A 57,671-nucleotide genomic window follows, 5' to 3' on the forward strand; every position below is an offset into this window, starting at 1 on the left:
AAATATTCGCCCTCCAGCTCGCTGTTCTCCAGCCATTTTAAATGCTGCAAAGGCCGTGAATTGCCGAGCGTGAACTCTGCAAACATCCGCTCCCTTGCGAGCGTCGACAGCATTTGTACAGAGAGCATCAACTGCTCGTTCTCCTTCTGTTTATCCAGTTTCATCTTCGCCCGGGTCAGCATCTCAGTTAATTCATCATGATCAATCGGCTTCAGCAAATAATCAAATGCCCCGAGCCGCAGCGCATCACGCGCATATTCGAACTCCCCATAGCCACTGATAAAAATAAAGATCAGCTTGGAGCTGCGGGGCAGCACCTCTTTCATCAGGGCAATACCATCGATAACAGGCATTCGTATATCACTGATGATGATCTGCGGGGCTTTCTCTTCAATCATCCGCAACGCCACTTCACCATTCCTGGCCTCTCCCGCAATCTCAAGTCCCAGCTCATCCCAGGGAATCGCCACCTTCAAGCTTCGCAGAATAATCGGCTCATCATCCACTAGCAGCACTTTGTATTTCTCTTGCCGTGCAGTCATTTCCGGCACCCCCAGCTTATTGAACTGTAGAACTTTGTATCAGATTCCAGTATTGTTCCGAAGCGGATTGCAGCTGCGCGAGCGCCTCGTCAGCCTGCATCCCTCCGCCGATCATCTCCTCGATGACACTGAGGAAGGTCTTCTTCACTTCTGGAGACAGCAGGTTGTCGTACGGAACAAAGCTCTGGTGATTACCCTCCATCATAGCCATTACCTGAGCGAATACCGGTCCTGTCTTATCCGGATCAATGGTGATCCGCATCGAAGGTATTCTTAATCCCTCATACACAATCTGTGTCTGAATCTCTTTTGTATAGAATGCTTTCATCAGCTCCAGCGCCGCTTCCCGCTTACTTCCGCTCAGGCTGGAGGAGAGTCCGATTCCTATCGTATAACCTCCCGCGATGGACGGTTCTGTCCCTTGGTTCAGAGCGGGAAAAGGAATCACTCCTACCTGATTCTGAAAATCTGCCGGAGCCGTGTCTCCCGAGAACAGATTAATATCCCAGTTACCGTTCAAATACATCGCAGCCTTGCCGCTTGTAAATAAACGGACCGCATTCTCCGTCGACAAATCATTGGATTTGGCGCTGAATGCCTCCTCCTCAATCCACTGCTCCAGATGCTGAAAAGCCTGGGAATACAAATTATTCTGAAAGGTACTCCCGTCCTCCCCGGTAACCAGCTTCTGAATCAGCTCCGGTCCGGCATACCGGTCCATTAAATAATGGGCGAATATCCCGGCAGGCCAGCGGTCTTCATTGCCGAGAGCAAATGGGATGTACCCTGCTTTCTTCAACGTCTTAATCGCAACATCCAGTTCAGCAACCGTCCCGGGAATTTTGATGCCCAGCTTGCTGAACAGCGTTTTGTTGAAATAAAGCGGCTCGGCATTTCCCTCAATCGGCAATCCGTAGATATGCTGGTTGAAGGTCCATAGATGCAGATCACTGAATTGGCCCTTCAGCCCGTTCTCCTGCACAAAATCAGTCAGATCCATCAACCGGTTGGAGCGGACATACGGCTCAATCTCCGCACCGCCGAACAACACGAACATATCCGGCGGTGTACCCGTGACCATCTCGTTTTTCAGCTTCTGCTCACGGTGAATCGTCTGGTCGAGTCCCTCGAAATTCACTTTGACGTTGGGATGTTCCTTCTGATATTCCTGAACGACCTCTTCATATATTGCAAGCAGCGGCTTGTCATGCTCCTTGATCCAGAAATGGCGGAAGGTCAGCGTAATCTTCTCTGGTGAGTTATCTTCAATCGGCTCTCTGTTGCCAAAATTTATAAATAATACCGCTCCGGCCATAAGCAGGATATAGAGCAGTATCCAGCCCCATTTCATCACCCATTTCACAGCTCCTCGCCCCTCTTTCATCCCGTTTTCGCTTATTTTCATGGCTGGATTTTGGGAATACGGATACAGATTGTCGAACCGAATCCTGGGGACGAACAAACGAGGATACCATAAGGATTGCCGAAACGGATGTTTAGGCGCTCATGCACATTCTTCAGGCCTACGCCGCTGTCGCTGTACTTCTTCGGATTGCTGTGCTCTGTATTCCATAGGCTCATCAGTGTGGCCAGATCGAAGCCCGGACCATTATCCTTGACGATGATAATAATATCCTTACCTGTCTCTTGTGCACCGATGGTGATCACCCCATGCTCTTCCATCTGCTCAATGGCATGATATAGCGCGTTTTCCACTATCGGCTGAACAATCAGCTTCTGTGTCATCACATTTCTGAGGGTATCGGGCAAGTCAATGGCGTAAGAGAATTTGTCTTCAAAACGGAATTTCTGAATATCCAGATAGTGGCGGACATGCTCAAACTCCATTTGCAGCGGAATCAGCTCCTGGTTCTGGCTGATGCTGATCCGCAGCAGCCTGCCGAGAGAAATGACCATTTTGCTGATGTCCCTGTTCCCCGCCAGCACCGCCATAGAGTTGATGGATTCCAGTGAATTATAAATAAAATGCGGATTAATCTGCGCCATCAATGCCTGCATTTCCGCTTCCTTTTTGCGGCCCTGCTCGGTTTGAACCTGCTCGATGAGTTCGCTGATCTGCGAGCTCATCCGGTTAAAGCCGTCAATCAAGAGATCGCTTTCATCATCTGAGCGCAAAGGTGTCGTAATCGGAGTAAAGATTCCTTGCTTGACCCGCTTCATACCGTTGACCGCGCTGTTAATGCTGCGCACAAGCCTTCGGATGAAATAGCGGTCAAACAAAAAGGCGGACAGCAGCGATACCGTGGATAGAATGATGGCAAGATTGCGAATAGAGTCCGATTCCGAGGAAATCAGATTCATGGGAGTGATGGCCACCAAATTCCAGTCCAAATTATGAGAAGGAAGGAAAGTAATCAGTGATTTCTCTCCTTGATAATTGTCAATGTAATAATCCTGAGCCTGGGCGTAACCTTCCTGCAGAAATGGAAAATGGGTTTGTTGCCCGATATGCTCACCGGATTTGTTAAAGACGATATTCCCCTGCTTGTTGACCAGCAGAATATCCCCTTTCTTCAGTGTTGCAGCTTCCCAGAAAATTTGGTCAAGCAAATCCGGCTTAACGTAAACGACCAGATAACCGATATCCTCCAGGGAATATGAATCCTTGATAATTCTGGACTGCACCAGTACCGGATTGCCGGTAGCTTCCGAACCATTCTCTCCGGGTCCCGACCATACCGGCCGGCCCTCCGCTTCCTCCATCGCGCGGTACCAGTTCTGATGGCGCATCTCATTGAAGGGCATCGGGGCGTTGTACTGATAGATCAGGCGATCCTTGCCGTAAAGACTGAAAGAAGTGATCATCGGATGATTGATCAGCAGGTTGTTAATGTCCTGCTTAATGTCGTAGGTCAGTACAAAATTCGGCTGTTTGAGCGTTTCCTGAATTTTAGGCGAAATAATAGCCGAATTTGTAATGTATGAGATTTCGCTGAGTGCAAACTTAAGCTTGCGGTCTGTCTCCAAAAGTGAAATCCAGTAAAAATTGCTTGATTTCTTCTCCATGGCACTGGAAAAATTCGCATACGTAACAATCCCCATCACGATCACGGGAATGAACACGAGAAGAATAATAGCGAACAAGATTTTGCGGCGGAGCTTCATATGCCTTTCCCTTCCTCCTGCTGTCTCTGCCCATTATTATTCTTCACGGTACTCCCTATTTCCTTGTTTAACATTAAAAACCAGTTTAGCTTTTGATTGCGCCTGAGGTCAGACCGGCAATTACCCAACGGCTGAAGAACAGGAAGACGATGAGCAGCGGAAGTGTGGCCGTAAAAGTTGCTGACATAATCATCCCATAGTCAAGACCATCACGTGCGCTGAACAACTGCTGCAGCGCGATCTGAATGGTAAAATGCTCTTTATTCTTCAGGACGACGAGCGGCCAGAAGAAGTCATTCCATACCGTCATAAAGTTAAGTATGCCAAGTGTAGCCATTGCCGGAGTAATGACAGGAACAGCAATTTTCCAGAAGATCCGGAAATGTCCGCCTCCATCAATCCGTCCGGCTTCGATTAGTTCGGTAGGCACCGCAGAGGAGATATACTGGCGCATCCAGAAGATCCCGAAGGCATTGACCATCGCAGGCACAATAAGCGCCTTGAAGCTGTCGATCCAGTGCAGTTTGGACATAATAACATAAGTCGGAATTACACCCAGCTGCTGTGGAACAATTAGCGTGGCGATGACGAACACAAATAGCATGTTCTTGAGCGGAAACTCATATTTGGCAAATGCATAGCCGGCCAGGGTACAAAAGAACACAACCGAAATCGTGACCATGGTCGAGACGAACAGCGAGTTGCCGAGTGCCAGGAAGATATCCGACCGTTCCAGCACTCTGCTAAAGTTGTCGAAGAACTGGTCACCAATGGTTAACAAAGGTGGCTTATGGAACACGGCCCCCTTGTCATTGGTTCCTACAACAAACATCCAATAGAACGGAAAGACAGAGATTAATGCTCCGAGAATGAGCAGGAAATAAAACCCCAACTTGCCGAAGAAACCGAGGTCATCCGGTTTTTTTCTGAAAATTCGCAATGTGCTCACGCTTTTCTCCTCCTAGACTCTCCGCCTGTGCCTCTGGTAATTAGCATATTAAGGATGGAGAATAGAATAGTGACGAGGAACAGCATAACCGCCGTAGCCGCCGCCGTACCGAAGAATCCGTTGCGGAATGCTTCGCTGTATAAATAAGTAACCATTGTAATCCCTTCCTGGCGGGTTGATCCGGTACCGGATTGGCCCAAGAATACATATGGCTCTGTGAAGAGCTGCAGCGCACCAATCGTGGATTGGAGGGATACGAAAATAATAAACGGCTTGAGGAGCGGCAGCGTGATGGAAAACAGCTGCTGTCTTCTGTTCGCACCGTCAATCCGCGCGGACTCGTACAGATCCATCGGTATGCTCTGCAGGCCAGACAGGAAGATGATCGCGTTGTAGCCCGTCCAGCGCCACATAACCATGGTGGAAATGGCAATCTTTACGCCCCACCAGCCGGAGTTGAAGGCCATGCTGTCCAGTCCAAGCCCGTTCAGCATCCAGTTGATCATCCCGTTGTTGCCGAACAAGGTGCTGAATACAAGCGTAACAGCCACAATCGACGTAATGTTCGGCATGAAATACAGAATACGGAAGGTTTTCTTAAACCGCGTCATTCCTGAATGCAGCAGCACTGCGAGCAGCAGCGCCAGAAACACCTGCGGCAGCGTGCCCATCAGGCCCATAATCAGCGTATTGCTGAAGGAAATCCAAAAGGTCGGGTCGCTTGTGACCAGATCGTAATTCTTCATCCCGACGAATTTCATCGGATTGAGTGCGTCCCACTTAAAGAAAGATAAATAAAACGTAAAGAAAATCGGGTACAGTCCAAATATCGAGAACAGAATAAAGAACGGAGAAATAAATGTATAAGCAGTGATGCGGCTCCGTCTTTGTTCAGTTAAAAAAGGGCGTCTGCTCTCGGCATGTGGACTCGTTATTACGGGTTCAGCCATGTCACACCTCCAGGGAATATAGCAAAAACTCCGATAGGAGTCTTGATCGTTGATTACATCTTCCTATTTCACTAAAACCGGACTCACAGAGGGTGCGGCTCTCCATGAATCCGGCATTACAGGCATCATTTCCTAATTGACACGCTTAACTGCGTTCCTCCAGGGTTTTCGCTTGTTTAACTGCTTCATCCCACTCTTTGGCAGGATCGGCTTTCTTCTCAATTACGTTTTTCAGCGCGTTCTTGAAGAAGGTATCGGTTTGGTCATGCAGCGGTCCGTAGTATACCGGTTTAACACGGTTAGCCGCCTTACCAAATTCAACTGCGATTTGTTGGCCGCCGAAGAAGTCATCTTTGAAATCTACGAATGCCGGATCTTCATACAGTGCAGGAATGGAAGGCATCAGGCCCTTAGCTTTGAACGATTCGAGCTGATTGTCCTTGTTAACGAGCCATTGAATGAAATCATAAGCTTCCTTCGGATGTTTGCCTTCCTTAGGAAGGGTGATGAACGAACCTCCCCAGTTTCCGGCACCTTCCGGCAGCTGAGCAATTTTCCATTTACCGGCAGAATCAGGAGCGTTGGTCTTAATATAGCCGGCCATCCATGCAGGACCCATAACTACGGCGAACGATCCGTCGGTCATGCCTTGACCCCACTCAGGTGACCACAGCAGCATATTGCTGATCCAGCCTTCCTGAATGCCTTTAACGGTGAAGTCGTAAGCTTTTTTCACTTGCGGATTGGTATCTCCGATAAATTTGCCGTCAGCTTTGCTGAAGTAGATTTCATCAGGAGATTGGTCGCGGAGTGCGTTATACGTCAGATCTGTTAAGTCAGAGAAGTATTTACCAGTTTTGTCCTTGTAGGCTTTCGCCACAGTAGCTAGCTTATCCCATGAGTCAATAGCAGCACTGAACCCCTCCGGATCGCTTGGCAGTCCCGCTGCTTCAGCTAAATCCGTGCGGTAGTAAACAACGGTAGGACCGATATCTGTTGGAAGTCCGAGCTGGAAGCTGCCGTCAACAGAGGAGGCTTGCTTCCATTTCCAGTCGAGATAATTGGCTTGAATATCTTTTGCTCCCAGATCATTCAGGTTGTAGAATTTATCCTGAGCACCCAGGAAACGTTCCATGAAACCGATTTCAAGTTGGAAAATATCAGGCGCTCCCGAATTCGCCGACAACGCAGTTGTCAGATTGTTGTGATGTGCAGTCTGGTCACCGGTGTTCTGAATTTTGATTGTAACGTTCGGATGTTCCTTGGTATATTCTTTCGCCAGCTCTTCATAGTTAACACTGCCAAGTGTCCAGAATGATAGCTCAACCTTCTCAGCCGGTTCCGTTTTATCTCCTTCGGTTGCCGGTGCATCTGTACTTTTAACGGTGTTACCTGCATTATTTTTCGCAGTGTTGTTTTCAGCGTTGTTGTTACCTCCGCATGCTGCCAGTGAACCAACGAGCATGATTGAAGCAAGCGTCAACGCCAGATTCTTTGCTTTTTTCATTCCTCTGTACCCCTCTCAAAGGTTTCTCTTACAAGTCTTAGTGTACAGTAGGAGAAATCTTTTTTTGAGGAGGCAAACTTCCGATTTGAGGTGGAAATATTTACGATATGGTAAATTCCGGTTCTAATACACCCACTTTAACAGCCGCCTTCCGATTGGAACCATTGGATTTCTATCTTCTGCACAGGTATACTGGTTTTATTTCAAGCAATTATTCCCCCATCAAAGGAGAGTACCTTTTATGCCCATCAACCGCCCTTTACTGACAGACAGTGATTTACAGGAAGCCGTTGACCGCAAGCTGCCTGTGCGCGTCTTTCAGGACGATCATCTGGTGAATTCCGGAGCGACGGTTGTCCGCTTTACAGATTCGGATGTTGTCATCCAGTCGCGGGTCAGCGATTTAACCTACTATTCCCGGCGGAGCTGCCAATTTTTTGAGGTCAGACCCTAGCTCAAATATTTTGAGAATGGAGAGGATAGTCCTTCAGCAACACCAGCAATGGAGTTTCTCACGGAATTATCGACTTTTATGTCCCACAACTTGCTGAATATCATTCCTACCTGCAAAAAAGCTTTTAATGAAACGCGCAAATATGAGTCCGAAAGGATGCATACGAAGCTGTACTCAAACAGCGAAGGAGATTTCACGGAGATTGCGCAGACCCCAATATCCGTAAAATTCAAAGAAGCCGGACAAAGACCCTCTCAGGAGGATTTTTGTCCGGCTTCTCTCATTGTCATCACTCTGTTATAAACTTCCTAATTATCTCTTCATCTCGTTCGTTGATGTCTTCAGCTTTTCGTTCAGGATATCCTGAAAGCTGCGTGTTTTGTCATCAGAGTTGGATGATTTGGCTTCGACCACGGGTTGAGGTCTAAAATACTGATGATTGAAAGCCATAAGATTATGTACCGTCATACTCATAAAGTTCAACCTCCTTCCGTAATCTATACCTCAGTTTGCGTGGTTGCGCATTTTCTTATCTCTTATTTAACCCGTCATTTCCAACTCTAAACAGTTTTTTTGCACTTTCAGGAAAAAAAATAACCTCCGCGCCGATAATCCGGCCGGAGGTTATAATCCTTTTTCATATCGAATGTCTTATTTCAAGGCTGCCCATGAGGCTTCATTCAGCTGCTCCAGCTCATCCCTATCAAGCTTGAACCTCATGGCCCCGATGTTCTCTTCCGCATGCCGGACTTTGGAAGCGCCTGGAATGGCGACCACTGTGTCCCCGTGAATATGCATGAGCCAGTTCAGGGCAATCTGGCCCGGTGTCACTCCGTATTTCTTGGCCAAAACTGATAATAGATCAATCAGCGGCTTGCTGCGGGCCAGGCTCTTCTCATCCAGACCGGATTGCATCCGCCGCATCCTCGAAACTGCACGGATCTGTGAAGGATCCCTATGGAAACGTCCGGTCAGAATCCCCTGCTGCAGCGGAGAGTATGCAATGATTGAAATGCCCAGCTCCTTCGCCGCTTCCATTGTTCCATTCTCGTCAATCTTCCGGCGCAGCAAATTATATTTCACTTGGTTCGAGACCAGAGTCAGACCATACTGCTGCAATATCCTGTGCGCTTCAACCATCTGTTGGGCCGAATAGTTGCTGACTCCTGCATAACGGATTTTACCATCCTTGACCAGACCGGCCATCGCTTTCATTTCACTGGCTATTGAGGACAGGGAAAACGGTTGGTGAATCTGGTACAGATCGATGCTTCGCCCGCCCAGACAGGTGAGCCGTTCATCAATCGTAGAGGTAATAGATTTCGCTGTGCGGAGCATCGGCCACCATTTGGTGGCGATCAGCGGCTGGGCATGGAGACTGCTCTCCTGCTGCAATTGATCCAGCGCATGGGCAAGCGCTTCTTCTGATTTGCCGCCGCCGTAGATCTCTGCGGTATCGACCCAGTTCATGCCGCCTTCCAGACTGACACGCACGATATCCAGAATATCTTCATCCTTAAGATTACTCCAGTACCTTCCTACGATTCCGCTTCCCCGGCTGAACTGCCAGCAGCCCAGCCCGAGCGGTGAAACGGATAACGATGATTGGCCTAAGGGGCGTAAAGTTACTGCTGTTGTCTCTGTCACCAAGTTTCATCCTTCTTTCAGAACCAGGATAATAAAAATCTCTCCAGAATCAAAACCACTTCAAAATAGAGCTCAGATCCGCTAGCAAATATGGTATAATTACCCTGCTCTGCAACGCCATACTACAAACTAACCGTGTTGCAGAATGGAAACACAATCATTAATGGAGGGAATTCATGTTAAAATTCTTCGGTTTTTTCATGCTGTTAAATCTGGTCGGCAATCCTTTTCTTGCCCTAATCATCCTGCTGGTCATTCTGTATTTCCTCGACCGCCGATATGTCGGAATCTTTCCAAGCATCACGAAGCCGTTCCGCCGGAGCCGGCAAATTTCCAAGCTGAGGACAACCATCTCGCTGAATCCGAATGATGTCTCCGCCAAATTCGATCTGGCCCGGCTGATGACTGAACGCAAGCGTTTCAGCGAATCCAAAGAGCTGCTTGTGCAGATCGCTGACCGGTACGAGCAATCTGCGGAATATTGGGTGGAGCTTGGTTATGTGAATCTCAAGCTGGGACAGCTTCCCGAGGGGGAAGCGCAAATGCTTCAAGGACTGGAAATCAACCGCAGAGCGCAATATGGGCAGCCTTATCTCCGTCTCGCCGAGACTTTCCGCAATATCGACCATGACAAAGCTCTTTATTATGTAGGACAATTCCAGGAAATTCAGTCCTCTTCCAGTGAAGCCTACTATTTGGCCGGCTCTATGTACAAGGCACTGGGCAGAAATGAAGACGCCAAACGCGCTTTTGCCGAATCCACGGCCATTTACCGCTCATTGCCAAAGTACAAGAAGCGGCAGGAACGGGGCTGGGCGCTGCGCAGTTATTTCGCAAAGCTGCGCTGACTCAGCGGTACATAAATAACCGGGATGGCTCCATTATACGCCTATTCCTTCCTGCAATCATTAACACAAAACGCAAAAACCTCCGGCTTCTGCACTACTTGTGCATGCCGGAGGTTTTTTATGCTATTTTACAGGAACGGTTATTTCAAACTCAGGAATGTAAAGCTTCCGTCCATCCTTCCAGACGTAGGGCTTGATTACAATACTCTCCGGTATGGTTTCAAACGGCTCATACACATTGCTGGAATCTAAAGTATCGCCTTCACCGGAGCCACCGCTGATACTTAGCACGCGAACCTCCCTCCCTTGTTCATCCATTACATCAAAGAAGATAGACAAAAACCCGTTATTCTTATATTTTTCCGGTATCGCTTCTTGAAAGGCCCTTACATCCTCTCCCTGTTCCCCTTCAAACTCTGCCATCAGCAGGGTCGTGGTTTCGCTAACTTCCAGCCGCTTGACCCGCAGATGAATATGATCATGGATTTTTGTTTCTTTCGGAGTCAGAATATAGCCTTCCAACGTATTCTTGCTCACCGGAAATTCAAACTCGAAAGGCTGCCGGATTCCCGGAACGGTAAATGACATTTTGAAATCAAACTCATCCGGAATCCGCTGATTCTCTGAATTATTAAAGACTGTAACAATAACGGAGTCAGGCGCATCCGGGCCTCCTGAAGCGATTCCCCCTCCGGTGATGACCTCAGCTCCATTGACATAAGAATCGATCCTATTCAACAAGCCGGTCTCAGGATCGGGAATAGTCCACAAATCAGACAAGGGTCCTTCCTCTCCAGTCTTACCCGCTTGCTTTCTGGTAAGCACCAGGGACAACCGGCTCCCATCATACATCTGTTCCGACACGCTGAACGTCAAGCCGCCATGCGTAACGCTCTGCTGAATGTCCGCCGTTACACCAGTCTCATTTGCTTTCTTAAGCCCGGCGTCGCCTGCCACCTTGAACACACTTTCCAGGAACGGCAGTTGCTTCAAGGTATCAGCCATTGCCGGCGACACGAACCCCAGGCTGATGATCAACACCAGCCCTGCAGCCACAGAGGCAGCACTGATCATCACCCGGGTAAGCCAAGAACGTTTTCTCCGGCTCCTAGAGGTTTTTGCTGTTTCTGGAACCTTAGGATCTGTTCCTTCCATTCCGCCAATTACCCGGTAGGTATCGTTCATACGGGCTTGTACGAGCTCCGGCAGCTCTGTAAGAGGCTCTTCCCTTAATCCTGCCAGCCTGCTTTCAAATTGTTGCTGATTCATCCGTTCATCTTCCTTTCCGCGGGCTCCGCCAGAGATTCATATAAGGTTTTCCTTGCCCTGTGCAATCTGGTTTTAACTGCGCTCTCCGATAGCTCCAGCAGCCCGGCGATTTCCTGCAGCGTCAACCCCTGATAATAATGAAGAATGACAATGGTCCGTGAAATCTCCTCCAGACGGTTGACGGCATTACGGAGATCCATATCCCCCCCAAACGAAGACGATATCAGCAGGTGCTCTGGAGGTTCAGGCATGACGATTACCCGATCCCGTCTGCGCAAAATCATATTACATTCATTGATCAGAATACGAAACAGCCAAGTGTTAAAGAAAGCAGGCTCTTTTAATCCGGATAATGCTTTATATGCCTTCATGACCGTCTCCTGCATAATATCCGCACAGTCTTCGTCATTCCTGACAATGGATTTGGCCATACTGTACATTTGCCGTTCCAGTCCCTTAACCAGCTGAATAAAAGCTTCACTGTCCCCGGCTTGCGCACGTCTAATCTGATCCTCTTGTCCGTTGTTCAATCCATCCCCCCCTTTCGTTCGGATAGCTGCAGCACCTCTTGTTTTGCTTCCATACAGCTGATTAGATGGAGCATAGGGCTGAAAGGTTACCTCTATGTATGAAATATTTTTTCTCCCTGCTTCTTCAAAAACAGCAAAGAGCAAGCTCCGCTGCCCCGGAAGCCTGCTCTTTACCATTATCAAATCATGTACAAGCTTATAAATCTAATGTTTTCGGCTGATCCTCCGCTGATGCCGAAGAAAACGGCCACCAGTTCGCCCGGCCAAACATCCGTACCATAACAGGAACGAAAAACGGCAGGAAAACCAGTGCATAAAGAGCAAGACCGGCCAGAACTACAGTAGCAATCTGCATCATCGACAATACGCCGGAAGGATACATCGAGGCAAAGGTTCCGCCCAGGATCACTACAGCCGACAGAATGACTGTCCCCATATTGCGCATGGCATGCAGGATCGCTTCATGCACATCCCAGGTCTTGTTCTCATTAAAGCGGGCCATCAGGAAGATGCTGTAGTCCACCCCAAGCGCAATCAGCATGACGAAGCTGAAGAACGGAGTAGTCCAGGTAATTCCGGAATAATTCAGCAGATTTACAAAGATGGCTTCCGTAATTCCCAGCGCCGTAAAGTAAGTGATAACGAGTGAAATTATCAGATAAATCGGCATGATAATCGATCGAAGCAGCAATACCAGAATGATAAAAATACCGCCCAACATCAGGATAACAGTCCGCGAATAATCCTCATTGGAAATCTTCTGCAGATCGCTATAGGTGCTGGTCACTCCGCTGATCGCGGTCTCCGCATTCTCCAGCTTCGTGCCCTTCACAGCCCGGTCCACGGCAGCCTGAATGTCTCCCATGCTGTCGATCGCTTCGGAACTATAGGGGTTCTCGGCGAAAACAACGTCCAGCGTCATCACCTTGCCGTCACCTGCCAGGTACGTATCAAAAATCTGCTGGATGCCCCCGGCTTCCAGCGCCTCAGACGGTACGAAGAATCCGCTCAGTTCATCGTCTTTGGCCTCCTGAATTTGCCCCAGGTACGCTTGAGCGGAATCCAGCCCGCCGGTGATTTGCTTGAGGCCATCCGTACTGTCGTTCAAACCGTCCGTAAGCTGGCCGATTTGTCCGGTAAGCTGGCTGAACCCGTCAGCAAGCTGCTGCTGGCCGCCTTGCAGCTGGTCGAGTTCATTTGTGATCGAAGGAATACGATCGACAATTTGGCCTTGCCCCGCCGCCGCTTGATTCAGGCCCGTCTGCAACTGGCCGATTCCGGCGACAAGCTTGCCCAGACCTTGTGCCAGCGCCGTTTGGCCGGCAACGGCCTTGGCATATCCGGTGTTGGCCTTGTTCAGACCGGCAGCTGCAGCTTTAAGCTGCCCTGTAATCTGTCCTAGTCCTGCGGCAAGCTGGGCTGTACCCGTGCCGGTTTGCGTTACCGTTCCTTTAATCGTCTGGTAATCAACATCCTGCAGAAGATCAGGATGGCTGGCTTCCAGGCCCGTGAAGGAAGCATCCAGCCCGGCAAGTGCAGCAGCCACGCCCTGGAGCTGGGTTTGCAGCCCGGCAACGCCTCCGTCCAATGCAGTCAGCCCCGTGCCGATTTGCTTGTAGCCTGCCAATAGTGCAGCATTGGCGTCCGCAAGCTGCTCTGCGCTGGCCGCTGCCTGCGCCAGACCGGCTTTGATCTCACCGGCTCCCGCCGATCCGCTTTTAATGCCGCTCTCTATACGGGACAGTCCATCGCCCAGCGCGGCGATACCTTGTTTCAGCTCAACTGTGCCCTCCGTCAGCTTCGCGCTGCCCGATACGGCCTCGTTCAGCTTCGGCTCGTTGTCACTTAACTGCTTGCTTGCTTCCGCAAGCCCCGTTTGAATCTTCGTAAGCCCTTCATTGCTCTGATCCAGACCCTCTGACAGTGTAGCCACTTGGGTCGGGATCAGGAAGTCATTGATCTGTTCCCCCGTAGGACGCGACATGCTGCGCACAGCTTTGACGCCGTCGACCTTTTCCAGCTCACGGCTGATTTTTTCAGCCAGACCCATATATTCAGCAGTATCCATACGGTCATCATTTTTGATGATTATTTTGCCGGGCATCGATTCTCCCGGCCCAAAGCTCTCAGAGATAATGTTGAAGCCTTTAACCGATGCGTAGTTGGAACCGATTTCGTCCATGCTGTTAAAGGACAGTTTGCCGCCATAAGTGACGAGGAACGGCACCACTACCGCAGCTACAATCAGCAGAGCAGCCCACGGTCTTTTTAAGGAGAAGGAACCAGCGGCCCCCCAGATGCGGCTTTCGCTATGCTCCAGCTTCCCGCGGGATGGCCAAAACATCTTTTTGCCCAATACCGCCATAAAGAATGGAACGACAGTCACAAGCGCCAGCATCATCACGGCAATCCCTACAGCCACTGCAACCGCAGAACGGTACAGCATGAATTTGGACAACCCAATGGCGAGGAACCCTACAAATACCGCAAGACCGGAATAAAATACCGTTCCCCCCGCTTTACGGTAGGTCGTGATAATCGCGCTTTTCGTATCCTCAGAGGTTGCCAGCTCTTCCTTAAACCGGCTGATCAGCAGGATGCAGTAATCCGTCCCAATCCCGAACAGTACGGCCACCATAAAGATCTGCGTAAATGTGGATAACGGAAAGTCAAACCGGTCCACCAGAAAGGCTACAACCGATTGGGATACAATATAACTCAGTCCGACCGTAAGCAGCGGCACAAACGGCGCAATGAACGAACGGAATACAACGAACAGGATCAAGAGAATAAATACAACGGTAATATACTCCGACTTCTTCAGCCCTGCCTCTGAGCTGACAATGGTATCCTCCGTGATCAGTCCTTCGCTGGTCAGATAATGATCGGCAGTTACATCATTTAACAGGGCTGCTACTTTAGCCGGGAGCTCCTTGACCACTTCTTCTCCGCCTTTTACCGACAGTGCGACCATAATGGTCTTCCCGTCCTTCGCAATCAGCGTATCCTTTAATTCGGTTTGAGAAAAGGGGTCGGTAATGGAATCCAGCTTCAGCGATTCCTTGCTCACCGTAAGCTGCTCAACGCCCTGCTTAATGCTCTCCGTATCTTCTGCGCTCAGTCCATCCGGCTTATTAAAAACAAGGGCAACCTGGTGCAGCGTTTCACCACCGTTGGCGTCGGCCACCTCTCTCATAATCTCAGCCGCTCTCGAAGAAGTGTAGCCATCCGGAACAGCAATCTGCCCCTTCTCGCGCACCAGATCCGACATCGCCGGCGCCGTCAAAAATAACACGACCGCCACAGCCAGCCAGACTGAAATTACAGCCCATCTAGCTTTAAGTATGGTCTTCAATTGTTTCTCCCTCCTGTTTCATGCATTAAAAATGCAAGCTTCTCGAACATAGTAATAAATTTCTCAATGTCCTTTTCCTCAAAATCAAACAGATAGGGAGAGATCACTTCTTGAACCTGCTTCTCGGCGGTCTGATGAACACTCTTCCCATGCTCCGTGAGTGTCAGATACACCTGGCGGCGGTCATTCTCGTCCCGGGTCCGCTGAATCAGTCCAGCTTCGTCCAGCCGGTTAATAATTGCCGTTATCGAACTCTTGCCTACCGCAACTGCCTCGGCCAGAAATGTGGAAGTACAAAGCTCCTGACTGTTTATCAGCCGGAGAATAATAAATTGGTCATTGGTCAGTCCTTCCGGAATCCGCTCCTTGACACGGGCGCTAATCTGCCTAGTCACCACCATGTATGCATTCAAATAGCGGTTGATCCAGTGTTCTGCCTCTTCTTTCAAAATTTAAACCTCCCAACATTATTAATAGTTCACGTATGAAACTATTTCACAGTAAAACTATAGGGTCTGACGCCCAAAAAGTCAATATGTTCCTTTCCGTATTCCAGCAGCGGCTAATTTGCATTTTGCATAACAAAAACAGCCATTCCGCACGTTGACATGCGTAATGGCTGTGGCTGTTTATCGGGAGGAGCCGAGAATTCTCTCTGCCTTCCCCTTAGCGGGTATTCCCGTTATTCTTCGTCCTCAGTCTCCTCGACCTCATATACACAGCGGAACATTTCGATTCCTGCGGCATTTTCACCCAGGCTGTACACCATGAACCCAAGGCTGCGGTAGAAGTCAGCAGCAATTTCGTCCTCAGTTTCTGCCAGCAGATAACGGGGCTGACGCGCAGTTAGCAGTTCAAGAATCATTCCGCGCGCATACCCTTTCCCCCTGTTCTCTGGCAGTACAGCGATATGGCGGATGTCCAGTGACCCGTCTTCCGTTTCTTCAAAGCCTACCAGCCCCAGCAGCAGGCCTTCCTCTTCCCAGCCGCACAGCTGCAGTGCAGCCTGTGCGCTATATTCGGCTGAAGTGCGCTGCAGTGCATCCGGTTCATCAATAACAGCATAAGCCAGCAGCTCGTTCACCTCGGGAGAACCCACGAGATGCTTCAGATCTATCAGCATAGTTAACCTCCTAAAAGTTTTGTGAGCATCGCTTCCTGATAAAACTTCGTACAAAACTCACTTCGAAAGCATACACTTAAGTTTTGTGAAACTTTAGTTTAATGATTTACCCCATGCCAAATGAAGAAAAATATAACCTATCCACACACCCAGCAAGTTAAGCAGCAGATCGTCAATATCAAAGCTGCCGACACGCAGCAGCATTTGCATGGATTCCAGCAGCAATATCCATAAAGCCATATGTAAGGTTAACCCAAACATGGAGTTAAGCCGCTTCTTCAGCAGCGGCAGCAGGAGGCCAAAGGGAATGAACACGGCGACGTTTCCCAGCAGATTCACCAGCCGGCCGGAGAAAGGCACCCCATTGTCCAGATCAAAATAGAGTTTTATGGTCCGCAGCGGCTCCAGATTATATTGCAGCGGTCCGTCCGGATGAACAACACGGCCAAAACCGATAAACATCCAGTACACAACGGCTGCACTGTACAGAATTAGCAGCATCCACGCCCATATCCGGCGCGGCTTCGGCTGAAGTTTTCCCCGTACGGAGCGGTTTCCGGGCTTCTGCGTCTTACGCGGACTAGAGATTGCTTTCACCTTCCACTATTTCGATACTGCCGTCGTTCTTGCCGATAATGGCCAGATCGGCAATTCCAATGAACAAGCCGTGTTCAACAACGCCCGGAATGCCCTGCAGAGACTTCGCAAGTTCAGGAGCAGAAGCAATCGCTTCAAACCCGCAGTCCGCAATGTAATTGCCGTTGTCTGTCTTGTACAATTCATCACCGCTCCGCCGCAGCTCCGGCTTGCAGCCCAGCTTAGCCAGTTCAGCGACTGTCCATTCCCAAGCAAAGGGAACAATCTCAACAGGCAACGGAAACTTGCCCAGCGTTTCTACTGCTTTGCTCTCATCTGCTACCACAATCATGCGTGTGCTGCCCATAGCCACGATCTTTTCGCGCAGCAATGCACCGCCGCCGCCTTTGATCAGTTGAAGCTGGCCATCGAGTTCATCCGCTCCGTCAATCGTCAAATCCAGGTGGTCAACATCACCAAATGCAACCAGTGGAATGCCCAGCTCGCGGGCCTGCTCCTCCGAAGCACGTGAGGTAGCTACTGCGGTAATCTTAAGTCCTTGCTGCACTCGTTCCCCCAGCTTGCGGATGGCCCAATATGCGGTGGAACCTGTGCCGAGGCCAACCTTCATTCCGTCTTCCACATACTCCACGGCTTTTTCCGCAGCCAGCTGTTTTACATTGATACTCATTTTAATACCTCCATATTATCCGTTATAATAATGAAATAGATTTACAATACAAAATTATTATCACCAGGAGGATTCCGGATGAGAACCGAAAATCAGATCCAGTCCAAAATCAATGAATTAACACTCCAACGCAGGTCTCTGGAGACACGTTTGACACCACTGGCCGAGGACAGCCCGCAACGCGAAGCTCTAAATGCCCAGCTTACCAGGCTGGAGGATATGCTGCTCATGCTGGAATGGGTGCTGAATACCCCTGCAGGTAAATACCACGCTTGAACATCAGATTAGAAGAGTTCCTTACCGTAACATAAACTATCCGGATCGCCAATATAAGGTCCAAACAAATCAATCGGCCGATAGCCATGCTTCACGTAGAGTGCAATGGCTTCCGGCTGTTTAATGCCAGTCTCCAGCCGGATTTCCCGGCAGCCGGCACTAATGGCCTTCGCCTCAAGCTCCAGCAGCAGCTTGTTGGCTATTCCTTGCTTGCGGCTGCCCGGGTCCACATAGAAACGCTTGAGCTCCATCACCGCACTGTCCGGGTCAAGCGGGCGCAGCGCTCCGCAGCCGACCGGCTTCTCTCCTTGATAAGCTACCACGAAAGTCATCTCTTTTACCTTCGGATCGGTGAAATCCACAACGTAGATGGTCTCATGCGGATAGCGGGATTTCAGCTCCTCATCCAGACGGTCAATTAATGAAAGCAAATCCGCGCTCCCGGGATCAACTACAACAAAATTAACATCAGCTATGGACGTCATTACCGTCTCTCCTCCACTTCAACCAGAGTGCAAGTCCAGCTATATATAATTTTTAAGCGTTTCCTCATATAATTCAGCGTTACCCTTCTCAAAACAAATAAAAGAGATCTCTTTCAGCGGCAGCAACCGGGAATCCTGGGCCGCCACATACTCAATGACCGTATGAAGCGCAATTTCACAGGCCAACGCTTTAGGGAAATTATAAACCCCGGTGCTGATGTTTGGAAAGGCTATGCTCCGCACACCCTTTAAGCAGGCCAAGTCCAGGCTGCTGGCATAACATTTGGCCAAAGTATCGGCTTCCCCGGCGCCACCGCCTTTCCAAATCGGCCCTACTGTATGTACAATGCCCAGCAAAGGAAGTCTGCCTGCACTCGTTAATGCAGCCTCACCAGGCAGACAGCCTCCCTGCTTCTGGCGGATTACCGCACATTCCTCAGCTACTCGTGGTCCGGCAGCCCGGTGGATCGCTCCATCAACACCACCGCCTCCATAGAGGCCGGAATTGGATGCATTCACAATCATATCGCCCTGCCAGGACGTAATGTCACCTTCACGGACAGATATCGCTACATCATTAATGGTGATTTGCATGTTCGGCCTCCTCTCTCGCCGTAACCTCCAAGTTTCGAATCAGCTCTTTCTCTCCCCTGCGGTCCGCCTTCTCCGGAAAGGAAACAAACACGACCCTTGCTCCTTCAATAGAAGCTTTGCGGAGGTTGCTTCTCATCCAATTCTCCGCGTCGGTCAGAACCATCTCTCCCGTACCGGCCGGTACACGGCATAAAGCGGAAGTCGTTCCCTTTTCTCCCTTAGCTAGCTGTTCTCCCGGTCCGGAAAGCACAGTGAACTGAAATAACGGAACCGCCTCCGGCCGTTCTTCATGTTCTGCGAACGCTTGATTAACTACGGAGTACATCAGTGAACCGGTAGGAGCGGCAGATTCACTCGCCTCCCGCTCGGAGATCATCCGGCTGCTCTGGTAGGCAAGCAGTCCTGCAGCAAACAACAGAAACAACACGACGCCCCCAACTACAGTAATCATTTCTGTCACCCGCCATTCATCAGAAAATCAACAATACCGTTTCTATATTATCACGGAGAGAACATCCCCGGGAATGGTCAAAATGGGCTGAGTTTCTTTTTTCACAGGAAATCTTCATGGTTAAGAACGCCGCTCCTTAGTGAAAGCGATGTATAATTCTATAAAGTTATTTTGAAATATTCATATTAACAGTTGAAACTTTCTGTGGCATGATCCATAATGAAGTTGTGCATACTGTTTGTCAATCCATAAGAAATCAAGGGAGGAAATTTACAATGAAGTTTTTCTTGGATACCGGAAATATTGAAGAAATTAAACGTATTACCCGCCTCGGTTTAGTGGATGGCGTGACGACGAATCCGTCACTGATCGCCAAAGAAGGCAGATTGTTCAAAGATGTAATCAAAGAAATCGTTGCTATTGTGCCTGGTCCTGTCAGCGCGGAAGTCATTGGCCTTACAGCAGAAGAAATGCTTAAGGAAGCCTATGAAATTGCTGAGTGGGCACCCAATGTCGTAATCAAACTGCCTATGACTGAAGATGGCCTGGAAGCCTGCTACGAATTGACCAAAAAAGGCATCAAGACTAACGTTACCCTAGTATTCTCCGCGGCTCAAGGCCTCATGGCTGCCAAAGCCGGCGCTACCTATATCAGCCCGTTTGTCGGTCGTCTGGACGATATCGGCGTTGACGGCATGAAGTTGATCAAGGATCTGAAGACTATCCTGACCAACTACGGCCTGACTTCAGAAATTATTGCAGCCAGTATCCGCAACATCGCACATGTAGAGCAAGCGGCAATCGCCGGTGCGCACATTGCAACCATCCCGGGCTCTTTGCTGCCTTCCCTTTGGAAACACCCGCTTACAGATAACGGAATTGAACGCTTCCTGAAGGATTGGGAGAAAGTTCCGCAAGTATAATAGAGCTGCTGCTGTTAACATAAAGCACCTCGTGGAAATCTTATTGGATCATAATGGGTCCGATACATTTCTATGGGGTGTTTTTTGCATAGGGTTGACTAATTTACTTGTCCTAACTATATTTGTTATAACAAGTAATTCAGAAAGGATGATTCTTTTGCCTATTTCCTCTCCGCAGCAATTCCTCGGATTCCTGCTTGGCTCCACCCACCGGAGGATATCCAATGCGTTTGCCCGGGCCTTGAAGTCATACGATATTACCCCCGAACAATGGTCTGTCCTGTTAATGATTGTTGACCGAGAAGGCATTAACCAGAAGGAAGTTGCTGCTGCGGCAGCCAAAGATCAACCCACAACTGCGAGGATCGTGGAGCTGCTTCAGAAGAAAGGTTTTATTACAAAATCAACAAGTCCCAGCGACCGGCGGGCCTTTCTGCTGTATCCTACCCTTGAGGGGCAGACGCTGATCGAAAGCACAATCCCTCTGGAGCAGCAGACGATCCAAGCAGCGGTTGCCGGACTTTCACCGGAAAAGCTTGAAGAGCTTCGCGTTATGCTGGAGCTGATCTATCACAACACTGGAAATTCACACCAAGAATAGGAGCAATGGTATTGAACATAACATCTGATCGTCTCTGGACAAAATCGTTTATTCTGCTGACAATTTGCAACCTGCTGCTGTTTACAGGACTGCAAATGACACTTTCCACTCTCCCGGCCTATGCCGAAGAATCCTTGAACGCCTCTTCCGTGCAGGTTAGCCTGGTCACCAGCTTATTTGCGCTTAGCGCCATCGCTTCACGGCTGTTCTCGGCCAAGGCCATGGAGAAAGGCGGCCGTAACCTGCTGATCTTCCTCGGGCTGGCCGTATCCCTTGTAGCCGTCACCGGTTATTACTGGGCCGGAAGCATAACCGTACTGCTGCTTATGCGCATGCTCTTCGGGATCGGCTTCGGGATGGCCAGTACCGCCTTTCCGACAATGGCTTCGGACGTGATCCCGATTCGCCGGATGGGTGAAGGCATGGGTTATTTCGGCTTGTCGACAAGCCTGGCGATGTCTGCCGGTCCATTAATCGGTCTAAGCCTGCTGCAGGGTCCCGGGTTCGGCTCCTTGCTGCTTGCTACCGCAGCCGCTCTGGCGCTAATTTTCCCGCTTGGCTACCGCCTGACAGCAGTGCTTCCGGGTCAGCACAAGGAACCCGCTGCGGTTCCGGCAGCGGATTTCAAAGGCGGGGCATTTCGCAGGCTGTTTATCCCATGCCTGCTGAACTTACTGCTGTCCGTGTCATACGGCGGACTGCTGGGCTTTCTCGCTCTTTACGGCAAAGAAGCCCATTTGGAACATATCGCCTATTTCTTTCTGTTTAATGCTGTTGCCATTGTTATCATTCGTCCATTGTCAGGCAAAATTTATGACCGTTTCGGTCCAGCTGCCCTGCTGATTCCCGGCAGCATGTTCATCATCGGCGGATTGCTGCTGCTCTCCTTCGCCTCATCGACAGCCGCCCTGTTCCCGGCTGCTTTATGCTACGGGATCGGGTTCGGATCTATGCAGCCTGCACTGCAAACCTGGATGATTCAGTCCGTTGACACACGCCAGCGGGGAATGGCCAACGGCATGTTCTTCAACTCACTGGATCTTGGTGTAGCAATCGGTACTATGCTCCTTGGATCTGTTGCGTTGTATAACACCTATGCGGTCATGTACCGCTATTCTGCAATGGCTCCTGCACTTTTGCTTCTGATCTATATTGCGTATCTCACCATCAGAAGGAAAAGCAACCGGAGCACCGTTGCCTCTGCTTGATTTCTAGCGAGCCGTCAACGAAAAATAAGACAAGCAGAAACGAGATCACACGCCCGCCAAGAATGATCCAGTAAGCGGTCAGCCCCTCTGTGAACCAGGCAGCAGCAACACAAACCGCTCCTCCGGCCGCAGCAATGAGCAGACTCGGCAGAATAACCTTTTTCCGCCCATAACGGTCGGACAGGTAACTTTATTGTGGTTTATTAGCAGACCCGATATGCAACCCAGCAAGTGAAAACGGCCAATATGATGTTATTCAGCTTACAGTGAACCTGCGGTTACAGACTCGCGCACGGCGGCCGGAAGGAAATGATTGGGTGCTCCCAGGCTATAGATATGCAGCAAATGCATCGCCCGGGTACAAGCGGTGTAAAACAGCTTCCGTTCGCTCTCCCTGCCATATCTCTCCGCTGAGCCGTCATAAATAATGACTGCATCAAATTCCACACCCTTGGCTAAGTATGCGGGCAGTACCAGTGTCCCTTTTTGAAAATTAGGCGTCTCCTTTGTCACAAGTCTTACCGGCAGCCTGTTTTGCAGCTCGGCATGTACACGTGCGCTTTCCTCCGCCGTTTTGCAGATAACTGCCACATAGTGATAGCCCTCCGCATGCAGATTAAGAATATCCTGCTCAACCGAGGCAAGCAGCTGCGGCTCACTTTCGACAACAGTAAGCTGTGGTGCTTCCCCGCTGCGGTTGAAAGGAACGATCCGCTCGCCCCCTGGAATCATCGCCCGTGTAAACTCAACAATTTCATAAGTCGAACGATAGCTGCGGGTTAGAGAAATCACCTCGGTATTCTCCTCGCCGTAAATGCTTACCAGTCCCGCCAGGTCGCCAAGCACCTCGCCCTGGGCATAAATCGCCTGATTCAGGTCCCCAAGCACCGTCATCTTGGCCCGCGGAAACAGGCGGCGCATAAATTCCAGCTGGAATGGAGAATAATCCTGCACTTCATCCACTATTACATGACGAATTAGCGTATTGGTCCGGAAGCCCTGGCTCAGCTCCTTTAAATATAGAAACGGCGTTGCATCCTCATACGCCAGCTCGTTGGCCCCTACAGATTCCAGTGTCTGTCTGCAAATCTCATCCCAAACCTCCGGCAAAGTATTGCTGTTGTTGAGGGTTTCCATTAGCTCCCGGTCAGTAAACAACCGGCTGTACAGCCCTTTAACATCGACAAACCGCCCCCGCTTGGTCCATCCGCGCAGCGGCTTCAGCCGCTGGCTGACGATATACCGGGCGAGCAGGCTTTTTTCGGTATCGAAATCATCAAAGCTTTCGTTATGGCCGCCACCCTTGCGCCGCATCATTTGGTAAGCACGTTGATATTCACTGGAATCCAGCAGCTCAATCTGGTCTTCGACCCATTGGGCACTCCGCTCCTCCATGCTGAACGCAGCAATCTTCTTGAGCAGCCAGCCTGTCATCAGATCAATCCGGTTCGCCAGCTTGATATTGGAATCATAGCTGTAGAACTGCTGCTCCATCTCATCTTTTCCAACGATCGCCCGGCCCTGGAACATCAGCGGCTTGAATTGCATGCTTTCATGCTCCAGCAGATTCACATAACGGCGGATGGCATCCAGAAAAGCCACTGATGATTTATATCCGATCCCTTCTCTGCGCACTGAGGCTTCCGGTCCGTCAGGTGTATTCAGCAAACTTTCCGTTTGGCTGAATACATCCTCCAGTTGAAATTCGTGGCCCAGCCGGTGCTCCAGATACATCTGGAACGTTGTCTGCTGCATATTTTCTTCACCAAGCTCCGGAAGAACAGTGGAGACATAACTGTTGAACAGCGGATTGGGCGAGAACAGCAGCATTTGATCGGCTTGCAGCACCTCGCGGTATTTATAGAGCAGATAGGCGACCCGCTGCAGAGCTGCTGAGGTTTTACCGCTTCCGGCAGCTCCCTGGACAACCAGCATCCGGCTTTTGTCGTTGCGGATTACCGCATTCTGTTCCTTCTGAATCGTCGCTACAATGCTCTTCATCCGGTCGTCCGCGCTGTGGCTTAGTACCTGTTGAAGCAATTCATCTCCGATGGTTACTCCGGTATCAAACATCACTTCGATAACTCCGTCATCAATTACGAACTGCCGTTTCAGTTCCATCGTACCGCTCACGAGTCCTCCAGGTGTATCATAGACTGCCGGACCGGGTGCACCGTCATAATACAGACTTGAGATTGGGGCCCGCCAATCATAAATCAGGAAGGTGCCGTTATCCTCCATCAGGGAACCAATTCCGAGATAGATCTTCTCTACCTCTCCATTCGGAGTCTCAGTGAAATCAATCCGTCCAAAATAGGGAGACACAACAAGCTTTTTATATTTTTTAAGCGCTTTGCTTGACTGCAGATGATGGCGCTCGCGTTCATTTAATATTTGCGCCTGCTGCCGCAGACTGGTTGAAGTCTCGCCCAGATCATCCGGGCTGCTGAAGTTAACCGTGACCTCTTCCCAGAAATCTTTGCGCATATCCACAACATCGCTGCGGTGCAGACCCAGCTCTTCAGACAACTGCCGGATATGGCCCTTAAGCAGCTTCGTTATACCCGTTACCCGCTCCTGCTCCTCTTTCCACTCGCTATCATGTTTCTCCACTGCATTTCATCCCCTTTGGAAGGTTGACATTTATTTTTACCCATGGTAAAATTATTTTGTATAATTATGCATATTTTACAATATTCATTCAATATCCTATTATTTTAGCAATTCCACCCAACTTTATCAAGTCTTTGAGTCCATTATTATAATTCTTTATGATGTCATAGCCTATTATGTATATGATCCGGTCCTAGGGACCGGATTTTTTGTTTATATAGAGTAAGTATGTCAGATTGAAGCCTGCTAATCTTTTTCATCGGCAGATGCACGGTTGATCTGATCCGCCACTTTATCGAGGCGCTCCAGTTGGTACCCGTAATCATAGATAGCTGCTGCAACAACAGATAACCGCAACTGCCCTAATTTCTCAGCGTCATAGCCCTCAATTGCCTGCTGCAGAAATCTGTCATTGTCCTCACCAAGCGGCTCCGAGTCACTTGAACCCGGCTTCAGCTTGTCCTCGAATTTGAGCAGGATATACTCATGGTATTTAATCAGCTGCTCCAGATGCCTGTCGAACAGCTCATCGGTCCGCTCCGTCCGTTCTGCCTGGAAATAGTGCCGGTCTACAGCCTCCAGCACTTCATACCCCTTCTGCAGGGAGGACAACAGATTTTTGTACATCACCATTTGCCGGGTTTGGCTGTATTTGGCTCTCCGCAGCTGCTTCTGCTCTTCTTCAAACAGTCCATACTTATCTGCCAGCGCTTTAATCGAACCCTCCAGCGCATGTTTCTCGTCGCGGAAGACACTCTCTTTCATCTCATGCGATACTGCAGTCCGCAGCAGCAGCGACAGGCTGGTGAACACGCTCTCGATCTGCTGGATGTACTGCTTACGCGGTTTTGGCGGAAAGACCGTAATATTAATTAAAAATGCCGATACAATTCCTGTGAGCGTAAGCAGAAAGCGGGTCAATGCAAACTGCCACTGCCCCGAAGCTTCCATGACGGAGATTACTGTAACGAGTGTCAGTCCGATCGTATCGGCACGGTTCATCTTCATGCTGATCATAATTACGAGGATACATACCAGCCCAACTGCGATGGGCTCATTGGACAACACCATCCCCCCCAGCAGCGCGATGACTGCCCCCATTGTGCTGGTCTGTATCTGGTCCAGGAAGTAGCGCCATGATCGGTAGATGGAGGGCTGCATGGCAAAGATTGCTGCAATCGCCGCACCTACTGGAGAAGTAAATTGTAACAGTGCAGATAGATAAAGTGCGAGTGTGACAGCCATTCCTGTCTTGAGTATGCGGGCGCCGAAGGCCAAAATCATCCCTCCTTACTATTTTATTAACATCTTGTATGTATATCCTGCAGAACTTCAGTCAATTTCTAATAGGGTACAACCACTATTACCCATGGAGAAGGCCGGCGAATTTTTAGTATGGCTTAAGCTGGCTTTCAGAATTCTTTCAGCTTCCGGGGAATACTGTGTACTGCAGTACCTATAACGATCACAAGAGGTGAATCATGAGCAACAACATTAAAAGAATAACAGCCTTTGCCGCAGCCGTGATGCTCAGTCTGGCTCCAGCTGCTGCATTTGCAGACAACGCTGCCGGAAGCACACCTTCACCTGCACCGGACAGCATTCATGCGGGAAAAGAACATTCCTCCCATCCACATCATGTGCGGGGCTTTAAAGCCGGAGGTTATTTTATTCTGAATGAATCGGCCAAGCTGCTTGAGATCGACCGTACAGAATTGATCCGCAGTTTGAAAAGCGGTAAAACCCTCTACATGCTGGCTAAGGAGAAAAAGGGCTGGACCGAGGAACAATATATTCAAAAACTGAGCGAAGCCGCCAGCCTGAAGCTGGATGAGTCCATCAAAGACGGGCAATTGACATCCGACGAAGTCCAGAAGCTAAAAGCCGGACTGCCTGCTTTGCTGAAGCTGAGCATTGCCAATGCGTCAAGTGCACATCAAGCCAAACCCTAATCGTCCAAAAAAGGAAAACCACCAAACATCAAGCGGATACAACGCAGGTCTACCTGCGCGTATCCGCTTGATTATTTGTTACGGCAGATTTGCGCTGTCGTGAATTCCGGTAGGCTTCAAATATACCGATGGACAGCATCAGCCACGCACCGCTTGCAGTATACCCTCCGATCACATCACTCGGATAATGCACACCCAGATAAATCCGGCTCCACCCGATGCCGCCTGTCATCAGAACCGTAAAACAAATCAGTAAAAACCGTTCACGGTGCCGCCGCAAATGCCGCCAGAGCAAATAGGCGATCACACCATATAAGGAAAAGGCACCCATGGAATGCCCGCTGGGAAAGCTGTATCCCGCCTGCTCAATCAACCGGTGAATATTGGGGCGTTCCCGGTGAAACCACAGTTTCATCATTGTATTCAGCAGCTGCGAACCTAATGCAACCCAGAGGAACAAAATCAGCTCCAACCGGTGCTTCAGCAGAAAGAATAGCAACGCCATCGTCAACAGTGAGATGCCGATCGCCAGACTGGAGGAACCCACCAGTGACAATCCTTTAGCCAGCGAAGTAAGTGCAGGAGATTCTGCAGATTGGACAATATGAATAATATAGGTATCAAAGGAAGCCGTCTTGTTCAGGAATACAAGCGTCGCAATCACACTGAATCCTAACAAAAACCATAAAAACCGGCGAAAACCTCTGGACCAGTACTGATAATAAAGCATAACTACCTCCTTGTCTAATTCAGCGCCATCCACCACATTTCCAGGAAGAGTCTTTCCCGTGTTATAATTGGCCTGGAAGTCAATTCATAAAAAAGATGGAGTGCTGCCAAAGTGGAAAGTCTAAAATTACAGGAACGTTTGTTGAACCAATGTATTTCAACAAAGGTCCCCGTGACGATTTTTACAACCAACGGAGTTAAAATGCAGGGAATTGTGACCTCATACGACGCTTACACGATCACCTTGCACGGACAGGGTGACGGCAGGCAAAATGTGCTCTTTAAATCGGCAGTTTCCACGGTTGTGCCGCTTAAGCCCGTCTCACTTAAATAACAAGCCATTTTACATCCCCACTAACCACCATTACGTTACAGCCTTAATTCAAAAGGAACACCGGAGCAATTCCCCGGTGTTCCTTTTGTCGGATTTAACCCGAATGAAGTCCACGTAACCGCTCTGTCTTGTGATAACTTACGAGATGAAGAATACAGCAGGCTTAACACATACCGGCTTTGACACCTCTGCTGTATTGCCTGTGAAGCTAAGGCGCCCGCTGGCAGGATCGAGGGAAAATACCACCAGATTGTTCCCGTCACGATTGGCAACAATCAGAAATGCTCCGTCAGGGGTCACAGTAAAGTGGCGCGGATGGCCGCCGCGTGTAGACACATGCTCTACCCACGTAAGCGCAGCCGATTCGGCATCCACAGCATAGACCACAATACTGTCATGCCCGCGGTTGGAACCGTAAAGGTAACGGCCGTCCGGTGACAAAGATATTTCAGCGCAAGTGTTCTCCCCCTTATAATCCGCTGGCAGAGTCGGCACAGTTACGACCGTATGCAAGGTTCCCGCAGTGCTGTCATATGTAAACGAAGTAATCGTGGAATCCACTTCATTGATAACATAAGCAGATTTGCCGTCCGGGTGGAAGCTAAAATGCCTTGGACCTGCTCCCTTGTGCAGCGGGGTTTCGTCATGAATCTCGAGCGTCTGCTGCTCCCGGTTGATCCGGTAGGAACGAATCAGATCGAGCCCGAGATCAGCCACAAACAGGAAACGCCCGTCTGGACTGAATACGGACGAATGCGGATGCGGCCGGTCCTGGCGTTCCGGATGCGTTCCATGTCCGGTATGCTGAGCTGTATCCGTAAGCGCCAGCGGCAGCCCTTGCTTATCGAGCGCTACAAGACCGATACTTCCGCCATGGTAACTGCATACAACGATATATTCGTTCTCCAGATCTCTGGAGATATGACAGGTGGTGGTTTGGGTTTTGCCTGCGGCAGGCATCGTTGGAATCCGCTTCAGTTCGGTCAGCTTGCCTGTCTGTGGATCAATGGCGAAGGAGACAACCTCGCCTTCCTTGCCGCCTACCCGGTTCCCCTGTTCACCAATGGCATACAGCCGTTGTCCCGAAGCATCAACATTAACAAAGGTGGGATTCGTGATACCTTGCACCGTATCCAGCAGTTCCAGTGTACCCCCTGCCTCCCCGTTGAACTCAAACACCTGAACTCCGCTCTCTTCCGCACTTGCGTAGGAGCCAGTAAACAGTAACAGTTTAGTATTCTCATTCATCTCGGTATTCCTCCTCCATGGTTCCATAACTATAGTATCATCTAAACTGCCATTAGTTTTAACGGCAGTCATCTTTATAATTTACAATTTTTCAGCGTCTATGACAAATGCAACGTAAAAAATGACAAAAAACATTTCAAAAATAAGCCTTCTCAAATCAGATTGAATATGATATAATGAAAGCGCTAACATCAACGTACATTTTTATAAAGGGGGAACACGAATGAGCAGCCTGCTGGAAGCCAGAAACGTATATGAGGACTTCGAGGTGGAGACGGACATTCTGTTCTTTAAAGTCGGAGATCACGACTTGGTCATTTTTCACGGCAGAAACTACAACATTAAAAAGAGAATGACTGCCGAGCAACTGAATCGTTTATTATCCAATGCCAGCTATTATCATGTGTACGGAGGCTGCTACGTTAATCTGAACAAGATCAGCGCGATTGAGGACGACTGTATCTACTTCGGTGAAATGGGCCTGTACGCCAAAAATGTCCGTGTTCCCAGACGGAAGCAGGAAAGTATTCGACATCTGCTCAGAGGCCTCAGCTCCTAAGCGGATACACTCAGAGATATACGAATACATTCTTATCTCTTCTACATAAACCGGAAGCGCGTGGTGCAACCATGCAACTCCGGTTTTTCCTTTATTTTCTCGCTGAAACGGATTACCATCCTTTTGAGGACGGTATCCGTTTCCACTTGTATTAATGGAATCTTAAAAAGTAAATATACTTTTTTATACTTTCTTAAGGTTTGGAATCCTGATTTCTGGTAAAGTTGTAGAAAGACAGGCAACACCTATATTGAAGGGAGTCATTAATTATAATGGACAAAAGAGATTTGGGCGAAAACGAACACCAGAACAACAATGGAACAACGGAGGAAAGCAACGCTTCCGTAAACAACAATGAAGGGTTAGTCCAAGAGGCAGCATCTACTTCAGCAACCGGTGATGTCAACGGTTCCGAAACACCAGTGTTTAAAACTGCTGAACCCGCTGAGACACCTGTTGTTAGAGAAACTGAAAGAAATGTTCCAGTAATGAACAAAGTGGGCGCTGGAGCTCCTCCACCGTCATCTTCCCCTAAGGCTGGAAAGGGCTGGATGATCGCTTCTATTGTACTTGCAGCTGCGCTTATCATTGTACTTATTAAACCGCCTTTCCAAAAAGAAGACAACAAGACGGCTGTTGCAACCGTTAATGGAACTGACATTACGAAAGCACAGCTTTACGATAAACTGATTGAAGCCGGCGGTGAAGCTACACTGAAGAACCTGATCACAACTACCCTTGTGGATCAGGAAGCTAAGAAAGCCAACGTCACCGTTACCGATGAGGACCTCAATGCGGAGATTGAAGATCTTAAGACTCAGCTCGGCGGTGAAGAGGCCCTGAACGCTGCTTTGTCACAGAGCAATATGACCCTCGATGATCTGAAGAAGCAAATGCCGATGCAAGTGAAAATCCGCAAGCTGATTGAACCAAAAGTAACCGTTACGGAAAAAGATATTTCCGCTTATTATGATGAGAACAAAGCTTCCTTTAATCAGCAAGAAGAAGTCCGGGCTTCCCATATTCTTGTAGCCACCAAAGCGGAAGCTGACTCTATCGTCAAGCAGCTTAAAGAAGGAGCAGATTTTGCCAAGCTGGCCAAAGAGAAGTCTACGGATACTGCTTCCAAAGAGAACGGCGGCGATCTTAACTTCTTCAAACGCGGTGATATGGTTGCTGAATTCTCCGATGTGGCCTTTAAGCTTAAAGTCGGTGAAACCAGCGGTGCAGTAAAGAGTGATTTCGGCTACCACATTATCAAGGTAACCGACCGCAAGGAAGCAAAGGAATATACGCTGGAAGAAAAGAAAGCAGAAATCGAAAAGACCCTTAAAGCAAAAAAGGTATCCGAAATGTCAAACACTTGGCTGTCGGAGCTGAATAGCAAAGCAAAGATCACCAACTCGCTCACTGATGCCAAAGAATCTGCACCTCCAGAAACAAGCGCAGAACCTTCAGCAACTGAAGCACCCCCTGCCAAATAAGGCAGTTCGCAATATTTAACAGGACAAGCTTTTTCCACAGAAGAGGACCAGGCGGTTAACCGCCTGGTCCTCTTCCTGTCTAATGATTTTTTTTACGGATCTGCTTATCGTGATTTTCGCCCCACTCTTTTGCTTGGGCTGTAGCAATCGAGATGGCTCGCCCTTCCTCATAACCTTCTTCCAACAGGGCATTGGCTATCTCAATCGCCTTGTTGCGTACAGGCGCCATAAAATTCTTAAGGGAATCCGGGTAATCATCCTTGTTCCACGGCATAATGAAAACCTCCTTGATTAGGCTATAGTAATTATTAGCCCGGACAAGGAGGTTCTAAACATCTCTATTGGATGCTTATTTAAGCACTTTTACACGGTCTTCAATCGGTTGGAATTCTTTCTCGCCCGGAGCAGTAGCGATTTTGCCAAACGGCATTTGGGCGATCAGCTTCCATTCTGCAGGTATGTCAAAGGTTGTTTTCACTTCATCGTCAATTAGCGGATTGTAGTGCTGCAGTGACGCGCCTAGGCCTGCTTCTGCGAATGCTGTCCATACCACAAACTGCAGAATCCCGGAAGACTGGTTAGACCAAACCGGGAAATTATCGGCGTACAGGGCAAAATTCTCCTGCAGGCTCTTTACCACTGTTTGATCTTCGAAGAACAATACAGAACCATAGCCGGCTTTGAAGGAAGCCAATTTTTGAGCGGTGCCTTCAAACTGTTCTGCCGGAACAATCTTACGCAGTGTTTCAGTAGTAATATCCCATAGTTTATCATGTTTGTCGCCCAGAAGAACCACTGCTCTGGAGCTTTGGGAATTAAATGAAGTTGGGCTATGTAATACCGCCGCTTCAACGATCTCTTTGATTTGTGCATCGGAGATCGGGGTTTCTTTGCTCAGTGCATATATGGAACGTCTTTCTTTTACTGCTTCCAGAAAATTTTTAGACATAAAACAACTACCTCCGTTTGTTTAGTAACTAACTTTTCTAAATCATAACACTTTTATTCCACGAATACAATACTATTTCATAACTTTTTCCTGCTTCTTCTCTTTTCACCAACACTTATTGTCGCAGGAATCCCTTTATTTATACCCTCTCCACTATTTTTCTATAATCACCTGTACAGGTTTCGAAACATCGCCTTACTTTCCGATATACAATTCCGCTAGAAATAAGCTACAATAATTCAGCAAAAGTGCAGAAGGAAGGTTTCAACCATGAAATTATTGTCTCTGAAGTACCCCTTTCACCTAAAAAACACTACGACTTGGGCCTTATCTATATTGCTGGCAGCGTCTTTAGGCCTCAGCGGATGCAAAGACACAAAATTGCCACCATCTTCAACCTCCGCTCCGGCTTCTTCAGAACAAAGTACGGAACCGGTATCCTTTTGGGTGGCTACCGATACCCACTACCTGGATAAAGCGCTGGAAGATGGCGGAACAGCTTTTCAGTCCTATGTGAGCGGCGGCGACGGCAAAATGCTGCCTTACAGCGATGAGCTTGCGGAAGCTCTGATCTATGATGTGCAGCAGAAGAAACCGAAATTTCTTGTTCTCAGCGGCGATCTGACCAATAATGGCGAAGCAAGCAGCCATAAGGAGCTTGCAGAGAAGCTCAAACGTATTGAGAACATGGGTACCTCTGTGTATGTTATTCCCGGTAATCATGATCTGTTCAACCCTTGGGCGAGATCCTTTGAAGGGGAAAAGCAGCTTGTTGCAGAGCATATCACTGATAAAGACTTTACCGGAATGTACGGAGACTTCGGATATAACGAAGCCTTATCCCGGGACAAGAACAGCCTGAGTTATTTCGTAAAGGCTGCGCCGGAACTATATCTGCTGATGATTGACAGCAGTCAATACAACAACAACGAGAAATACGGCTTTCCGCAAACTGACGGGCGTATTCTTCCAGGTACGTTCTCCTGGATGGATGACTGTGTAAAGCTGGCGGCTGAGCAGCATGCTTCGATCATTACGGTGATGCACCATAACCTGCTGAGCCACACCTCGATGTCCGTTTCAGGCTTCAAGCTGAACAACAGCCAGGAAGCAATGAAGATGCTGCGCCGCAGCGGGCTGAATCTGGTACTGTCCGGGCATATTCATATGCAGGATATCCGCCGTGATCCACCCGTAAGTGAAGAGAATAAGGCAGCTTCTCAAGCATTGCCGGTATATGATATCGCTACAAGTGCTATGGCAGTGAATCCCCATCAATATGGAGCTATGACCTTTGATCCAAGCTCCCGCGCTGTAACCTATCATACGGCTGCTGTTGATGTGGAGGGTTGGGCCGCTGCATCTGGAATTAACGATCCCCATCTGCTAAACTTTAAGACATATGCAGAAGAAACTTTTGCCGGATCATCCTACACTAAGGCGATGAATAAGCTCAAAGAAACATCCTTTACCGAAGCAGAAAAGCAGTCGATGGCTGAGGTAATGGCCAAATTAAATGTGAATTACTTTGCAGGAACAGCAGCCAGTTCGATTGATGAGATTAAAGCCATGCCGGGCTACAAACTGTGGGAAGGCATGGAAGGCGGCTTCATGTCCGGCTATATCCGCAGCATGGCCGAGAATCAGGAACAGAGCCATACATCACTTAAGATTGTCCTCACCAAACAATAGGAACCTTGTGCATTTTCACTATAATTCAAAAAGGCCGGAACTCCTATGTACAGGAGCTCCGGCCTTCTCTTCTATTGCTTCACAATTGCTTAAGGACGGTGGATGTCAATATAACCGTACTCATCTACTTTAACAGTAGCATGCAAAGCTTCCGCCAACAGACGGAGTGGCACATAAGCATCACCGTATTCGTCAACGAATACTGGTTCTGAAATCTTCACTGCCTTACCGTTGATCAAGACCTGTGCAGAGCCTACCTTGAACACGACAACGTCACCATACACATCATCGGTAACATTAATCGCCTTGTTCACAGGATCCCATTTCACCACTGCATCCAGATCCTCTGCCAGGTAGCGCAGCGGAACATACGTTGTGCCGTTTTCTACAATCGGATAATAGTAATCATCATCCGGGGCAATCACAATATCTTTGGCTGTAATGCCAAAATCATCCTTCAGCAGTTTGTATACTGCAGAATTCTGATCAAAGCTTCTCAGCGTCTGACCCGGTGTAAGCTGGGTTTCGGAGAGGTCGAGTGCTCCCTCTTTACTGATGGCATCGGCTGTCACAGCTCCATTTACATTCCAGGTCTGGGTTTCTGCTTTAACCGAAATGCTCTGAAGCGGCAGGTCTTCACTAGCCGGAAGTGCTACCTTCAGATCTAGGTTTTGCTTGCGGATATGGAATCCGCTGTCCACGAACAGATCCACTTGCAGTTTTGTATCCTTGCCGAGAATGGTGTTCAGCTCAGGAGTTGACTTATACAGGTTCTTCACCTGATTGTCGTACACCAGGAGAAGAGCATCCACCGCCAGCTTGGCGGCATCATGTGCGACTGTTACGACACCTTCTTTGTCATTCAACGGGATATCACCCAGTCCGAAATCGCTCAAGCCTTCTTCCATTCCGGATGCCTTAAGAATCGGGTACAGATAATCATAGAGGCCGCTGATCAGCGCAGTAAATCCTTCCGTATCTTTAGAAACAGATTTCAGGAAGCTTTTCACTAATGCGGGCAGCTCGTCACCTGTAATTTCCGTATGTAGCTTCGTAAGGTTCAATTGCTGACCATATACGGCTTCGTTTACGGAGGATACGTTAATTGCACCAAGGTTCGGAAGATTCTTCACCACAAACGTTGTAAGGAGCTTGGAAATCTCCTGTGCTTTTGTCGGATCAAATCCTTCCACACCTAGTTCTTCTTCATAACTTTCAAGCGGGAAGTAGAACGGCTGCTTTGCCCCTTCCGCTGTAAACACTATGGCTTCTTTATCCATAAACAGTGTGAATGGCACTGTCAATTTCTTATAGCCAACTGATCCGGCAGCAGATACATTGCCGTTGTCCTGCAGTTTTACATGAGCAATATTAACGGAAAAAGAATTGATAAGATCTACCATCTCCTGATCCTCGGCGCTGATTCCAGCGGCAGGTACAGCATTCAAGGAAAAGGTTGTGCTGGATTCAGAAGACTTAACATCCAGATCCCCTAGTAACGCCTTATTGACGTCAAGTCCGCCGACCGTCTGACAGCCCGCCAGAATCAGCAGCAGTGCGAGAATCGGGAGTAACCACTTGGTTCTTGCTTTCATTTTCTTCATAGCATGTCTCCTCTTACGTTTATTTTTGTGATCTATCCATCAACTCAAAATGAGGAAGGATTTGCATAGGGTACGCCATCATTTGGTAACCAGCTATAAAGTTAACAAACCTCGCCAATCTATAGTTACCCAATTCTGGAAAAACAGAATCTTTACCAAGGCGAGCACCGCTAAATGTGCCGGGTAAAAGGACCACCATACCCAGCGCGGAATGCGTTTTTTCTCCAGAAACCCCCATACTCCCGGGGTCAGCGCAATGATCAGCGTAGGCACAATGCTGACCATCTGGACCTGCCAGCCGCTGTAGAACAGGTAAAACCCGTTCAAAACAAAATGGGCCAGAACTAGCCAATAGGAACGCGCGTAGCGGAAAATCAGCACCAGCAACAGACCGTAGGCATTATAATCGAGCGGAAGAACATCCATTAGAAAAACCGCTGCAATTACCACAGGAATGCCAAACCAAAGGCTAGGTAACTTATCCAGGATTACAAGCACAATAGCAGACAGAAGCAGAGTAAATACTACATTCCAGCCCCCGGGATCCAGCGCCAGATTATATGGCACCTGTGCAATCAACGCAATCCAGAGAAGCCGCCGCAGATATCTGGCCCTTGATGATGTATGTATATGCCCTTGCACCAGTCCGTAGCAGTAAATTGGAAAAGCAATTCTCCCTACATACCGCCAGGCAAGCTCTCCCGGAAAAAAAATATAGCCGATATGGTCGATCAGCATAGTCAGCATCGCGATGATTTGCATGTCTATCCTCCTGGTTCATAATCTACATTATATATAGCTACTCATCAAGAAGTCTTTTCTATTGTAAGGTACGGATACAGATATGAACAGCCTCTTCTTTCCAACTATGCCAAAAAGAGCCCTCCCCGCAACGGTTGCGGGAAGGGCTCAATGACAATACATCCTTAACTACGCCGTTTTCGACTTGTTGTAAATATCGAACCCAACGGCCAGAAGAAGCACAAGCCCTTTAATACCCTGCTGCCAATCGACGCCCAGGCCAACCAGGGACATACCATTGTTCATGACGCCCATTACCAGTCCCCCGATGATCGCACCCACCACTGTGCCGATTCCGCCGGAAGCAGAAGCTCCCCCAATGAAACAGGCCGCGATGGCGTCCAGCTCAAAGTTGGTTCCGGCTTTGGGAGTGGCAGAGTTCAGGCGGGCGGCAAATACCAGACCGGACAAGGCTGCAAGTACGCCCATATTGACGAATACCCAGAAGGTGACGCGTTTAGTTTTGACACCGGAGAGGCTGGCCGCTTTTTCGTTGCCGCCCAGCGCATAAATATGCCGGCCCATCGTCATATGATTCATCACAAAGGAGTAGATCGCAATCAGCACAAGCAGGATGACGAGGATATTTGGAATCCCGTTATATTGAGCAATCACGAAGGTGAAAAGGTTGATTACAATCACCAATGCTCCGGCTTTGGCGATGGACAACCAGACCGCAGACTGCTCAAAACCGTATTTCACAGAGATTTTACGGGTTCTGAATTCCTGGTACACCACCAGAACGGAAAGAATGATGCCTACAATAAGGGTCAGCACATTCAGCGAACCGCCGCTCACGATATCGGGGACGAACCCGGAACTGATTTTTTGGAATGTCTTGGGGAACGGGGCAATGGACTGCCCATTCAGTACAATCATCGTCAAGCCGCGAAACAATAACATTCCTGCCAGAGTGACGATAAACGCAGGGATTTTGATATAGGCAACCCAGAAGCCCTGCCAGGCACCAACCAGCGCACCCATCAGCAGTGAAAGAATGACAGCAAGTACCGGATTCAGCTGCATGTCGACCATCATTATCGCTGAAAGCGCCCCGATAAATGCTGCCACTGATCCGACGGACAGGTCGATATGTCCCGTAATGATGACAAGCACCATCCCGATGGCCAGAACCAGAATATAGCTGTTTTGCAGAATCAGATTCGTAACGTTTAGCGGTTTGAGCAAAATGCCGTCGGTGAGGATTTGAAAGAAAATTGAAATAAAGATCAGTGCAATGATCATGCCGTATTGGCGGATATTCTTTTTGAAAATCCCACTAATGACTGCCATGCGGTGTTGCCCCCTTGCTTCGTGTCATGTACTTCATTAACAGCTCCTGCGACGCATCCTGCCGCTCCACTTCGCCGCTGATCCGGCCTTCGCACATCGTATAAATCCTGTCGCACATGCCGATAATTTCCGGCAGCTCGGAAGAAATAACCAGCACTCCCTTACCTTCCGCAGCAAGCCCGTTGATGATTGAGTAAATCTCATATTTCGCACCTACGTCAATGCCTCGTGTAGGTTCATCCAGGATAAGGATATCCGGCTGCGCGTAGATCCATTTGCTGAGCACCACTTTTTGCTGATTCCCGCCGCTGAGATTGACCGTTTTTTGCAAAATGCTTGGCGTCTTGATGTTCAGCTTCCTGCGGTATTCCTCTGCAACGAGCACTTCCTCATTCTCATTAATGACACCCCGGCGGGAAAGCTTCCGCAAATTGCTGAGCGAGATGTTGCGCTTGATATCGTCGATTAGAATAAGCCCGTACTGCTTGCGGTCTTCGGTTACATAAGCCAATCCGCTTTCTATCGCTTTATTGATGTCGTTCAAATGCACTTCCTGTCCATGGATGTAGATCTGGCCACTGATCTTTTTGCCATAGGACTTTCCGAAGACACTCATCGCCAGCTCCGTACGCCCGGCTCCCATAAGTCCGGCAATGCCGACAACTTCCCCGCGGCGGATATGAAGATTGATCCCATGGAGCATTTTGCGGTCAGCCTGTGTAGGGTGATACACTTCCCAGTTACGGAGCTCAAAGATCGTTTCGCCCAAATCCGGTGTCCGCTCGGGATAGCGGTTCGTAAGATCACGTCCGACCATACCTTTGATAATGACATCCTCGGTTACTCCATCCAACTTCATATCCAGTGTCCGGATCGTTTGGCCATCCCGCAAAATCGTTACAGAATCCGCTACCTTCTCGATTTCGTTCAACTTGTGTGAGATGATAATTGAGGAAATCCCCCGTTTTTTCAGTTCCAGGATCAAGTTGAGCAGGTTCTCGCTATCATCCTCATTCAGTGCCGCCGTCGGCTCATCAAGAATGAGCAGCTTCACCTCCTTGGAGAGCGCTTTCGCGATCTCCACGAGCTGCTGCTTGCCGACGCCTATTGTTGATACTCCGGTAAAGGGTGATTCTTTTAAGCCGACAGTCTCCAACAGTTCTTTGGTTTTTACCGTCGTTTCGTTCCAGTTAATCACCCCATGCTTTGCCTGCTCATTGCCGAGAAAGATATTTTCTGAAATAGACAGATACGGAATCAACGCCAGCTCTTGATGAATAATGACTATACCCAGATTTTCACTGTCCTTGATATCCTTGAACTGGCAGACTTGGCCTTCGAATAAAATATCCCCTTCATATGTCCCATGCGGATAGACACCGCTCAGCACTTTCATCAGCGTTGATTTCCCGGCTCCATTCTCCCCGCAAAGCGCATGGATCTCGCCAGCCTTGACCTGCAGATTCACATTCGAGAGCGCTTTGACGCCGGGGAACGTCTTCGTAATGCTGTTCATCTCCAAGATATAGTCACTCATTGCTTTCACCCAGCTTTCAATAGTCACTGTTGCAGCCGATTATTTCCCCAGCTCTTCTTTGGTATAATAGCCGCCATCCACCAGCACTTTATCCACATTGCCTGCATCCACAGAGACTGGCTCCAACAGGTAGGAAGGAACTATTTTTACGCCGTTGTCATAGGTAGTCGTGTCGTTGACCTCTGCCTCTGTGCCTTTCAGTACGCTTTCCGTCATATCTACCGCTTTTTTGGCCAGCTCACGGGTATCTTTAAATACAGTCTGGGTCTGCTCTCCGGCTAAAATCGACTTCACGGAGGCCAGCTCCGCGTCCTGACCGGTGACAACCGGGAGCTTCTTGTCACCTGAGCCATACCCCACACCTTTTAGGGAAGACAGGATTCCAATGCTGATGCCATCATATGGGGAAAGAACGGCATCAAGATTCTCGCTCGCATAATTGGCACTTAGCAGATTATCCATCCGCGCTTGAGCGGCAGCACCGTCCCAGCGTAAGGTAGCGACCTGATCCATCGTGGTCTGTTTGCTGCGGACCACCAGCTTGCCGGAGTCGATGTAAGGCTTCAGAATGGACATTGCGCCATCAAAAAAGAAATAGGCGTTGTTGTCATCCGGTGAACCGCCGAACAATTCAATGTTGAACGGCCCTTTGCCGTCCTTCAGGCCAAGCTTTTCTTCGATATAGGAGCCTTGCAGCACACCGACCTTGAAGTTGTCGAAGGTGGCATAATAATCGACATATTCACTTTTTTTGATCAGGCGGTCGTAGGCGATCACTTTAACGTCTGCATCATGCGCTTTCTGCAGCACATCAGTCAGGGCCTCACCGTCGATAGAAGCGATGACAATTGCTTTTACACCTTTGGTAATCATATTCTCGATCTGCGACACCTGGTTCTCCACGACATCCTCGGCATATTGAAGATCCGTACCATAGCCAAGCTTCTCGAACTCCTTCACCATGTTGTTGCCGTCATTCACCCAGCGCTCCGACGACTTCGTCGGCATAGCAATCCCTACCTTGCCTTTGGAATCATCCGAGCTGCCGCCTGCATTTTTTGTGTTGCCGCAAGCGGACATGATCAATACAACTACCAGTGTCAACATGATCAATGAGAATTTTTTCATTGCTGTATTCCCCCCTGGACTATTCTGTTGCCTTCGCGGGCGTTTCCCGTTTGACAAGTCGAGTATAACAAGGGGGATACGGCCCCGTATTTACACTCAAACTACTGTTTTTATAAAATCAAAACCTTTTTTGTCAGCGTTTACATAAAAACAAAAAACCACATGAGGCCGGAGCCTGCATGTGGGAACGTCTTCCTGAACAACTATGGACTTAAAGTACCCGGACGGGCATTCTAACTTTCTGCTCCCTGCCACTTACTCGTTATCACGGCCGGCTTCTCCGGGAAGCACACCCTTGCGAAACTGCAGGGGGGACACTCCTGTCTGCTTTTTGAACGAGGTGCTGAAATAATGCTGGGTCTCGTATCCTGAACGCTCTGCCACCTCATGGATGCTCATTTCCGTCGAATGCAGCAACTGTGCCGCTTTGCGCACTCGAATCTGTGTCAGATACGTTCCAAAGGATTCACCGAGCTCCTGCTTGAACAGGCGGCTGAGATAGACCGGAGAGGCTTGAAGAGAACCCGCCATCGCCTCCAGGGTCAAGCCGTATTCACTGTAATGCTCAAGGATATATTGTTTGGCCCGGCGAACCAGCGGCGATAAAGGCTGCTCCTTGGCAAGCTCCGCTCTGCATTTACGGTATGAGGAGGCCAGCTCCTCAATCTCTCCTTCAACGGGCTGAATTCCCACTTCGACGGCGATTTTGAGATGACAGCGCACAGCTGCTTCAACTCCGGCCATTATACGCTCTCCCGCTTCATGCCAGAGAAGAATCACGATTAAACCTGCCGCATCGCGAAAAATAACTTTCGGGTACTTTTCCAGTAATTCAGCGGAAATATTCTCGATGGCGAAAAGAAACAGCTGGCGTTCCTTCTCCCCCATTCCCGAGGGGTGGGCTTCCCATCTCCAGCGGATGATGCCGATCAGTTCTGGGCGCTCCAGCGGCAACTGCAGAAAATGCAGCTGCTCAAGGATTTCTTCCCGGGTCAGATTTCCGTCCAGCCATTCCTGGCAGAAGCGTTCACGCAGCAATGGAAAGTTTTTGCTAATCTGTCTGGAGGCCTGCTGCAAATGCTGGTTCCGCTCTCTCACCGCATTCAGTTCATCCCGGACACCCCGCAGCACCTGCATCAGCTGCTTTGGTTCGGCAGGCTTGAGTATATAATCATTCACCTGCAGCCTTATCGACTCCTGGGCAAAGACAAACTCGTCATGTCCGGTAATCACGATGATTTTGCAGCCGGGGAGCTGCTCCCTCAGCCGCTTCATCAGTTCAATTCCATGCATAATCGGCATATTCAAATCAACGAGTGCGATATGGACGGTATGGTGAAGCGCAAGCTCAAGCGCCTCCTCACCGTCCTCCGCCTCCGCTACTACCTGAAGGCCAAGCCCTTCCCAGTCCACACATTGCTTAATTCCTTCACGGATGATGTCTTCATCATCGGCAATCATGACCTTCCAGTATTCCATATGCGCTTGCTCCCTCCATTCCATAATCAATCGCGGGGATACACTTCACGAACGACGGGATGCCGGATTGTTGCAGCGGTTCCCTCACCTTGTCTGCTGTCGATGCGGAGTCCGTATGGCTGCCCGTAGGTCAGCCTAATCCGTGCCTGGACATTGAGAATGCCGTAGCCGCTCCCTGTGCTGCCGGGAAGCGGCTGCTCCGCTTCAGCCGCATCACTACTGCTGCTCCCGACGGCCTCAAGCCGGTCGTTCAGGATGGAGAGCTGCGCTTCCGGAATGCCTGCTCCGTCATCTGTAACTGTCAAGTACAAATCCCCCTCACGTTCTACCACTGAAATGGTGAGTTGACCCGGACCGCGCCGCTCCTTGATTCCGTGATAAATCGCGTTCTCTACCATCGGCTGAAGCAGCAGCTTAAGCACATAGAGCTCCCGGAGCCGCGGCTCCACCTCAATGCTATACGTCAGCTTGCTGCTGTAGCGGACCTGCTGGATCTTCAGATAACTGATGATATGCTCCAGCTCATCGGAGAGCGGGACAATGTCGCTGCCTTTACTGAGTCCCAGGCGGAACAGCTTGGATAAAGACTGGACCACCTCGGCAATATCCTCCGCCCCCTTGCTGCGGGCCATCCAGTGGATCGTATCCAGCGTATTATATAAAAAATGCGGTTTGATATGCGCCTGCAGACTGCGCAGCTCCGCCTCCCGCTTCTGCCTGGCCTGCAGCTCCGTCAAGGAGAGCAGCCTGCTGATTTGGGCCAGCATACTGTTGAAGCTGCGGCCAAGCAGTCCGATTTCATCCGAGCGGTTGCCCCAGTAGCGGATCGTCAAATCGCCGGATTGCGCCTTGCTCATGAAGGAAGCGAGCTGGCCGATCGGGCGGGAAATCGAATACGCCAGATAAAAGGATGCCGTCATCCCAAGCATACAGACCACAAACACAAACGTTACGACATTAAACGTAATCTCCCGCACGCCATAAGCCGATTCCTCCATAGGAAAGACGCCCATCGTCGTCCAGCCTGTAAAGGCCGAGGTCCTGTAGATCAACTGCAGATGGCGGCCGTCGACAGTTTCCGAGGTGATGCCGGAGGTTTCTCTGAACAGGCCAGCCGGAATCTTGTGCATAAAAGGATGTTGCGGAGCATAGATCATTTCCCCGCTGTCATCCACTACGGTCAAATAACCGGTTTTGCCCAGCGTCACATCGCGCGCCGTCTCGGCGATGACCCGCAGCTTCAAATCGACCAGAACCACGCCCTGCACCATCTGCGTCTCAGGGTCAACAATAGCTCTAACGGCGGATACCACTTCACTTTCTTTATAATCAACATGGGACATGACTGCGCGCCCATAAGGATGTCCGACAATTTTGAATATCCCTTTATTATCAACAGCCTGCTTGTACCATGCTTCATTAGTCACACGGGTTTCGGGGCGGGCATACATTTCATTACTGATGAAATCGCCTTCACGGTTGACCAGCATAATTCCGGCAATTTCAGAGCTAAGCGTAGTAAAGCCCTGCAGAAACTTGCGGATATTATACTCTGCCGATTCTCCGCTTGTGCCTGCTTCCTTCAACCGCGTTTCCGCCTTCTCGGTGCCATCCAGAAAAGCCTGCACCCCCGGATCAAAAGAAATCAGGTAGGTAATCTTCTGCAGATTCTCCACATCATTTTCCAGCGCCGTATTGACCTTGCCGATCAGCTGCATCGTATTCTCGTTGCTCTGCTCTTCGATAATCTGGTCCACCGTCCAGCCAATCAGCAATCCTAGCCCGATCGAAGGCAAAATACTGATCAACAAAAAATGGATGATCAGCTTATACCGGATCGGCAGATTGTTAAACTTCAGCTTCTCCACCGTCAAGCCGCTCTTCCGCATAAGATAATCCCCCCTGCATCAGCCTGCTTCTATTTGGCATAATAGTTGTCCACATTGGCCCGGCTCACCACATCAATGCCGGTGTCTACCGTATCAGGCACAGGAATAGGCTTGTTATTGGCGTAGGCGGCAGGGTCTTCATCCAGATCACGGTGTAAATGAAACAGCTCCGTAAGTGACCAGTAGCCCATATTCCAGGTACCTTGCGCCATCGTGGCGGCGATTCTGCCTTCTTTAACAAGATCAAGTGTGCCTTTATCCGTATCGAAGCTGATGATCTTGAGCGATGATCCGGCTCCCTGCTTCGTTTCCACCGCCTCGGCTACTCCTATTCCGCCATTAGACTCCGTAGCAAAAATACCTGTAAGCTCCGGGTATTCCGCTACCAGCTGTTCCGCCGCTTCCCTGGAAGCCACCTGATCGCCGCGTCCATCCTTGATTGCTACCAGCTTCATCTCAGGGAATTCGCTGCGGATGGTGACGCTGAAGCCGTCCGTACGCTCCTGATGATTATGCTGCTCCGGGGTCGTAATAATCGCCACCTCCCCTTTGCCGCCGGTGAGCTGGGCCATCTTCCGCGCTGCTTCAACTCCGGCATTGTAGTTGTTAGTGCCAAGGAAGGAGTAGGCCTTGCTATCCGGTGCCCCCGAGTCAAACAGCACGACAGGGATGCCGCTGTCCACGGCCTTGTTGATCGTAGCTGTGAGCAGCTCGGAATTGACTGCCGAAATGGCAATTCCCGCCGGTTTTTTGGCTATCATTTGCTCCAATACTGTCATTTGCTCATTGGCATCATGCTGGGTCGAGCCGTGGTATTCGACGGAGACGTTCAGCTCCTCCGCAGCATCTTCGAAGCCCTTCAGCACGCTTTTCCAATAATCAATTCCACTTTGAAAGGTAACCATCACATATTTATCTTCTATATTGCCGCGAAGTCCGGCTGTCTCCCATGGATCTGCAGCGTCGGCCTGCAGCTTGTAATTCAGCACATAAACGAGAAAAAGACCGATTAGCAGCACATAGACCATCCACAGTTTTTTCAAAATGTAACCCCTTTCACAAAAGAACAAGGTAGCACAGCTATTGCCATGATACCTCGTTTAATAGGAGAAGGGAATACCTCTCAGAATAGCAAATCCTGTGAATAATTCCCGCCCTCCAGCAGATCATACTCCACCATACGGTAGTCATCCAGCAGCTGTTGCTGTTCGGGAGTAAAAGCTGTCAGTGCACCGTTGGAACCGATCAGCACCTGCTTGCTCAGACCGGGCATCTCATCCTGCACTTTCCCCAGAAGTTTGTAGTACGGGGGCATAGGCTGCCCCGAGAGTCTAAAGACTGTAGGACCCAGAAAGGCCGGGCTGAGGGTGTTCAGCGGCTTTTTGCCAATATCAAAATTCGCCAGCATCACCAGCTTTGTCTCGTGCTTGAGCCTTGGCTCGCTGTCCCAGCCGGCATCCGTATATATTCCGGCCGACAATGCCGGCAAATGATCACCCCAGAAGACGGCAATCGTAGGACGATCAAGAGTTAGCAGCTCCTGCTGCAAATACGCCAGCGCCTCATCGGTCAGCTTGGTATTCTGTGTGTAGGTTTCAAGCTCGTCTTTATAGGACGGTGAAGTGCCTTCAACGGATATCGTATTCGGTCCATTGTGCCCCTTGGTAAACGGAAAATGATTCTGCATGGTCACCAGATGCAAAAACGCCGGGTCAGAGGACGCCTTCAGCTCCCGCAAAGCCTCCTGCACAGCCGCCTTATCGGAAATGTATCCCTCCGGTGTGATGCGTCCGGCATTGTCCAGATCCTTCTCACTTGTAAAAGCATCAAAGCCGAGAATCGGGTACACGCGGTTGCGGTTGTAGAACGTCTCGTCATACGGATGCAGCGCCAGCGCCCGGTAGCCACGCTCCTTCAGAATGCTTACAATTGAAGGCAGTGAGGACATTTTCACTATTTTTTGCTGATACGGAATGGAACCGTCCTTAAGAAAATACATGGACATCCCTGTCAACGCTTCAAATTCTATATTTGCCGTATTGCCGCCAAACTCAGGCGAGAGCAGGAAACCGGAGGGTGTGGCAGATTCCTCCTGATGGATAAACTTTAGCGGATCTTCACTAAAGGAGAGCCCCGGCAGACGGGTAGGATCAAAGAAGGCTTCGTCCATCATGAACAGGATGTTCGGCTGCTGCGTTGCCTGTACGTTCGGAGCCGGATCCGGCAGCTTGCCGTATTTGGCGGCGATCTCCTCAATCGCTCTGCGGCTGTAGCCCTCAGGCTCTTCGATCAGGCTCTGGCGCAAATTGCCGGCAAAGGCAAATAAAAGACCGTTCTGTTTGTAATTCACCTTCTGGTTCCAAAAAATGTTCTGATATTTCATCGAAGCAGCCAAAGAAGACTGATGGGCGACCATAGAAACAAATCCGCTTATCATCGCCACAGAAAGTACGGTAATGAGCATTCTCAGCGGCAAGGCTACCTTAATCTTCGGCAGTTTGAAGATCAGCCAGACCACAGCGGCAATAAGCAGAACAGCAGCTGCCAGCGCAAGCGGTGGAATCATGCCTTTGGTAATATGGCTCATCTCCCCGGCATTTTTGAGCAGCAGCAAATCCCAGGGAAATAGCGGTTCTCCGGTGGTGGACAATTTCTTGTAATCGACAATACCCAGCATGATGCATAACACAGCGGCCATTGCAGATCCGGCGTAAACGCTCGGCAGTATCATAGAAAACACCAGCAGGAGAAAGAAAAAGAACAAGCCTCCGGCTAAATACAGCCAGTAATATTCTCCGATCCAGTTAAAAACACTCATCGCATCCATATTTAATGAAGCGGCCTGCATGAAGAAATTCAGAGCAAAGCCGCATAGCAGCAGAGCGAGCAGCAGGAAACCCAATCGTTTGGAAGGTAAAAAATAGCGCATATAAAATTCACTCCTAACTATACTAAACGTGTAGTATACGCTATTTAGCTTAAAGCTGCATTAAAAGATCGCACAAAAAAGCCCCACAAAAGTGAGGCTTGGCTTTACAGCTATGAATCTCTACTTCCTATTTCACGTACAGACGGCTGGTTTCTTCCCAGAATTCGCCCGGCTTCAGGCCGAACAATCCGATCTCATCGGCAGGAAGATCCACCTTCGGCGCATTCACCAGGTTAATCTGCGGCTCCGGACAGAAGAATCCTTCTGTAGCGCCATTGTTCCAGATCATCCATTGCTTGTAGGAGGTTCCGACATCATACACGAGCGTAACGCCGGACTTGCTGTCCGTCAGTTCCATCCGGTTGCGGCCGTTTTGCGGTACAGCGGTGTAATGGTTGTCCATCGGCGCAAAGAACGGATTGACTCCTTCATCACGCAACGCGATTTCCTCTGCCGTCAACTCCTGGAAAGCGCCGGTGGGCAGCATGCGCTCACTGAGCTCCCAGCGCTCGCCGATGGTCGCCTTCACGCGGTAATCCTGGGGCGAGCTGTCCGGTGCAAACGGCGCATTGATCGCTGTGTGGAAGGCCAGCAGGCAAGGCATCAGCTCGCCGCCGTCATTGTGGACCAGCAGTTGCTGGGACAGCCCGGTTGCTTCTCCCAGCGTGTAGCGCAGCTTGACCGTATATTTGAACGGCAGGTATTGATAGGACGGGTGATTCTCGTCCACCTTAATCGCCACCGTAACGAAGCTTTCGCTTTTACCGCTGCCGAATTCTTCAACTTCCCACGCAGCTGTATGTAAAAATCCGTGCAGATGGTTGCCTGTTGCAGCCTCATTCACCGGAAACTTGTAGGTTTGTCCATTCCACGGAAATTCCCCATCTTCATAACGGTTCGGAGGAAACAGTACAGGTATGCCGTGAATTCCAGGGCTGGCCTTAAAGGCCTCCATCTCTGCCGCGCCCGGCTCATGCAGGAAACGGTAACCGTTTTCGGTATCACGGAAGCAAATCAGATTGCCGCCGATGCCCGGCAGGATAGCTGCCTCGTAACGTCCCGCTTTCAGCCAGACTGCAGCTTCTCCTTCATATTGTCCTTCGAATGCAGTAATCGACATGATAACTTTATTCTCCCTTCCATATGTTCGAAATGACTATCTCCTAAATAGATTACCACATCTGCCCAGAAGGGAACATGTCATTTTTACAACTGTTCCACTTCTACGCTCATTACATGTTCAATTTTCTTCACATCATAATATATTTCCGTCGCATAATCCTGATCAGGTGCAGACAGCACCATGTCAATCAGTTGCCTGCCGTCATCCAGATCCTTGATCTTTATCCGCCGGATCGTCCGTCCCGGTCTTCTCGTCTTTCGTTGATCGGTCATTTGACGTCCTTCGATCTTCTGGATCACCTCGGTCAGCACATAATTGGGCTGCATTATGATCTTGACGGAAATCTCATGCTTGTTCAGCACCTGTGGTCCAACGGCTTTGATCAGCAGCGGTACAGCATTGACGGCGAACATCAGCAGCACAACTGCATACCCCGCTTCCACATAAAAGCCTGCTCCAACCGCGATGCCAATCCCCGAGGCCGTCCAGATCAGCGCCGCCGAAGTTAATCCGGAAATCGCGTCTCCGCCTCTGCGCAGGATTACACCCGCGCCCAAAAATCCGATCCCGCTGACAATCTGCGCCGCCAGGCGCATCGGGTCCATGTTGGGGTGATCCGTTCCCCCGAACTTGTCATAAGCATGGATCGAGACAAGCGTCACTAAACAGCTTGCGATACTGATGACCATACTGGTCCGAATCCCCAGCGGCTTTTGTTTTAATTGCCTGTCGATACCGATGAACAGCCCGAACAGCATGGCCACAAGCAGTTTTACTATCGATTCCGTGTGCAGATCAATCTCCATAGCTCCTCCTAAAAGTATATTTATGAATAAACAGATAGAATCAGTATACCTGAAAAAAACATGAAAGCTTAGCTTTATTTATAGCAAGATAACCCGATAAAATATTTAAATCTTAATGAACAAGAAGAAACGGCATCCCCGGCCTTTTGCGTCAACGATGCAGCCCTCTCGGGCTGAGCCTATGACAAGGAACGGATTCCGTTTCTTCTGAGGAAGAGCTATTCAATTCATTATATGCTTGGCTGCCCGTGGTTAGAAGAGATCAGCCATGCAGCAGCGACTCGGCTCCATCACAATAAATCTCTGTTCCTGTAATATGGTCCGAATCGGCGGATGCCAGGAACAAGGCAAGTTTAGCCACCTGATCGGGCCGTCCGGGACCTTCCTCCAGCGGCTGCCCGCCGTCCGGAAAGTTCACCTCGATCTGCACTTTTTTGAGATCGTCGGAAGGATACGTATTGTCATCAATATTCGTCTTGATCGCCCCCGGACAGATGGCATTCACACGGATTTTGTATTGGGCCAGCTCCAGTGCAGCCATCTTCATAAAAGCCACCTGACCGGCCTTCGTAGTGCTGTAGGCAGAGAAACCGATATTAGAGAACACGCGGTTGCCGTTAATCGAACTGTTGATCAGTATGCTGCCTCCGTTCTCTTTCAAATGCGGAATTGCATATTTGACAGTGGCAAAGGTTCCACGGAGGTTGATATGAATCGTCTGATCCCAGGACTCAATATCCATCGTTTCAATCGGAGTCATTGCTCCGTTAATCCCGGCATTGGCGAACACAACATCAAGCCGCCCCCACTTCGCGGCCGCTTGCTTCACCGCCGCTTCCACCTGCTGCGGTTCGGCAATGTCACATTCAATGACGACGGCTTCCCCGCCTTCCTGTTTCACCTGATGTACAACCTTCTCGGCATTTTCAACCGTCCGGTCGAGCAGTACCACCTTTGCTCCGTTTCTGGCGAACTCCAGCACCGACGCTCTTCCGATCCCGGAACCGCCTCCAGTAACAATAGCTACCTTGTCTTTCAGCTTCTGTTCTGTCATATTAGCCAATCCTCCCAATCTAGATCATCTGTATACGCTTACCGGTTAAGTTCTTTCCTTAACCTTTACCTCGCATACAGGGGAGTGAATCGGCAACTCTAATTTCATTAGTCTTTGGTCAGTCTCCCTGGCGCAAATGAATAATCAAATCACTCAGGCCGGCCTCGCGGATCAAAGTGATAACTTCCCATACTTAAGCACACCTTTCCTGCTCTGATCCAGAGCAGATCATACTTTGACTCAACCCTTCAGCCCGCTGGTACTGATGCCATCCACTATCTGCTTCTGGAAGATAAAGAATATCAGCATAACCAGCGTGAGACTATAAGAGGACTCCGTCTTGGCAATGAAATACGTACCTTGAACATAACTGCCTGTCCGGTAAGGTTCAGGCCGTGACACTTCCACTGCCAGCTCGTGCGGTGTAAGCAGCGGCTCTGCGGGATAGATTGAGCGGTTGCTGGCCGTGTCAACTACAATCAGCTGCCCTTCGCCCGAAGCCATATTCGTGCTGTCGGCAACGATTCGTTCTACCCGGATGCGGATAACCAGCGTCCCCAGATGATCCAGTGTAAAAGTTGAGCCTGTATAAGACTTGATCTGGCGTACGGCAAGCAGTGAGTTTTTGCTGCCCTGGGTGTACCAGACGTTACTTCCTCCACCCTCTACAGCCAGCGGCTTCAACTGATCCTGCAGGGACTGCGATACTCCTTCCCGGTTGCCGGCTGTCATCACACCGTCATTTGCATCCATCAGCATCATGGAATACACTTACTTCTCCGCACCCGCAAAACCCACCAGCCGGTTAATAATCTTGTTATGCAGCACCAGCCGCTCATAGGGTGTGGGTTGATCCAGCAGCTTGCGCAGACAATCCTGGATCTGTTCATCCGAGCCGACCGCAAAGGATAGCTGCTCCAGCTCCTTAAGCTCACTCTCTATGCTGACTGCAGACATACCAAGGACTTCGGATGACTTTTCATAAATTTGCCGGTCGTAGATCCGGTACACGTACTGAAGAAATATGAGAGAAAACAGAAACGACAGCAACAGTAAGAAGGAAATGATCAGAATCATTTTGTTAAAGATCCCTGAATTCCTGTAAGCACTTTTATTATTTCGCAAGTACATTTCTTTTTCAATCCGCCTTCCCTTATCATTTATAAGGCCAGTTCACTTCATGGGTCATTATTATCATAAACGAATGACACGGTTATGGAAATATAACCCAAAAAGACCTGAATAGCAGTTCCATGGGAAACTGCATATCCAAGTCTTTGGGGTGTTGATGGTAAATGCGTATTTAAGTAGAGCGCATATTATCCCAGCATCATCCGGTCATCCGCCAACTTATGTCCGCTGATGGTTTCGAATTCACCAAGCAGCCGTTCTACGGTCAGATCTTTTTTCCGCTCTGCATCAATGTCCAGGATAATAGTCCCTTTATCCATCATGATCAGCCGGTTGCCCAGCCGGATGGCCTGCTCCATGTTATGGGTAACCATCAGCGTAGTGAGCTTCATCTCACGGACAATCGATTCCGTCAGTTTCGTAATCAGCTCCGCGCGGGCCGGGTCAAGGGCTGCAGTATGCTCGTCCAGTAGCAGAATCTGCGGCTGGGTAAAGGTCGCCATCAGCAGGCTGAGCGCCTGTCTCTCTCCGCCGGACAGCAGGCCCACTTGGGCTCGCAGCCGGTTCTCCAGCCCGATGCCAAGGCGGCTCAGCTGTTCACGGAACAGCGCCCGTCTGCCGCTGCTGACTCCGAAGGTCAGACCGCGGTTTTGGCCCCGCTTGAAAGCCATCGCCAGGTTCTCCTCAATCGTCATATGCGGGGCCGTACCGGCCATCGGATCCTGAAAGACCCGTCCGATCCAGCGGGCGCGCTGATACTCAGGCAGATGGCTGATCGAGCTGCCTTCGATCCGTGCTTCCCCCAGATCCGGCTTCATTACTCCGGAGATCACGTTCATCAAAGTGGATTTACCTGCCCCGTTGCTTCCGATAACCGTAACGAAATCGCCGGCTAGAAGGTGAAGGTCGATGCCCAGCAACGCTATCTTCTCATCCGGGCTGCCGGGATTAAACAGCTTGGATACATTATCAAGCTTTAGCATCGGCTGTTCCCCCTTTCTTGCTTCTTAGCGCCAACGCCGCTAGTTCAGCGCTTCTTCTGCGGGCTGTTCTCTTCTGCTTCATATACCGCTGAAGCGACGGGAACAACAGGGCAATAATGACGATAACTGCCGTAATCAGCTTCAAGTCGGAGGCCTTCAGCCACGGAACCCGCAGGGCGAGCGCTACAACAATCCGGTAAACGATCGAGCCCAGCACAACGGCCAGCGTAGCCCGGAACACATTCCTGGCGCCAAAAATCGCCTCTCCAATAATTACCGAAGCCAGTCCGATAACAATCATCCCAATACCCATAGTTGAATCAGCAAAAGAGGAAGACTGGGCGATTAGTGCTCCCGAGAGCGCCACTAAGCCATTCGACAGGCTGATGCCGAGAATAGTCGTTGTATCAGTGTTTACACCGAAGCTGCGGATCATTCTTGAATTGTCGCCTGTGGCCCGCAGGGCCAGGCCAAGGTCTGTACGCAGAAACAGATCCATCAGCAGTTTAACAGCAACCACAATAAACGGCATGACCAGCAAGGGATTTATGGAACTAAGCAGGGTGTCTTCGCCCATGATCGAAACGTTGGGCTTATCTAGTATCCGTAAATTAATGGAATAAAGAGCTATCATCATCAGGATCCCGGACAGCAATCCGTTAATTTTGCCTTTTGTATGCAGCAGGCCCGTGCACATGCCGGCTGCCATACCGCCAGCCATTGCACAGAATGTAGCCAGCCAAGGGGAATAGCCCTGAGTAATCATCACTGCGGCGATGGCCCCGCCAGTTGTAAAGCTTCCGTCTACAGTTAAATCCGGAAAATCAAGAATCCGAAAAGTTATATATACCCCCAAAGCCATAAAAGCGTACAGCAAGCCCGATTCCAAGGCTCCCATTATTGAATCATACATAGGTGACTTCCTCCCTCAAGCGGCAAGGAGCGTTCTTCTCGAATCGCCCCGTCATAATGTCTGAACTTATTGAATGATGTTGCTGGTCTGATCGGCAACTTCAGCTTTCATGGCATCTGTCACTTCAATGCCCTGCGCTGCTGCAGCCTTCAGGTTAAGGATAAGGTCCAGCTTCTCCTGCATGGTTACTTTCATGTCGCCTGGGCTTTTGCCGTTCTTCAGTACTTCCACAGCCATTTCACCGACCTGATAGCCGTGATCATAATATTTGAAACCGACTGTAGCAAATGCGCCCTTCTCTACCGTATCACGGTCAGCGGAGAAGAAAGGAAGTTTCTTCTCATTTGCGGTTTGGATAATTGTATCTACAGCACTTACCACCGAATTATCCAGTGTAATGTAGAATGCGTCTACACGTCCGACAAGTGATTCAGCCGCCTGCTTCACTTCAGAAGTATTCGTGACTGCAGCCTTCACCAGCTCAATGCCGTGTTTGTCGAGCTCTTCCTTGGCAATTCCCGCCATAACTACAGCATTCGGCTCGCCCTCATTAATGACAAGCCCCAGTTTCTTCACCTTCGGGAACTGTGCCGCAATGAATTGCATCAGCCGTGTGATTGCCTCCGGATTAGTATCGGAAGCACCGGAGACATTGCCGCCCGGGTGTTCCAGATCGGTTACAAGCCTGGCATCCAGCGGATCTGTAACAGCGGCGAACAATACCGGTGTATCCTTATCTACCTTCTGCACAATTGATTGAGCCGAAGGAGTGGCAATCGCGAGCACGAGATCGTTTTTGTCGCCGGCAATCTTCTGTGCGATGGACAGGTTGTTGGCTTGATCGGCCTGTGCGTTCTGGAGATCCACCTTCAGATTCTCACCTTCAATAAGTCCGGCATCCTTAAGTGCGGCCATGAAGCCTTCTCGCGTCGCATCCAGTGACGGATGTTCTACGTATTGGGAGATGGCAATGCTGTAGGATTCTTTGCTGCCTGCATCTGCAGGAGCAGCCGTGGCATTTGCCGGTTTGTTAGCAGCTTTTTCCGTATTCACCGCAGCATTGTTGTTCGATCCGCAACCCGAAGCTACAAGCATCAGACACAAGCTTAATCCTACCCAAATGTTCTTTTTTTTCATCATATAACCCCTTTTCTTTTACGGTATCAGCGCGTGCATCAAAGTGAGCGACTCAGCACTATCGCTTTCATCTTTAAAAGCGTTAAAGCGAAAGCTTACACTAACCTCACATAAAATACAGCCAATCTATTAAACATTATATTATATGGCGGTCCTTTATCCGTCAATGACTTATCGGCTCTCCAATTTATTCTTGCAAGATCAGGAAGCTAAGCCAAGATGTTCACACCTTCTGATCTAAAAAGAAAAGCTTCGATTGTTGTCATTTCGGGGATGTCGTCGAATCCTTCCTTAGAGGATGCTTTTCTTGCAAGATCAGGAAGCTAAGCCAAGATGTTCACACCTTCTGATCTTATAAAAAAAATCTCCTTGCACAAACTGAACTTACAGTCTGAACATGGAGAGTGTCCGATGACATTTGCTTATCCAACTATAACATTCAAGAAAACTGCTGTGATCCTTGCCATTGTTATGTCCACCAGCGCATGCGGGTATTACAAAAACGAGGAAAAGCCAAAAATCAATTCGGTAACGCCAGCCGGCACTTTTGCGGGCAGCTATTATGAGAAATCCCATGTCACCGACAAGCAGGGAAAGTTCTGGATTCCGCTGAAACCCGCCGCTGCCTCAATCGGCTACCGGATGAAGGATGACACCGCCAGCGGAGGTTATGCCAAGCTCGGCTATACGGATGTGATGTACATGCTGCGCCCCAACTCCACTCAGGTCTTTTCACTGGGCGAAAAAATCACTCTGCCTGACGCGCCGGTGCGCCGTGACGGTCAAATCTATATCACACCGACAGCTTTGTCCAAGCTGCTCCAAACTGAGGTCGGCTGGAACCCCACCAGCGGTGAGATCAATATCGCTTTACCGTCAGACAAGGAAGTCCTTAGCAATACTGAAAAAAACGGTAACTCCAATATGGCCAAACCGCTGCGAATCCAGAGCGCTTCGAACGTTGATACCGGTCAACTAGTTGCCTTTGCCAGAAGATTTCTGGGTGTACCTTACGATTTTGGCGCAGGTCCTTATGAGGATACCGGACGTTTCGACTGCTCCTCCTTCACAAAGCATGTATTTAAAAGGTTTGGCGTGGATCTGCCCCGACTGGCTAAAGACCAGGACAACATTGGCAGACGGGTAAGCCGAAGTGAGCTGCAGACCGGAGATCTGATTTTTTTCACCGTGCCAGGACGTTTTGACAGTGACGCCATACCGGGGCATGTAGGTATTTATATCGGCGACGGAAAGTTCATCCATACCTGGGGTGATCCCGGTGTACAGATCAGCGAACTGGACAGCGGATATTGGAGTAACGTAATACTGCATATGCAGCGCGTGCTGTAACCAAATAGCACCGCAGGCTGCTGAAGTAAAGAAGAGCCTGGTCTCCTGCTAAAGAAGACCAAGCTCTTTTACATTTTAAATCAACTGATGTGATCCGGTTTCACTAGTCCCAACCTTTGCCTTTGCCGCTCAGGCGGACAAACAGCTTCACCAGTTCAACTAAAACAACGATGGACACGGCTGCCCCGCAGACAATCCACCACTGCAAACCGTTCAGATGCTGTACACCAAACCAATCGTTCAGACCCGGAATAATGATGACCAGCACGAGCAGCAGTCCGGAAATCACCGACGCGCCCAGCATATATTTGTTGCTGAACAAACCGATCTGGAACAGAGATTTCGTATTGGATCTGACGTTGAAGGCATGTGTAATTTGAAGCAGACCGAGGGTGGCAAAAGCCATCGTAACTGCCACACCCTCATCATAATGGGTATGCGCCCAGTTATAGACGAGCAGTGTCAGTGCCGCTTCGATGATCCCCTGGTAGACAATCCCTGCCCCCACACCACCGGAAAAAATACTACTGCTGGACTTACGGGGTTTCTTCGTCATTACGTCTTCCCCGGCTTTTTCCAGTCCCAGTGCCAGCGCAGGCAGCGTATCCGTCACCAGGTTGATCCAGAGGATGTGAATAGGCTCAAGAATCCGCCAGCCGATCATTGTGGCGATGAACAGGGTCAGCACTTCCCCAAGGTTGGCGGAGAGCAGGAACTGGATAGCTTTGCGGATATTGCTGTAGACCTTCCGCCCTTCTTCCACCGCAACTACAATCGTCGTGAAGTTATCGTCGGCCAGCACCATGTCGGATACGCCTTTCGCGACATCCGTTCCCGTAATCCCCATGCCCACACCGATATCCGCTGACTTCAAAGCCGGTGCATCGTTCACCCCGTCTCCAGTCATAGCCACAATCTTGCCCTTTTTTCTCCACGCTTTGACGATCCTTACCTTGTGCTCTGGAGAGACACGGGCATATACGGAATAATCCTCGACCCTATTTGCAAAATCCGCCTCGCTGATCTTATCCAGTTCGCGTCCGGTCAGTACACTCTTGTCGTCATCGATGATACCCAGCCGCTTGGCGATAGCCGCAGCAGTGTCCCTGTGGTCTCCGGTAATCATGACAGGACGGATACCCGCCTTGCGGCAGACTGCTACAGCGTCGCGCACTTCATCGCGCGGAGGATCAATCATCCCGACGAGGCCGATGAATACCAGATCCTTCTCTGTTGTATCCGGTGAAGGTCTGTCTGGAAGCTCTGCATAATCACGATAGGCAAAAGCCAGCACCCGCAGCGCTTCATCGGCAAGCGCCTTATTGCTTGCAGTGATCTTGCGGGAATGCTCCTCTGTGAGCGGAATGAGCTCCCCGGCCTCATAAATATGGCTGCACTTGGAAAGCAGCACATCGGGAGCACCTTTCGTAAGGCCGCGGAACTTTCCTGCCTCCACCTGATGAATCGTTGTCATCAGCTTGCGGTCCGAGTCAAAGGGCAGCTCGCTTTTCCGGGGATACTGCTTCTCCAGCTCCCGCTTGTCAGTGCCGATGCTCAGCGCATAGTCCACAAGGGCTGTCTCCGTGGGATCCCCGATAATCGCTTTGCCGCTTTTGGTCCCGCCGGCTTTATCCCCTTTTGTGTTCTCTGAACCTTGCTTCCCGGCAGTGCTGCCTTCGTCAATGCTGGAGTCATTGCACAGTGTCATCGCCTGCAGCAGCAGCTCACCGCCCGGAGTTTCCTTAAGCTGTTCGGTCGCCTCAATAGTTGCTCCATTGGCGTACAGCTTCTCGACAGTCATTTTGTTGAGTGTCAATGTTCCTGTTTTGTCGGAGCAGATAATTTCAGTACTACCGAGCGTCTCCACTGCAGGCAGCTTGCGGATAATCGCTTTACGTCCGGCCATGCGCTGAACGCCAAGCGCCAGAATGATCGTTACGATCGCCGGCAGTCCTTCAGGAATCGCCGCAACCGCCAGCGAGATCGAGGTGAGCAGCATATCCAGCATTTCTCTGCCCTGGAGCAATCCTACGGCAAAAATGACTACACACACGCCCAAAATAATATAGGTGAAGTATTTCCCCAGTTCATCCAGCTTCTTCTGCAGCGGAGTGACATCCGTTTCTTCCTCTGCGATAAAGCCGGCAATTCTTCCGACCTCAGTCTTCATCCCCGTGGCTGTAACGACGCCTATAGCTCTTCCGTAAGTGACGCTGCTGCTCATATATGCCATATTTGTCCGGTCGCCGATTACGAGATCTGTCCCCTCCAGTTTGTCAGCATGCTTATCCGAAGGCAGCGACTCGCCGGTTAACGCGGCTTCCTCCGTCTGAAGTGATGCTGTTTCCAGTAGCCTGACATCGGCAGGTACGACATTGCCTGCTTCCAGCAGAACAATATCACCGGGCACAAGCTCCTCACTCTTGATCTCCGTCACCTGACCGCTGCGGCGGACCCGGGCATGCGGCGAAGACATGCTTTTCAGCGCTTCCAGGGCCTGTTCTGCCTTATTTTCCTGGATGACTCCAAGCACCGCATTCAATATAACAACCAGCAGGATAATGATTGTATCCGTCCATTCCCCGAGAATACCCGACAACACCGCAGCCGCCAGCAGAATAAAGATCATTACATTTTTGAACTGCTCAATAAATTTGGCCAGCAGCGACTTTGGCTTTGCCTCCTGCAGCATATTTTTCCCGTACCGCTCCAGCAGCTGCGCCGCCTGTTCTGAAGTTAATCCCTCTTCTCTTGTCTCCAGCCGTTTCAGGACTTCCTCTTTCTCCAGCAGATGAAACGGCTGTTGATCTTGCTGATTGGCAGAGTTCGAATTCAAGCTGTCAGCTCCT

Annotated in this window: 54 protein-coding genes and 1 pseudogene (1 of these 55 running past the window's edge); 12 read left to right on the plus strand and 43 right to left on the minus strand. The window is 49.7% G+C overall.

Going from position 1 to position 57,671, the window contains the following annotated elements:
• The 6 genes from AC3WT9_RS07995 to AC3WT9_RS08020 all read right to left on the minus strand — a co-directional run.
• Nucleotides 1-542, minus strand: partial view of a response regulator gene (locus AC3WT9_RS07995; protein WP_341378358.1) — the 5' end (the start) only. 1,054 nt of this gene lie to the left of the window's left edge; only the first 542 of its 1,596 coding nucleotides appear in the window; the start codon lies at nt 540-542; its stop codon lies beyond the left edge, outside the window.
• Nucleotides 543-558: 16 nt separating this feature from the next.
• Complete coding sequence (locus AC3WT9_RS08000) at nt 559-1,905, minus strand: ABC transporter substrate-binding protein (RefSeq protein ID WP_341092546.1); 1,347 nt, start codon at nt 1,903-1,905, stop codon at nt 559-561.
• 38 nt (nt 1,906-1,943) lie between these two features.
• On the minus strand, nt 1,944-3,668 hold the full coding sequence (locus AC3WT9_RS08005) for a cache domain-containing sensor histidine kinase (RefSeq protein WP_076111355.1): 1,725 nt from the start codon (nt 3,666-3,668) through the stop codon (nt 1,944-1,946).
• Nucleotides 3,669-3,753: 85 nt separating this feature from the next.
• Nucleotides 3,754-4,617, minus strand: a complete 864-nt coding sequence (locus tag AC3WT9_RS08010; protein ID WP_341092543.1) for a carbohydrate ABC transporter permease — start codon at nt 4,615-4,617, stop codon at nt 3,754-3,756.
• Nucleotides 4,614-5,567 carry a carbohydrate ABC transporter permease gene (locus AC3WT9_RS08015; protein WP_341092541.1) on the minus strand — a complete coding sequence of 318 codons (954 nt, stop codon included), beginning with the start codon at nt 5,565-5,567 and terminating at the stop codon, nt 4,614-4,616. Before AC3WT9_RS08015 ends, AC3WT9_RS08010 begins: the two co-directional genes overlap by 4 nt.
• Nucleotides 5,568-5,712: 145 nt before the next feature.
• Entirely contained in the window at nt 5,713-7,074 is a 1,362-nt protein-coding gene (locus AC3WT9_RS08020; RefSeq protein ID WP_341378356.1) for an ABC transporter substrate-binding protein, read from the minus strand.
• A gap of 241 nt (nt 7,075-7,315) precedes the next feature.
• On the opposite strand from AC3WT9_RS08020, the gene AC3WT9_RS08025 reads away from it, so the two are divergent.
• On the plus strand, nt 7,316-7,528 hold the full coding sequence (locus AC3WT9_RS08025) for a hypothetical protein (RefSeq protein ID WP_076111351.1): 213 nt from the start codon (nt 7,316-7,318) through the stop codon (nt 7,526-7,528).
• Between the two features lie 312 nt (nt 7,529-7,840).
• Here AC3WT9_RS08025 and AC3WT9_RS08030 read toward each other — a convergent pair whose 3' ends face one another.
• Together AC3WT9_RS08030 and AC3WT9_RS08035 are read right to left on the minus strand one after the other, a co-directional pair.
• Nucleotides 7,841-8,002 (minus strand): hypothetical protein, encoded by a 162-nt coding sequence (locus tag AC3WT9_RS08030; RefSeq protein ID WP_341092538.1) that lies wholly within the window; start codon nt 8,000-8,002, stop codon nt 7,841-7,843.
• Nucleotides 8,003-8,179: 177 nt separating this feature from the next.
• Nucleotides 8,180-9,175, minus strand: coding sequence for an aldo/keto reductase (locus AC3WT9_RS08035; protein WP_341378354.1), 996 nt, complete (start codon nt 9,173-9,175; stop codon nt 8,180-8,182).
• Between the two features lie 176 nt (nt 9,176-9,351).
• On the opposite strand from AC3WT9_RS08035, the gene AC3WT9_RS08040 reads away from it, so the two are divergent.
• Nucleotides 9,352-10,023 (plus strand): tetratricopeptide repeat protein, encoded by a 672-nt coding sequence (locus tag AC3WT9_RS08040; RefSeq protein WP_341092535.1) that lies wholly within the window; start codon nt 9,352-9,354, stop codon nt 10,021-10,023.
• A 123-nt stretch (nt 10,024-10,146) separates the two neighbouring features.
• Here the strand turns inward: AC3WT9_RS08040 and AC3WT9_RS08045 are convergent, their stop codons facing one another.
• The 7 genes from AC3WT9_RS08045 to rpiA all read right to left on the minus strand — a co-directional run bounded on the left by AC3WT9_RS08045 (nt 10,147) and on the right by rpiA (nt 17,561).
• Complete coding sequence (locus AC3WT9_RS08045; RefSeq protein ID WP_341092533.1) at nt 10,147-11,292, minus strand: DUF4179 domain-containing protein; 1,146 nt, start codon at nt 11,290-11,292, stop codon at nt 10,147-10,149.
• Nucleotides 11,289-11,822: a sigma-70 family RNA polymerase sigma factor gene (locus AC3WT9_RS08050; RefSeq protein ID WP_341092530.1), complete on the minus strand. Its 534-nt coding sequence runs from the start codon at nt 11,820-11,822 to the stop codon at nt 11,289-11,291. The genes AC3WT9_RS08045 and AC3WT9_RS08050 overlap by 4 nt, the downstream gene beginning before the upstream one ends.
• 196 nt (nt 11,823-12,018) lie before the next feature.
• On the minus strand, nt 12,019-15,177 hold the full coding sequence (locus tag AC3WT9_RS08055) for an MMPL family transporter (RefSeq protein ID WP_341378353.1): 3,159 nt from the start codon (nt 15,175-15,177) through the stop codon (nt 12,019-12,021).
• Nucleotides 15,174-15,626 (minus strand): MarR family winged helix-turn-helix transcriptional regulator, encoded by a 453-nt coding sequence (locus tag AC3WT9_RS08060; protein WP_341092526.1) that lies wholly within the window; start codon nt 15,624-15,626, stop codon nt 15,174-15,176. The genes AC3WT9_RS08055 and AC3WT9_RS08060 overlap by 4 nt, the downstream gene beginning before the upstream one ends.
• 233 nt (nt 15,627-15,859) lie before the next feature.
• Nucleotides 15,860-16,300, minus strand: coding sequence for a GNAT family N-acetyltransferase (locus tag AC3WT9_RS08065; protein WP_341092524.1), 441 nt, complete (start codon nt 16,298-16,300; stop codon nt 15,860-15,862).
• 93 nt (nt 16,301-16,393) lie between these two features.
• Nucleotides 16,394-16,897, minus strand: coding sequence for a VanZ family protein (locus AC3WT9_RS08070; RefSeq protein WP_341092523.1), 504 nt, complete (start codon nt 16,895-16,897; stop codon nt 16,394-16,396).
• Nucleotides 16,881-17,561 carry a ribose-5-phosphate isomerase RpiA gene (rpiA, locus tag AC3WT9_RS08075; RefSeq protein WP_341097650.1) on the minus strand — a complete coding sequence of 227 codons (681 nt, stop codon included), beginning with the start codon at nt 17,559-17,561 and terminating at the stop codon, nt 16,881-16,883. The genes AC3WT9_RS08070 and rpiA overlap by 17 nt, the downstream gene beginning before the upstream one ends.
• Before the next feature lie 84 nt (nt 17,562-17,645).
• Here rpiA and AC3WT9_RS08080 point away from each other — a divergent pair, with 84 nt between their 5' ends.
• On the plus strand, nt 17,646-17,843 hold the full coding sequence (locus AC3WT9_RS08080) for a hypothetical protein (protein ID WP_341092522.1): 198 nt from the start codon (nt 17,646-17,648) through the stop codon (nt 17,841-17,843).
• A gap of 8 nt (nt 17,844-17,851) precedes the next feature.
• Here the strand turns inward: AC3WT9_RS08080 and AC3WT9_RS08085 are convergent, their stop codons facing one another.
• The 3 genes from AC3WT9_RS08085 to AC3WT9_RS08095 are packed head-to-tail and all read right to left on the minus strand — an operon-like array spanning nt 17,852 to nt 19,373.
• The gene (locus AC3WT9_RS08085) at nt 17,852-18,328 is read right to left on the minus strand and encodes a GNAT family N-acetyltransferase (RefSeq protein WP_341092521.1); all 477 of its coding nucleotides are present in this window, start codon (nt 18,326-18,328) and stop codon (nt 17,852-17,854) included.
• A gap of 39 nt (nt 18,329-18,367) precedes the next feature.
• Nucleotides 18,368-18,922 (minus strand): macro domain-containing protein, encoded by a 555-nt coding sequence (locus AC3WT9_RS08090; protein WP_341092519.1) that lies wholly within the window; start codon nt 18,920-18,922, stop codon nt 18,368-18,370.
• Nucleotides 18,906-19,373, minus strand: a complete 468-nt coding sequence (locus AC3WT9_RS08095) for a hypothetical protein (protein ID WP_341378352.1) — start codon at nt 19,371-19,373, stop codon at nt 18,906-18,908. Before AC3WT9_RS08095 ends, AC3WT9_RS08090 begins: the two co-directional genes overlap by 17 nt.
• Nucleotides 19,374-19,648: 275 nt before the next feature.
• On the opposite strand from AC3WT9_RS08095, the gene fsa reads away from it, so the two are divergent.
• The 3 genes from fsa (at nt 19,649) to AC3WT9_RS08110 (ending at nt 22,105) form a co-directional block, all read left to right on the plus strand.
• Entirely contained in the window at nt 19,649-20,296 is a 648-nt protein-coding gene (gene fsa / locus AC3WT9_RS08100) for a fructose-6-phosphate aldolase (RefSeq protein WP_038590710.1), read from the plus strand.
• Nucleotides 20,297-20,444: 148 nt separating this feature from the next.
• Complete coding sequence (locus AC3WT9_RS08105; protein WP_492407532.1) at nt 20,445-20,897, plus strand: MarR family winged helix-turn-helix transcriptional regulator; 453 nt, start codon at nt 20,445-20,447, stop codon at nt 20,895-20,897.
• Between the two features lie 5 nt (nt 20,898-20,902).
• Nucleotides 20,903-22,105: an MFS transporter gene (locus AC3WT9_RS08110; protein WP_445935331.1), complete on the plus strand. Its 1,203-nt coding sequence runs from the start codon at nt 20,903-20,905 to the stop codon at nt 22,103-22,105.
• 43 nt (nt 22,106-22,148) lie between these two features.
• Here the strand turns inward: AC3WT9_RS08110 and AC3WT9_RS08115 are convergent.
• From AC3WT9_RS08115 to AC3WT9_RS08125, 3 genes and pseudogenes are all read right to left on the minus strand, one after another.
• Nucleotides 22,149-22,292: pseudogene (locus AC3WT9_RS08115) on the minus strand (MFS transporter); the annotation flags it as partial.
• A gap of 74 nt (nt 22,293-22,366) precedes the next feature.
• On the minus strand, nt 22,367-24,718 hold the full coding sequence (helD, locus tag AC3WT9_RS08120; RefSeq protein WP_341378350.1) for an RNA polymerase recycling motor HelD: 2,352 nt from the start codon (nt 24,716-24,718) through the stop codon (nt 22,367-22,369).
• Nucleotides 24,719-24,964: 246 nt separating this feature from the next.
• The gene (locus tag AC3WT9_RS08125; protein ID WP_341092510.1) at nt 24,965-25,996 is read right to left on the minus strand and encodes an FUSC family protein; all 1,032 of its coding nucleotides are present in this window, start codon (nt 25,994-25,996) and stop codon (nt 24,965-24,967) included.
• Nucleotides 25,997-26,199: 203 nt separating this feature from the next.
• Here AC3WT9_RS08125 and AC3WT9_RS08130 point away from each other — a divergent pair, with 203 nt between their 5' ends.
• Entirely contained in the window at nt 26,200-26,670 is a 471-nt protein-coding gene (locus AC3WT9_RS08130) for a hypothetical protein (protein WP_341092507.1), read from the plus strand.
• A gap of 49 nt (nt 26,671-26,719) precedes the next feature.
• Here AC3WT9_RS08130 and AC3WT9_RS08135 read toward each other — a convergent pair whose 3' ends face one another.
• Nucleotides 26,720-27,400, minus strand: coding sequence for a phosphatase PAP2 family protein (locus AC3WT9_RS08135; protein WP_341092506.1), 681 nt, complete (start codon nt 27,398-27,400; stop codon nt 26,720-26,722).
• A gap of 111 nt (nt 27,401-27,511) precedes the next feature.
• On the opposite strand from AC3WT9_RS08135, the gene hfq reads away from it, so the two are divergent.
• Nucleotides 27,512-27,733 carry an RNA chaperone Hfq gene (hfq, locus tag AC3WT9_RS08140; protein WP_038590687.1) on the plus strand — a complete coding sequence of 74 codons (222 nt, stop codon included), beginning with the start codon at nt 27,512-27,514 and terminating at the stop codon, nt 27,731-27,733.
• 138 nt (nt 27,734-27,871) lie between these two features.
• Here the strand turns inward: hfq and AC3WT9_RS08145 are convergent, their stop codons facing one another.
• Nucleotides 27,872-28,981, minus strand: coding sequence for a lactonase family protein (locus AC3WT9_RS08145; RefSeq protein WP_341378349.1), 1,110 nt, complete (start codon nt 28,979-28,981; stop codon nt 27,872-27,874).
• Between the two features lie 223 nt (nt 28,982-29,204).
• Between AC3WT9_RS08145 and AC3WT9_RS08150 the strand changes: the two genes are divergently transcribed.
• Entirely contained in the window at nt 29,205-29,540 is a 336-nt protein-coding gene (locus AC3WT9_RS08150) for a hypothetical protein (RefSeq protein WP_038590681.1), read from the plus strand.
• Nucleotides 29,541-29,812: 272 nt separating this feature from the next.
• Nucleotides 29,813-31,024, plus strand: coding sequence for a peptidylprolyl isomerase (locus AC3WT9_RS08155; RefSeq protein ID WP_341378348.1), 1,212 nt, complete (start codon nt 29,813-29,815; stop codon nt 31,022-31,024).
• 79 nt (nt 31,025-31,103) lie between these two features.
• Here AC3WT9_RS08155 and AC3WT9_RS08160 read toward each other — a convergent pair whose 3' ends face one another.
• Nucleotides 31,104-31,298 carry a DUF2188 domain-containing protein gene (locus AC3WT9_RS08160; RefSeq protein WP_038590676.1) on the minus strand — a complete coding sequence of 65 codons (195 nt, stop codon included), beginning with the start codon at nt 31,296-31,298 and terminating at the stop codon, nt 31,104-31,106.
• 75 nt (nt 31,299-31,373) lie between these two features.
• Complete coding sequence (locus tag AC3WT9_RS08165; protein ID WP_341378346.1) at nt 31,374-31,973, minus strand: nitroreductase family protein; 600 nt, start codon at nt 31,971-31,973, stop codon at nt 31,374-31,376.
• Between the two features lie 270 nt (nt 31,974-32,243).
• On the opposite strand from AC3WT9_RS08165, the gene AC3WT9_RS08170 reads away from it, so the two are divergent.
• Nucleotides 32,244-33,665, plus strand: coding sequence for a metallophosphoesterase (locus tag AC3WT9_RS08170; RefSeq protein ID WP_341378345.1), 1,422 nt, complete (start codon nt 32,244-32,246; stop codon nt 33,663-33,665).
• An 89-nt stretch (nt 33,666-33,754) separates the two neighbouring features.
• On the opposite strand, the gene AC3WT9_RS08175 is transcribed toward AC3WT9_RS08170, so the two are convergent.
• The 17 genes from AC3WT9_RS08175 to AC3WT9_RS08255 form a co-directional block, all read right to left on the minus strand.
• Entirely contained in the window at nt 33,755-35,269 is a 1,515-nt protein-coding gene (locus AC3WT9_RS08175; protein ID WP_492407533.1) for a copper amine oxidase N-terminal domain-containing protein, read from the minus strand.
• Nucleotides 35,270-35,362: 93 nt separating this feature from the next.
• Nucleotides 35,363-36,031 carry a TraX family protein gene (locus AC3WT9_RS08180; protein WP_341092488.1) on the minus strand — a complete coding sequence of 223 codons (669 nt, stop codon included), beginning with the start codon at nt 36,029-36,031 and terminating at the stop codon, nt 35,363-35,365.
• 168 nt (nt 36,032-36,199) lie between these two features.
• Nucleotides 36,200-37,363, minus strand: coding sequence for a multiple monosaccharide ABC transporter permease (gene mmsB, locus AC3WT9_RS08185; RefSeq protein ID WP_341092486.1), 1,164 nt, complete (start codon nt 37,361-37,363; stop codon nt 36,200-36,202).
• Nucleotides 37,350-38,900: a multiple monosaccharide ABC transporter ATP-binding protein gene (gene mmsA / locus AC3WT9_RS08190; RefSeq protein WP_341092483.1), complete on the minus strand. Its 1,551-nt coding sequence runs from the start codon at nt 38,898-38,900 to the stop codon at nt 37,350-37,352. The genes mmsB and mmsA overlap by 14 nt, the downstream gene beginning before the upstream one ends.
• Before the next feature lie 39 nt (nt 38,901-38,939).
• Nucleotides 38,940-40,028, minus strand: coding sequence for a multiple monosaccharide ABC transporter substrate-binding protein (gene chvE / locus AC3WT9_RS08195; RefSeq protein ID WP_341092481.1), 1,089 nt, complete (start codon nt 40,026-40,028; stop codon nt 38,940-38,942).
• Nucleotides 40,029-40,283: 255 nt separating this feature from the next.
• Nucleotides 40,284-41,507: a response regulator gene (locus AC3WT9_RS08200; protein WP_341092480.1), complete on the minus strand. Its 1,224-nt coding sequence runs from the start codon at nt 41,505-41,507 to the stop codon at nt 40,284-40,286.
• Between the two features lie 26 nt (nt 41,508-41,533).
• Entirely contained in the window at nt 41,534-43,396 is a 1,863-nt protein-coding gene (locus AC3WT9_RS08205; RefSeq protein ID WP_341092479.1) for a cache domain-containing sensor histidine kinase, read from the minus strand.
• Nucleotides 43,397-43,425: 29 nt separating this feature from the next.
• Nucleotides 43,426-44,439: a substrate-binding domain-containing protein gene (locus tag AC3WT9_RS08210; RefSeq protein ID WP_341092478.1), complete on the minus strand. Its 1,014-nt coding sequence runs from the start codon at nt 44,437-44,439 to the stop codon at nt 43,426-43,428.
• Between the two features lie 80 nt (nt 44,440-44,519).
• Nucleotides 44,520-46,325 carry an LTA synthase family protein gene (locus AC3WT9_RS08215; protein WP_341092477.1) on the minus strand — a complete coding sequence of 602 codons (1,806 nt, stop codon included), beginning with the start codon at nt 46,323-46,325 and terminating at the stop codon, nt 44,520-44,522.
• 127 nt (nt 46,326-46,452) lie between these two features.
• A complete protein-coding gene (locus AC3WT9_RS08220) occupies nt 46,453-47,445 on the minus strand; it encodes an aldose 1-epimerase (protein ID WP_341378340.1) in 993 nt (330 codons plus the stop codon).
• 86 nt (nt 47,446-47,531) lie between these two features.
• Entirely contained in the window at nt 47,532-48,254 is a 723-nt protein-coding gene (locus AC3WT9_RS08225; RefSeq protein ID WP_341092473.1) for an MgtC/SapB family protein, read from the minus strand.
• A gap of 262 nt (nt 48,255-48,516) precedes the next feature.
• Nucleotides 48,517-49,308: an SDR family oxidoreductase gene (locus AC3WT9_RS08230; protein ID WP_341092472.1), complete on the minus strand. Its 792-nt coding sequence runs from the start codon at nt 49,306-49,308 to the stop codon at nt 48,517-48,519.
• A gap of 240 nt (nt 49,309-49,548) precedes the next feature.
• Entirely contained in the window at nt 49,549-50,079 is a 531-nt protein-coding gene (locus AC3WT9_RS08235; protein ID WP_341378338.1) for a hypothetical protein, read from the minus strand.
• A complete protein-coding gene (locus AC3WT9_RS08240; protein WP_341092469.1) occupies nt 50,080-50,385 on the minus strand; it encodes a hypothetical protein in 306 nt (101 codons plus the stop codon). It lies immediately after the preceding gene.
• A gap of 242 nt (nt 50,386-50,627) precedes the next feature.
• A complete protein-coding gene (locus AC3WT9_RS08245) occupies nt 50,628-51,422 on the minus strand; it encodes an ABC transporter ATP-binding protein (RefSeq protein ID WP_341092468.1) in 795 nt (264 codons plus the stop codon).
• Nucleotides 51,409-52,335, minus strand: coding sequence for an ABC transporter permease (locus AC3WT9_RS08250; protein WP_038590622.1), 927 nt, complete (start codon nt 52,333-52,335; stop codon nt 51,409-51,411). Before AC3WT9_RS08250 ends, AC3WT9_RS08245 begins: the two co-directional genes overlap by 14 nt.
• Nucleotides 52,336-52,401: 66 nt before the next feature.
• Entirely contained in the window at nt 52,402-53,472 is a 1,071-nt protein-coding gene (locus AC3WT9_RS08255; protein ID WP_341092465.1) for an ABC transporter substrate-binding protein, read from the minus strand.
• A 411-nt stretch (nt 53,473-53,883) separates the two neighbouring features.
• Between AC3WT9_RS08255 and AC3WT9_RS08260 the strand changes: the two genes are divergently transcribed.
• The gene (locus AC3WT9_RS08260; RefSeq protein WP_341378337.1) at nt 53,884-54,822 is read left to right on the plus strand and encodes a C40 family peptidase; all 939 of its coding nucleotides are present in this window, start codon (nt 53,884-53,886) and stop codon (nt 54,820-54,822) included.
• 103 nt (nt 54,823-54,925) lie between these two features.
• Here the strand turns inward: AC3WT9_RS08260 and AC3WT9_RS08265 are convergent, their stop codons facing one another.
• The gene (locus AC3WT9_RS08265; protein WP_445744966.1) at nt 54,926-57,658 is read right to left on the minus strand and encodes a calcium-translocating P-type ATPase, SERCA-type; all 2,733 of its coding nucleotides are present in this window, start codon (nt 57,656-57,658) and stop codon (nt 54,926-54,928) included.
• Nucleotides 57,659-57,671 lie beyond the last annotated feature (13 nt).

The sequence above is a fragment of the Paenibacillus sp. EB106-06-01-XG199 genome (genome assembly GCF_058791575.1).

What these genes read in the sequence shown, in the direction of transcription:
- AC3WT9_RS08005 (WP_076111355.1), bottom strand. Translation starts at nt 3,668, where the DNA reads ATGAAGCTCCGCCGCAAAATCTTGTTCGCTATTATTCTTCTCGTGTTC.
- AC3WT9_RS08015 (WP_341092541.1), bottom strand. Translation starts at nt 5,567, where the DNA reads ATGGCTGAACCCGTAATAACGAGTCCACATGCCGAGAGCAGACGCCCT.
- AC3WT9_RS08020 (WP_341378356.1), bottom strand. Translation starts at nt 7,074, where the DNA reads ATGAAAAAAGCAAAGAATCTGGCGTTGACGCTTGCTTCAATCATGCTC.
- AC3WT9_RS08025 (WP_076111351.1), top strand. Translation starts at nt 7,316, where the DNA reads ATGCCCATCAACCGCCCTTTACTGACAGACAGTGATTTACAGGAAGCC.
- AC3WT9_RS08030 (WP_341092538.1), bottom strand. Translation starts at nt 8,002, where the DNA reads ATGAGTATGACGGTACATAATCTTATGGCTTTCAATCATCAGTATTTT.
- AC3WT9_RS08040 (WP_341092535.1), top strand. Translation starts at nt 9,352, where the DNA reads ATGTTAAAATTCTTCGGTTTTTTCATGCTGTTAAATCTGGTCGGCAAT.
- AC3WT9_RS08045 (WP_341092533.1), bottom strand. Translation starts at nt 11,292, where the DNA reads ATGAATCAGCAACAATTTGAAAGCAGGCTGGCAGGATTAAGGGAAGAG.
- AC3WT9_RS08065 (WP_341092524.1), bottom strand. Translation starts at nt 16,300, where the DNA reads ATGCTGATAGATCTGAAGCATCTCGTGGGTTCTCCCGAGGTGAACGAG.
- AC3WT9_RS08080 (WP_341092522.1), top strand. Translation starts at nt 17,646, where the DNA reads ATGAGAACCGAAAATCAGATCCAGTCCAAAATCAATGAATTAACACTC.
- AC3WT9_RS08085 (WP_341092521.1), bottom strand. Translation starts at nt 18,328, where the DNA reads ATGACGTCCATAGCTGATGTTAATTTTGTTGTAGTTGATCCCGGGAGC.
- AC3WT9_RS08090 (WP_341092519.1), bottom strand. Translation starts at nt 18,922, where the DNA reads ATGCAAATCACCATTAATGATGTAGCGATATCTGTCCGTGAAGGTGAC.
- AC3WT9_RS08095 (WP_341378352.1), bottom strand. Translation starts at nt 19,373, where the DNA reads ATGATTACTGTAGTTGGGGGCGTCGTGTTGTTTCTGTTGTTTGCTGCA.
- fsa (WP_038590710.1), top strand. Translation starts at nt 19,649, where the DNA reads ATGAAGTTTTTCTTGGATACCGGAAATATTGAAGAAATTAAACGTATT.
- AC3WT9_RS08105 (WP_492407532.1), top strand. Translation starts at nt 20,445, where the DNA reads ATGATTCTTTTGCCTATTTCCTCTCCGCAGCAATTCCTCGGATTCCTG.
- AC3WT9_RS08110 (WP_445935331.1), top strand. Translation starts at nt 20,903, where the DNA reads ATGGTATTGAACATAACATCTGATCGTCTCTGGACAAAATCGTTTATT.
- AC3WT9_RS08130 (WP_341092507.1), top strand. Translation starts at nt 26,200, where the DNA reads ATGAGCAACAACATTAAAAGAATAACAGCCTTTGCCGCAGCCGTGATG.
- AC3WT9_RS08135 (WP_341092506.1), bottom strand. Translation starts at nt 27,400, where the DNA reads ATGCTTTATTATCAGTACTGGTCCAGAGGTTTTCGCCGGTTTTTATGG.
- AC3WT9_RS08145 (WP_341378349.1), bottom strand. Translation starts at nt 28,981, where the DNA reads ATGAATGAGAATACTAAACTGTTACTGTTTACTGGCTCCTACGCAAGT.
- AC3WT9_RS08150 (WP_038590681.1), top strand. Translation starts at nt 29,205, where the DNA reads ATGAGCAGCCTGCTGGAAGCCAGAAACGTATATGAGGACTTCGAGGTG.
- AC3WT9_RS08155 (WP_341378348.1), top strand. Translation starts at nt 29,813, where the DNA reads ATGGACAAAAGAGATTTGGGCGAAAACGAACACCAGAACAACAATGGA.
- AC3WT9_RS08160 (WP_038590676.1), bottom strand. Translation starts at nt 31,298, where the DNA reads ATGCCGTGGAACAAGGATGATTACCCGGATTCCCTTAAGAATTTTATG.
- AC3WT9_RS08165 (WP_341378346.1), bottom strand. Translation starts at nt 31,973, where the DNA reads ATGTCTAAAAATTTTCTGGAAGCAGTAAAAGAAAGACGTTCCATATAT.
- AC3WT9_RS08170 (WP_341378345.1), top strand. Translation starts at nt 32,244, where the DNA reads ATGAAATTATTGTCTCTGAAGTACCCCTTTCACCTAAAAAACACTACG.
- AC3WT9_RS08175 (WP_492407533.1), bottom strand. Translation starts at nt 35,269, where the DNA reads ATGAAGAAAATGAAAGCAAGAACCAAGTGGTTACTCCCGATTCTCGCA.
- AC3WT9_RS08180 (WP_341092488.1), bottom strand. Translation starts at nt 36,031, where the DNA reads ATGCAAATCATCGCGATGCTGACTATGCTGATCGACCATATCGGCTAT.
- mmsB (WP_341092486.1), bottom strand. Translation starts at nt 37,363, where the DNA reads ATGGCAGTCATTAGTGGGATTTTCAAAAAGAATATCCGCCAATACGGC.
- mmsA (WP_341092483.1), bottom strand. Translation starts at nt 38,900, where the DNA reads ATGAGTGACTATATCTTGGAGATGAACAGCATTACGAAGACGTTCCCC.
- chvE (WP_341092481.1), bottom strand. Translation starts at nt 40,028, where the DNA reads ATGAAAAAATTCTCATTGATCATGTTGACACTGGTAGTTGTATTGATC.
- AC3WT9_RS08200 (WP_341092480.1), bottom strand. Translation starts at nt 41,507, where the DNA reads ATGGAATACTGGAAGGTCATGATTGCCGATGATGAAGACATCATCCGT.
- AC3WT9_RS08205 (WP_341092479.1), bottom strand. Translation starts at nt 43,396, where the DNA reads ATGCGGAAGAGCGGCTTGACGGTGGAGAAGCTGAAGTTTAACAATCTG.
- AC3WT9_RS08215 (WP_341092477.1), bottom strand. Translation starts at nt 46,325, where the DNA reads ATGCGCTATTTTTTACCTTCCAAACGATTGGGTTTCCTGCTGCTCGCT.
- AC3WT9_RS08220 (WP_341378340.1), bottom strand. Translation starts at nt 47,445, where the DNA reads ATGTCGATTACTGCATTCGAAGGACAATATGAAGGAGAAGCTGCAGTC.
- AC3WT9_RS08225 (WP_341092473.1), bottom strand. Translation starts at nt 48,254, where the DNA reads ATGGAGATTGATCTGCACACGGAATCGATAGTAAAACTGCTTGTGGCC.
- AC3WT9_RS08230 (WP_341092472.1), bottom strand. Translation starts at nt 49,308, where the DNA reads ATGACAGAACAGAAGCTGAAAGACAAGGTAGCTATTGTTACTGGAGGC.
- AC3WT9_RS08240 (WP_341092469.1), bottom strand. Translation starts at nt 50,385, where the DNA reads ATGATTCTGATCATTTCCTTCTTACTGTTGCTGTCGTTTCTGTTTTCT.
- AC3WT9_RS08245 (WP_341092468.1), bottom strand. Translation starts at nt 51,422, where the DNA reads ATGCTAAAGCTTGATAATGTATCCAAGCTGTTTAATCCCGGCAGCCCG.
- AC3WT9_RS08250 (WP_038590622.1), bottom strand. Translation starts at nt 52,335, where the DNA reads ATGTATGATTCAATAATGGGAGCCTTGGAATCGGGCTTGCTGTACGCT.
- AC3WT9_RS08255 (WP_341092465.1), bottom strand. Translation starts at nt 53,472, where the DNA reads ATGAAAAAAAAGAACATTTGGGTAGGATTAAGCTTGTGTCTGATGCTT.
- AC3WT9_RS08260 (WP_341378337.1), top strand. Translation starts at nt 53,884, where the DNA reads ATGACATTTGCTTATCCAACTATAACATTCAAGAAAACTGCTGTGATC.